General features: G+C 41.3%; 50 protein-coding genes, 8 tRNA genes, 2 rRNA genes, 1 riboswitch and 1 other annotated feature (2 of these 62 cut by a window edge). Of the genes, 20 read left to right on the top strand and 40 right to left on the bottom strand.

Annotated features, from left to right (window positions below):
* The 11 genes from ACO1D1_RS26880 to ACO1D1_RS26830 form a co-directional block, all read right to left on the bottom strand.
* Positions 1 to 960: ribosomal RNA gene (locus tag ACO1D1_RS26880) — 23S ribosomal RNA — on the bottom strand (it extends 1,978 nt beyond the left edge of the window).
* A 194-nt stretch (positions 961 to 1,154) separates the two neighbouring features.
* Positions 1,155 to 2,705: ribosomal RNA gene (locus ACO1D1_RS26875) — 16S ribosomal RNA — on the bottom strand.
* The 16S and 23S rRNA genes sit together here with 8 tRNA genes alongside, the layout of an rRNA operon.
* A 279-nt stretch (positions 2,706 to 2,984) precedes the next feature.
* Positions 2,985 to 3,061: transfer RNA gene (locus ACO1D1_RS26870), tRNA-Pro, on the bottom strand.
* A gap of 7 nt (positions 3,062 to 3,068) precedes the next feature.
* Positions 3,069 to 3,145: transfer RNA gene (locus tag ACO1D1_RS26865), tRNA-Arg, on the bottom strand.
* A 62-nt stretch (positions 3,146 to 3,207) separates the two neighbouring features.
* A tRNA-Leu gene (locus ACO1D1_RS26860) sits at positions 3,208 to 3,294 on the bottom strand.
* A 62-nt stretch (positions 3,295 to 3,356) separates the two neighbouring features.
* Positions 3,357 to 3,441 (bottom strand) — tRNA-Leu (locus ACO1D1_RS26855).
* A gap of 12 nt (positions 3,442 to 3,453) precedes the next feature.
* Positions 3,454 to 3,528 (bottom strand) — tRNA-Gln (locus tag ACO1D1_RS26850).
* A gap of 58 nt (positions 3,529 to 3,586) precedes the next feature.
* A tRNA-Glu gene (locus tag ACO1D1_RS26845) sits at positions 3,587 to 3,658 on the bottom strand.
* A gap of 11 nt (positions 3,659 to 3,669) precedes the next feature.
* Positions 3,670 to 3,760: transfer RNA gene (locus tag ACO1D1_RS26840), tRNA-Ser, on the bottom strand.
* Between the two features lie 3 nt (positions 3,761 to 3,763).
* Positions 3,764 to 3,838: transfer RNA gene (locus ACO1D1_RS26835), tRNA-Asn, on the bottom strand.
* Between the two features lie 119 nt (positions 3,839 to 3,957).
* Entirely contained in the window at positions 3,958 to 4,431 is a 474-nt protein-coding gene (locus tag ACO1D1_RS26830; RefSeq protein ID WP_149868238.1) for a SprT family protein, read from the bottom strand.
* Between the two features lie 97 nt (positions 4,432 to 4,528).
* Between ACO1D1_RS26830 and cmpA the strand changes: the two genes are divergently transcribed.
* Positions 4,529 to 4,642: a cortex morphogenetic protein CmpA gene (cmpA, locus tag ACO1D1_RS26825; RefSeq protein ID WP_007083554.1), complete on the top strand. Its 114-nt coding sequence runs from the start codon at positions 4,529 to 4,531 to the stop codon at positions 4,640 to 4,642.
* A 75-nt stretch (positions 4,643 to 4,717) separates the two neighbouring features.
* On the opposite strand, the gene ACO1D1_RS26820 is transcribed toward cmpA, so the two are convergent.
* The 6 genes from ACO1D1_RS26820 to acpS form a co-directional block, all read right to left on the bottom strand.
* Positions 4,718 to 6,904, bottom strand: coding sequence for a Tex family protein (locus tag ACO1D1_RS26820; RefSeq protein WP_423337673.1), 2,187 nt, complete (start codon positions 6,902 to 6,904; stop codon positions 4,718 to 4,720).
* 372 nt (positions 6,905 to 7,276) lie between these two features.
* The gene (gene ndoA / locus ACO1D1_RS26815) at positions 7,277 to 7,627 is read right to left on the bottom strand and encodes a type II toxin-antitoxin system endoribonuclease NdoA (RefSeq protein WP_007083556.1); all 351 of its coding nucleotides are present in this window, start codon (positions 7,625 to 7,627) and stop codon (positions 7,277 to 7,279) included.
* 4 nt (positions 7,628 to 7,631) lie between these two features.
* On the bottom strand, positions 7,632 to 7,913 hold the full coding sequence (locus tag ACO1D1_RS26810) for a CopG family ribbon-helix-helix protein (RefSeq protein ID WP_071354167.1): 282 nt from the start codon (positions 7,911 to 7,913) through the stop codon (positions 7,632 to 7,634).
* Between the two features lie 267 nt (positions 7,914 to 8,180).
* Positions 8,181 to 9,338 (bottom strand): alanine racemase, encoded by a 1,158-nt coding sequence (gene alr, locus ACO1D1_RS26805; protein ID WP_423337672.1) that lies wholly within the window; start codon positions 9,336 to 9,338, stop codon positions 8,181 to 8,183.
* A 106-nt stretch (positions 9,339 to 9,444) separates the two neighbouring features.
* A complete protein-coding gene (locus ACO1D1_RS26800; protein ID WP_423337671.1) occupies positions 9,445 to 10,458 on the bottom strand; it encodes a DUF4367 domain-containing protein in 1,014 nt (337 codons plus the stop codon).
* Between the two features lie 161 nt (positions 10,459 to 10,619).
* Entirely contained in the window at positions 10,620 to 10,973 is a 354-nt protein-coding gene (gene acpS, locus ACO1D1_RS26795; RefSeq protein WP_149868234.1) for a holo-ACP synthase, read from the bottom strand.
* 93 nt (positions 10,974 to 11,066) lie between these two features.
* On the opposite strand from acpS, the gene ACO1D1_RS26790 reads away from it, so the two are divergent.
* The 4 genes from ACO1D1_RS26790 (at position 11,067) to ACO1D1_RS26775 (ending at position 15,943) form a co-directional block, all read left to right on the top strand.
* The gene (locus ACO1D1_RS26790; RefSeq protein WP_149868233.1) at positions 11,067 to 11,795 is read left to right on the top strand and encodes a rhomboid family intramembrane serine protease; all 729 of its coding nucleotides are present in this window, start codon (positions 11,067 to 11,069) and stop codon (positions 11,793 to 11,795) included.
* 42 nt (positions 11,796 to 11,837) lie between these two features.
* The gene (locus ACO1D1_RS26785; protein WP_423337670.1) at positions 11,838 to 13,448 is read left to right on the top strand and encodes a spore germination protein; all 1,611 of its coding nucleotides are present in this window, start codon (positions 11,838 to 11,840) and stop codon (positions 13,446 to 13,448) included.
* The gene (locus ACO1D1_RS26780) at positions 13,448 to 14,602 is read left to right on the top strand and encodes a Ger(x)C family spore germination protein (RefSeq protein ID WP_149868231.1); all 1,155 of its coding nucleotides are present in this window, start codon (positions 13,448 to 13,450) and stop codon (positions 14,600 to 14,602) included. Before ACO1D1_RS26785 ends, ACO1D1_RS26780 begins: the two co-directional genes overlap by 1 nt.
* Before the next feature lie 225 nt (positions 14,603 to 14,827).
* Positions 14,828 to 15,943 carry a GerAB/ArcD/ProY family transporter gene (locus ACO1D1_RS26775; protein WP_190284784.1) on the top strand — a complete coding sequence of 372 codons (1,116 nt, stop codon included), beginning with the start codon at positions 14,828 to 14,830 and terminating at the stop codon, positions 15,941 to 15,943.
* A gap of 42 nt (positions 15,944 to 15,985) precedes the next feature.
* Here ACO1D1_RS26775 and ACO1D1_RS26770 read toward each other — a convergent pair whose 3' ends face one another.
* The 5 genes from ACO1D1_RS26770 to ACO1D1_RS26750 all read right to left on the bottom strand — a co-directional run bounded on the left by ACO1D1_RS26770 (position 15,986) and on the right by ACO1D1_RS26750 (position 22,064).
* The gene (locus ACO1D1_RS26770; protein WP_411675472.1) at positions 15,986 to 17,479 is read right to left on the bottom strand and encodes a DEAD/DEAH box helicase; all 1,494 of its coding nucleotides are present in this window, start codon (positions 17,477 to 17,479) and stop codon (positions 15,986 to 15,988) included.
* Positions 17,480 to 17,684: 205 nt separating this feature from the next.
* Entirely contained in the window at positions 17,685 to 18,374 is a 690-nt protein-coding gene (locus ACO1D1_RS26765; RefSeq protein WP_149872553.1) for an alpha/beta hydrolase, read from the bottom strand.
* Between the two features lie 32 nt (positions 18,375 to 18,406).
* Positions 18,407 to 19,783, bottom strand: coding sequence for a UDP-N-acetylmuramoyl-tripeptide--D-alanyl-D-alanine ligase (locus ACO1D1_RS26760; protein WP_149868228.1), 1,377 nt, complete (start codon positions 19,781 to 19,783; stop codon positions 18,407 to 18,409).
* 244 nt (positions 19,784 to 20,027) lie between these two features.
* Positions 20,028 to 21,107 carry a D-alanine--D-alanine ligase gene (locus ACO1D1_RS26755; RefSeq protein WP_423337669.1) on the bottom strand — a complete coding sequence of 360 codons (1,080 nt, stop codon included), beginning with the start codon at positions 21,105 to 21,107 and terminating at the stop codon, positions 20,028 to 20,030.
* A 180-nt stretch (positions 21,108 to 21,287) separates the two neighbouring features.
* Positions 21,288 to 22,064, bottom strand: a complete 777-nt coding sequence (locus tag ACO1D1_RS26750) for a hypothetical protein (RefSeq protein WP_149868226.1) — start codon at positions 22,062 to 22,064, stop codon at positions 21,288 to 21,290.
* A gap of 238 nt (positions 22,065 to 22,302) precedes the next feature.
* Here ACO1D1_RS26750 and mgtE point away from each other — a divergent pair, with 238 nt between their 5' ends.
* The 3 genes from mgtE to ACO1D1_RS26735 all read left to right on the top strand — a co-directional run bounded on the left by mgtE (position 22,303) and on the right by ACO1D1_RS26735 (position 25,734).
* Positions 22,303 to 23,661: a magnesium transporter gene (gene mgtE / locus ACO1D1_RS26745; RefSeq protein ID WP_149868225.1), complete on the top strand. Its 1,359-nt coding sequence runs from the start codon at positions 22,303 to 22,305 to the stop codon at positions 23,659 to 23,661.
* A 160-nt stretch (positions 23,662 to 23,821) separates the two neighbouring features.
* On the top strand, positions 23,822 to 25,006 hold the full coding sequence (locus ACO1D1_RS26740; protein ID WP_423337668.1) for an FtsW/RodA/SpoVE family cell cycle protein: 1,185 nt from the start codon (positions 23,822 to 23,824) through the stop codon (positions 25,004 to 25,006).
* Positions 25,007 to 25,140: 134 nt separating this feature from the next.
* Positions 25,141 to 25,734 carry a DedA family protein gene (locus ACO1D1_RS26735; protein ID WP_149868223.1) on the top strand — a complete coding sequence of 198 codons (594 nt, stop codon included), beginning with the start codon at positions 25,141 to 25,143 and terminating at the stop codon, positions 25,732 to 25,734.
* Between the two features lie 20 nt (positions 25,735 to 25,754).
* Here ACO1D1_RS26735 and ACO1D1_RS26730 read toward each other — a convergent pair whose 3' ends face one another.
* From ACO1D1_RS26730 to argS, 4 genes are all read right to left on the bottom strand, one after another.
* Positions 25,755 to 26,936 carry a NupC/NupG family nucleoside CNT transporter gene (locus ACO1D1_RS26730; protein ID WP_223820861.1) on the bottom strand — a complete coding sequence of 394 codons (1,182 nt, stop codon included), beginning with the start codon at positions 26,934 to 26,936 and terminating at the stop codon, positions 25,755 to 25,757.
* Between the two features lie 270 nt (positions 26,937 to 27,206).
* The gene (locus tag ACO1D1_RS26725) at positions 27,207 to 28,385 is read right to left on the bottom strand and encodes an MFS transporter (RefSeq protein WP_423337667.1); all 1,179 of its coding nucleotides are present in this window, start codon (positions 28,383 to 28,385) and stop codon (positions 27,207 to 27,209) included.
* A gap of 320 nt (positions 28,386 to 28,705) precedes the next feature.
* Positions 28,706 to 29,173, bottom strand: coding sequence for a DinB family protein (locus ACO1D1_RS26720; protein WP_149868220.1), 468 nt, complete (start codon positions 29,171 to 29,173; stop codon positions 28,706 to 28,708).
* 72 nt (positions 29,174 to 29,245) lie between these two features.
* Complete coding sequence (gene argS / locus ACO1D1_RS26715) at positions 29,246 to 30,940, bottom strand: arginine--tRNA ligase (protein WP_423337666.1); 1,695 nt, start codon at positions 30,938 to 30,940, stop codon at positions 29,246 to 29,248.
* A 49-nt stretch (positions 30,941 to 30,989) separates the two neighbouring features.
* Positions 30,990 to 31,203 (bottom strand) — a binding site (T-box leader).
* 100 nt (positions 31,204 to 31,303) lie between these two features.
* Here argS and ACO1D1_RS26710 point away from each other — a divergent pair.
* Positions 31,304 to 31,558, top strand: a complete 255-nt coding sequence (locus tag ACO1D1_RS26710) for an alpha/beta-type small acid-soluble spore protein (RefSeq protein ID WP_149868218.1) — start codon at positions 31,304 to 31,306, stop codon at positions 31,556 to 31,558.
* 465 nt (positions 31,559 to 32,023) lie between these two features.
* Here the strand turns inward: ACO1D1_RS26710 and ACO1D1_RS26705 are convergent, their stop codons facing one another.
* Positions 32,024 to 32,599 carry a TetR/AcrR family transcriptional regulator gene (locus ACO1D1_RS26705; RefSeq protein WP_149868217.1) on the bottom strand — a complete coding sequence of 192 codons (576 nt, stop codon included), beginning with the start codon at positions 32,597 to 32,599 and terminating at the stop codon, positions 32,024 to 32,026.
* Between the two features lie 197 nt (positions 32,600 to 32,796).
* On the opposite strand from ACO1D1_RS26705, the gene ACO1D1_RS26700 reads away from it, so the two are divergent.
* Genes ACO1D1_RS26700 through ACO1D1_RS26690 form a run of 3 tightly spaced genes read left to right on the top strand, consistent with a single transcriptional unit; the run spans position 32,797 to position 36,661 of the window.
* The gene (locus ACO1D1_RS26700; protein ID WP_411675471.1) at positions 32,797 to 34,374 is read left to right on the top strand and encodes a spore germination protein; all 1,578 of its coding nucleotides are present in this window, start codon (positions 32,797 to 32,799) and stop codon (positions 34,372 to 34,374) included.
* A complete protein-coding gene (locus tag ACO1D1_RS26695) occupies positions 34,371 to 35,573 on the top strand; it encodes a Ger(x)C family spore germination protein (protein WP_423337665.1) in 1,203 nt (400 codons plus the stop codon). Before ACO1D1_RS26700 ends, ACO1D1_RS26695 begins: the two co-directional genes overlap by 4 nt.
* Complete coding sequence (locus ACO1D1_RS26690) at positions 35,570 to 36,661, top strand: GerAB/ArcD/ProY family transporter (protein ID WP_149868214.1); 1,092 nt, start codon at positions 35,570 to 35,572, stop codon at positions 36,659 to 36,661. The genes ACO1D1_RS26695 and ACO1D1_RS26690 overlap by 4 nt, the downstream gene beginning before the upstream one ends.
* 88 nt (positions 36,662 to 36,749) lie before the next feature.
* Here ACO1D1_RS26690 and ACO1D1_RS26685 read toward each other — a convergent pair whose 3' ends face one another.
* The 3 genes from ACO1D1_RS26685 to ACO1D1_RS26675 are packed head-to-tail and all read right to left on the bottom strand — an operon-like array spanning position 36,750 to position 39,316.
* Entirely contained in the window at positions 36,750 to 37,532 is a 783-nt protein-coding gene (locus tag ACO1D1_RS26685; protein WP_190284783.1) for an ABC transporter permease, read from the bottom strand.
* Between the two features lie 6 nt (positions 37,533 to 37,538).
* Positions 37,539 to 38,342 (bottom strand): ABC transporter permease, encoded by an 804-nt coding sequence (locus ACO1D1_RS26680; protein ID WP_149868213.1) that lies wholly within the window; start codon positions 38,340 to 38,342, stop codon positions 37,539 to 37,541.
* Complete coding sequence (locus tag ACO1D1_RS26675) at positions 38,339 to 39,316, bottom strand: ABC transporter ATP-binding protein (RefSeq protein ID WP_149868212.1); 978 nt, start codon at positions 39,314 to 39,316, stop codon at positions 38,339 to 38,341. The genes ACO1D1_RS26680 and ACO1D1_RS26675 overlap by 4 nt, the downstream gene beginning before the upstream one ends.
* A gap of 191 nt (positions 39,317 to 39,507) precedes the next feature.
* Here ACO1D1_RS26675 and ACO1D1_RS26670 point away from each other — a divergent pair, with 191 nt between their 5' ends.
* Both ACO1D1_RS26670 and ACO1D1_RS26665 read left to right on the top strand, forming a co-directional pair.
* Positions 39,508 to 40,410: a nuclease-related domain-containing protein gene (locus ACO1D1_RS26670; RefSeq protein ID WP_423337664.1), complete on the top strand. Its 903-nt coding sequence runs from the start codon at positions 39,508 to 39,510 to the stop codon at positions 40,408 to 40,410.
* A 398-nt stretch (positions 40,411 to 40,808) separates the two neighbouring features.
* A complete protein-coding gene (locus ACO1D1_RS26665; RefSeq protein ID WP_149868193.1) occupies positions 40,809 to 41,975 on the top strand; it encodes an IS256 family transposase in 1,167 nt (388 codons plus the stop codon).
* Positions 41,976 to 42,482: 507 nt separating this feature from the next.
* Here the strand turns inward: ACO1D1_RS26665 and ACO1D1_RS26660 are convergent.
* Positions 42,483 to 42,629: a hypothetical protein gene (locus ACO1D1_RS26660; RefSeq protein ID WP_149868211.1), complete on the bottom strand. Its 147-nt coding sequence runs from the start codon at positions 42,627 to 42,629 to the stop codon at positions 42,483 to 42,485.
* A gap of 127 nt (positions 42,630 to 42,756) precedes the next feature.
* Positions 42,757 to 42,900, top strand: a riboswitch (cyclic di-AMP (ydaO/yuaA leader).
* 152 nt (positions 42,901 to 43,052) lie between these two features.
* Between ACO1D1_RS26660 and ACO1D1_RS26655 the strand changes: the two genes are divergently transcribed.
* Entirely contained in the window at positions 43,053 to 44,879 is a 1,827-nt protein-coding gene (locus ACO1D1_RS26655; RefSeq protein ID WP_423337663.1) for an APC family permease, read from the top strand.
* Positions 44,880 to 44,955: 76 nt separating this feature from the next.
* Here the strand turns inward: ACO1D1_RS26655 and ACO1D1_RS26650 are convergent, their stop codons facing one another.
* The 6 genes from ACO1D1_RS26650 to ACO1D1_RS26625 form a co-directional block, all read right to left on the bottom strand.
* Positions 44,956 to 45,651 (bottom strand): AIM24 family protein, encoded by a 696-nt coding sequence (locus ACO1D1_RS26650; protein WP_423337662.1) that lies wholly within the window; start codon positions 45,649 to 45,651, stop codon positions 44,956 to 44,958.
* A 574-nt stretch (positions 45,652 to 46,225) separates the two neighbouring features.
* On the bottom strand, positions 46,226 to 46,534 hold the full coding sequence (locus ACO1D1_RS26645) for a hypothetical protein (RefSeq protein WP_423337661.1): 309 nt from the start codon (positions 46,532 to 46,534) through the stop codon (positions 46,226 to 46,228).
* On the bottom strand, positions 46,519 to 47,541 hold the full coding sequence (locus ACO1D1_RS26640) for an anti sigma factor C-terminal domain-containing protein (RefSeq protein ID WP_423337660.1): 1,023 nt from the start codon (positions 47,539 to 47,541) through the stop codon (positions 46,519 to 46,521). Before ACO1D1_RS26640 ends, ACO1D1_RS26645 begins: the two co-directional genes overlap by 16 nt.
* Positions 47,534 to 48,028 carry a sigma-70 family RNA polymerase sigma factor gene (locus tag ACO1D1_RS26635; protein WP_423337659.1) on the bottom strand — a complete coding sequence of 165 codons (495 nt, stop codon included), beginning with the start codon at positions 48,026 to 48,028 and terminating at the stop codon, positions 47,534 to 47,536. The genes ACO1D1_RS26640 and ACO1D1_RS26635 overlap by 8 nt, the downstream gene beginning before the upstream one ends.
* Positions 48,029 to 48,379: 351 nt before the next feature.
* Complete coding sequence (locus ACO1D1_RS26630) at positions 48,380 to 49,126, bottom strand: hypothetical protein (protein ID WP_423337658.1); 747 nt, start codon at positions 49,124 to 49,126, stop codon at positions 48,380 to 48,382.
* 1 nt (position 49,127) lies between these two features.
* Entirely contained in the window at positions 49,128 to 49,850 is a 723-nt protein-coding gene (locus tag ACO1D1_RS26625) for a hypothetical protein (RefSeq protein WP_423337657.1), read from the bottom strand.
* A gap of 307 nt (positions 49,851 to 50,157) precedes the next feature.
* On the opposite strand from ACO1D1_RS26625, the gene ACO1D1_RS26620 reads away from it, so the two are divergent.
* The 4 genes from ACO1D1_RS26620 (at position 50,158) to ACO1D1_RS26605 (ending at position 55,281) form a co-directional block, all read left to right on the top strand.
* Positions 50,158 to 50,709, top strand: coding sequence for a TetR/AcrR family transcriptional regulator (locus ACO1D1_RS26620; RefSeq protein ID WP_149868202.1), 552 nt, complete (start codon positions 50,158 to 50,160; stop codon positions 50,707 to 50,709).
* A 122-nt stretch (positions 50,710 to 50,831) separates the two neighbouring features.
* A complete protein-coding gene (locus ACO1D1_RS26615; RefSeq protein WP_149872550.1) occupies positions 50,832 to 52,940 on the top strand; it encodes an MMPL family transporter in 2,109 nt (702 codons plus the stop codon).
* 477 nt (positions 52,941 to 53,417) lie between these two features.
* Complete coding sequence (locus ACO1D1_RS26610) at positions 53,418 to 54,374, top strand: ABC transporter permease subunit (RefSeq protein WP_423337656.1); 957 nt, start codon at positions 53,418 to 53,420, stop codon at positions 54,372 to 54,374.
* 16 nt (positions 54,375 to 54,390) lie between these two features.
* Positions 54,391 to 55,281, top strand: a complete 891-nt coding sequence (locus tag ACO1D1_RS26605) for an ABC transporter permease subunit (RefSeq protein ID WP_423337655.1) — start codon at positions 54,391 to 54,393, stop codon at positions 55,279 to 55,281.
* 53 nt (positions 55,282 to 55,334) lie between these two features.
* On the opposite strand, the gene ACO1D1_RS26600 is transcribed toward ACO1D1_RS26605, so the two are convergent.
* From ACO1D1_RS26600 to ACO1D1_RS26590, 3 genes are all read right to left on the bottom strand, one after another.
* Positions 55,335 to 55,820, bottom strand: a complete 486-nt coding sequence (locus ACO1D1_RS26600) for a hypothetical protein (protein ID WP_423337654.1) — start codon at positions 55,818 to 55,820, stop codon at positions 55,335 to 55,337.
* A gap of 191 nt (positions 55,821 to 56,011) precedes the next feature.
* A complete protein-coding gene (locus ACO1D1_RS26595) occupies positions 56,012 to 56,491 on the bottom strand; it encodes an SRPBCC family protein (protein WP_423337653.1) in 480 nt (159 codons plus the stop codon).
* 71 nt (positions 56,492 to 56,562) lie between these two features.
* The gene (locus ACO1D1_RS26590; protein ID WP_149868197.1) at positions 56,563 to 57,177 is read right to left on the bottom strand and encodes a DUF6518 family protein; all 615 of its coding nucleotides are present in this window, start codon (positions 57,175 to 57,177) and stop codon (positions 56,563 to 56,565) included.
* Between the two features lie 223 nt (positions 57,178 to 57,400).
* On the opposite strand from ACO1D1_RS26590, the gene ACO1D1_RS26585 reads away from it, so the two are divergent.
* A protein-coding gene (locus ACO1D1_RS26585; RefSeq protein WP_149868196.1) for an aminopeptidase crosses the window boundary here: on the top strand, positions 57,401 to 57,671 show its 5' end (the start). It continues 974 nt past the right edge of the window; the window shows 271 of its 1,245 coding nt (coding positions 1-271); it begins with the start codon at positions 57,401 to 57,403; the stop codon falls past the right edge of the window.

Below are 57,671 nucleotides of genomic sequence, written 5' to 3'. Positions count from 1 at the left end.
TTGTCTGAATTCGGTAACCCGATGAGGGCCCCTAGTCCAAACAGTGCTCTACCTCCAAGACTCTAACAACGTGAGGCTAGCCCTAAAGCTATTTCGGAGAGAACCAGCTATCTCCAAGTTCGATTGGAATTTCTCCGCTACCCACACCTCATCCCCGCACTTTTCAACGTGCGTGGGTTCGGGCCTCCATCCAGTGTTACCTGGACTTCACCCTGGACATGGGTAGATCACCTGGTTTCGGGTCTACGACCACATACTCAAACGCCCTATTCAGACTCGCTTTCGCTGCGGCTCCGTCTCTTCAACTTAACCTTGCATGGGATCGTAACTCGCCGGTTCATTCTACAAAAGGCACGCCATCACCCATAAACGGGCTCTGACTACTTGTAGGCACACGGTTTCAGGAACTATTTCACTCCCCTTCCGGGGTGCTTTTCACCTTTCCCTCACGGTACTGGTTCACTATCGGTCACTAGGGAGTATTTAGCCTTGGGAGATGGTCCTCCCTGCTTCCGACCGGATTTCACGTGTCCGGCCGTACTCAGGATCCACTCAGGAGGGAACGAAGTTTCAACTACAGGGCTTTTACCTTCTACGGCTGACCTTTCCAGGTCACTTCATTTACCCCGTTCCTTTGTAACTCCATGTTGAGTGTCCTACAACCCCAAGAGGCAAGCCTCTTGGTTTGGGCTATGTCCCGTTTCGCTCGCCGCTACTCAGGGAATCGCGTTTGCTTTCTCTTCCCTCCGGGTACTTAGATGTTTCAGTTCCCCGGGTATGCCTTCTATACCCTATGTATTCAGGTAAAGATACTGTTCCATTACGAACAGTGGGTTTCCCCATTCGGAAATCTCCGGATCAAAGCTTACTTACAGCTCCCCGAAGCATATCGGTGTTAGTCCCGTCCTTCATCGGCTCCTAGTGCCAAGGCATTCACCGTGCGCCCTTTCTAACTTAACCTAAAAAGGTTTATAACTCTTATTCAATAAGAGAGAAAAACTAAAATGGCGATTACTCGATGTTTACTTTGCTTCTTCTTACGATTATCTAGTTTTCAAGGAACAAAAAAGCTTTGAGAGAATTGCTCCCTCAAAACTAAACAAACAAGAAACGTCAACCTTATTATCAGTCCGAAAGGACTGCATTATCCTTAGAAAGGAGGTGATCCAGCCGCACCTTCCGATACGGCTACCTTGTTACGACTTCACCCCAATCATCTGTCCCACCTTAGGCGGCTGGCTCCATGAAGGTTACCCCACCGACTTCGGGTGTTACAAACTCTCGTGGTGTGACGGGCGGTGTGTACAAGGCCCGGGAACGTATTCACCGCGGCATGCTGATCCGCGATTACTAGCGATTCCGGCTTCATGCAGGCGAGTTGCAGCCTGCAATCCGAACTGAGAATGGTTTTATGGGATTGGCTAAACCTTGCGGTTTCGCAGCCCTTTGTACCATCCATTGTAGCACGTGTGTAGCCCAGGTCATAAGGGGCATGATGATTTGACGTCATCCCCACCTTCCTCCGGTTTGTCACCGGCAGTCACCTTAGAGTGCCCAACTGAATGCTGGCAACTAAGATCAAGGGTTGCGCTCGTTGCGGGACTTAACCCAACATCTCACGACACGAGCTGACGACAACCATGCACCACCTGTCACTCTGTCCCCCGAAGGGGAACGTCCTATCTCTAGGAGTGTCAGAGGATGTCAAGACCTGGTAAGGTTCTTCGCGTTGCTTCGAATTAAACCACATGCTCCACCGCTTGTGCGGGCCCCCGTCAATTCCTTTGAGTTTCAGCCTTGCGGCCGTACTCCCCAGGCGGAGTGCTTAATGCGTTAGCTGCAGCACTAAGGGGCGGAAACCCCCTAACACTTAGCACTCATCGTTTACGGCGTGGACTACCAGGGTATCTAATCCTGTTTGCTCCCCACGCTTTCGCGCCTCAGCGTCAGTTACAGACCAGAAAGCCGCCTTCGCCACTGGTGTTCCTCCACATCTCTACGCATTTCACCGCTACACGTGGAATTCCGCTTTCCTCTTCTGCACTCAAGTCCCCCAGTTTCCAATGACCCTCCACGGTTGAGCCGTGGGCTTTCACATCAGACTTAAAGGACCGCCTGCGCGCGCTTTACGCCCAATAATTCCGGACAACGCTTGCCACCTACGTATTACCGCGGCTGCTGGCACGTAGTTAGCCGTGGCTTTCTGGTTAGGTACCGTCAAGGTACCGGCAGTTACTCCGATACTTGTTCTTCCCTAACAACAGAGCTTTACGACCCGAAGGCCTTCATCGCTCACGCGGCGTTGCTCCATCAGACTTTCGTCCATTGTGGAAGATTCCCTACTGCTGCCTCCCGTAGGAGTCTGGGCCGTGTCTCAGTCCCAGTGTGGCCGATCACCCTCTCAGGTCGGCTACGCATCGTCGCCTTGGTGAGCCGTTACCTCACCAACTAGCTAATGCGCCGCGGGCCCATCTGTAAGTGTCAGCCGAAACCGACTTTCAGCTTTCCCTCATGAGAGGAAAAGAATTATCCGGTATTAGCTCCGGTTTCCCGAAGTTATCCCAGTCTTACAGGCAGGTTGCCCACGTGTTACTCACCCGTCCGCCGCTAACCAACGGGAGCAAGCTCCCATTGATTCGCTCGACTTGCATGTATTAGGCACGCCGCCAGCGTTCGTCCTGAGCCAGGATCAAACTCTCCAAAAAAGTTGAGTTGATTAGCTCATAATTTAAAACGTTGGCTTAGTTTCTATAGAAGAAACTAATAATTTATTGTTTGTTGACGTTTTTGTTTGTTTAGTTTTCAAAGAGCAATGTTACTATCGCTAAATTGGAGCGTTTGTATGATAACAAAGGAAAATCGATACTCACAACATACATTTATTTTACTTGGAAGAGCCTAGCAGGATCGAATTGCTGACCTCCTACGTGCAAAGCTAGGCACTCTCCCAGCTGAGCTATGGCCCCAAAAGAATATAAGAGAAATGGTCGGGAAGACAGGATTCGAACCTGCGACCCCTTGGTCCCAAACCAAGTGCTCTACCAAGCTGAGCTACTTCCCGTAATTAATGGCGCGCCCGAAAGGAGTCGAACCCATAACCTTCTGATCCGTAGTCAGACGCTCTATCCAATTGAGCTACGGGCGCATCTCTTATAGCAACTGTGTTAAAGTTTATCGATACCCAGTTTGGTTTGTCAATAACTTTTTTGGTGCGGCCGAGAGGACTTGAACCTCCACGGGGTTGCCCCCACTAGGCCCTCAACCTAGCGACGTCTGCCATTCCGCCACGACCGCATTATTATTAGCGACAAAAATAATCATACCATGTTGACTAATTGATTTCAAGAGGTAAATTATGGTGCGGGTGAAGGGAGTCGAACCCCCACGCCTTGCGGCGCCAGATCCTAAGTCTGGTGCGTCTGCCAATTCCGCCACACCCGCATATTAAAAAAATGGCTGGGCTAGCTGGATTTGAACCAACGCATGTCGCAGTCAAAGTGCGATGCCTTACCGCTTGGCTATAGCCCAATATTATTTATAAAGAATAAGAAACAGGAAATGAATCAAAGTCACTCCCCATCCCTGATGACCCCTACGGGATTCGAACCCGTGTTACCGCCGTGAAAGGGCGGTGTCTTAACCGCTTGACCAAGGGGCCGAATAAGTTTATGGCGGAGAAGGAGGGATTTGAACCCTCGCGCCGGTTACCCGACCTACACCCTTAGCAGGGGCGCCTCTTCAGCCTCTTGAGTACTTCCCCATATGGCTCCGCAGGTAGGACTCGAACCTACGACCGATCGGTTAACAGCCGATAGCTCTACCACTGAGCTACTGCGGAATAATGAAAATGCTTATGCGCCAATAAGACGTTTGCCCTATCGACTCTTACCATTATAATGACGAAATAATAGAATGTCAATATAGTTTTGGGAGAAAAATCTTTGGCAAATTCTTACGTTATTCCACGATTATTTCTTTCATTTTCTTCAATTTACCACTGCACCTGCCACAAACATATCTACTAGTATCAATGCTTTTTCTTCTCGTATAGGATAGCTGACATTTCGTGCACTGATAAAGCAGAACTTTTTTCGCAGAGCGTTTTACTTTTCGCTCTGGAAGCTGAGTGCAATACCTCGGTGCACCTACCTTCTTTAGTAATTGCTTAAATTCTTGATCTCGGTGCTGGTAGCCCTTTCCTTCTAGGTGAAGATGATAATGGCAGAGCTCATGCTTAATAATTCCCGCCAGTTCTTTTTCACCAAGTTGCTCCAGATACTTTTTATTGATTTCAATATTGTGTGTGCCTAAGAGATACCTCCCCCCCGTCGAACGCAATCTGGGATTAAACGAAGCTGTATGCCTAAACGGTTTTCCAAATAGGTCAATAGATATCTTTTCAACTAAACATTGAAGTTCTTTTTGTTCCATTTTGGCTTCCCCTCATCTTTAAACGAACGTGACAACCTATTATAGCATATATTGTATATACCTTTAGAATGATGAACTTTTCGGGAGGTTTTATGATATGCCGACTTGGTTGCAAAACCAAATGAAAAGGGCTTTTTATGAGAAGGACCGCTATCAGATCAAATTGTTAAACCAATGCTGGTTTTTTTACAGAAAAAAACACTGCTCCTAGAAGCAGTGTTTCCATTTATTATGGCGTCTTTCGTTCAGAGGATCCTTCCACGAACAATCGCGCTTACCGCCATTCCTATGAAGGCTGCAGCATCGTTAAGGCAACACGGCCTTTTTTCGTATCAACCGAATCCACCCAAACGGTGACCACATCTCCCACAGACACAATGTCGAGCGGATGTTTGACAAAGCGATTGCTTAGCTTGGAGATATGAACAAGCCCATCCTGCTTGACACCAATATCAACAAACGCACCGAAATCAACGACATTTCGAACCGTGCCTTGAAGTTCCATTCCCGCTTTTAAGTCCTCTAACTTTAAGACATCTTTTTTCAAAAGTGGACGCGGCAAATCATCACGCGGATCACGTTCCGGTCTGACTAAAGCGTCAATGATATCCTTTAAGGTTAATTCACCAATAGAAAGTTCTTCAGAAACCGTTTTTAGATTAAGACTGTTTAGCGCTGCCTTTAACTCTTCGGTACCCAAGTCATTGGCGGTGAAGCCTAAGCTAACTAATAGCTTCTTTACTTCATCGTAGTTCTCGGGGTGAATCCCTGTTCGGTCAAGCGGCTGCTTCCCATCTAACACACGCAAAAAACCAATTGCCTGCTCATAAGTTTTGGCTCCAAGGCGCGGCACCTTCTTTAATTGCACACGGCTCGTGAATTTCCCTTCCTCTTCCCGTTTTTTCACAATATTGTTTGCGGCCGTCTTGTTCAGCCCGGCTACATACTGTAATAGTGAAGAAGAAGCGGTATTTACATTGACACCAACCCGGTTTACGGCTGTTTCAACGACAAAATGCAAGGATTCTGACAGGCGTTTTTGGGAAACGTCATGCTGGTATTGGCCGACACCCACAGATTTAGGGTCGATTTTCACCAACTCAGCCAGTGGATCCTGCAAACGGCGGGCAATGGAGACGGCACTTCTTTCTTCGACCTGAAAATTCGGAAACTCTTCTCTGGCAAGATCAGATGCGGAATAAACACTGGCACCTGCTTCGTTAACGATTAAATAGAAAATTTCCTCATCCATTTCTTTTAATATATCAGCGACAAATTGCTCTGTTTCACGGGATGCTGTACCGTTCCCGATTGCGGCCATTTCTACTTTATATTCACGTAATATCTTTATAAACTTTTCGCGCGCTTCTTTCGCTTTTGAAACCGGCGGGTGCGGATAGATGACATCTATTTTCAAGACTTTCCCGGTTTCATCTACAACTGCCAATTTACAGCCTGTACGGTAGGCAGGGTCAACACCAATGACGACTTTTCCTTTTAACGGCGGCTGCAGAAGTAAATTGCGGAGATTCTCCGAGAATATATGTATTGCTTGTTCTTCGCCCTTTTCAGTTAATTCACTGCGAATTTCCCGTTCAATCGAAGGCTGAATCAATCGTTTATAGCTGTCTTCCATCGCCTCTAAAACAATGGGAGCCGCCGGTGAGTGCTGGTTACGAATCCATTTCCGCGACAAATAAGATAGTATGAAATCGGCATTCATTTTAATCGAAACCCGTAAAATATCTTCCTTTTCCCCACGATTTAAGGCTAATGTCCGGTGGGGAACAATTTTATTTACTGGTTCTTCATATTCATAATACATTTCATATACGTTTTTCTCGTCTTTTTCTGCATCTTTCACAACAGACGACACTGAACCCGACTTAAAGGTTTCTTTGCGGATCCATTTACGGCTTTCTGCATCATCAGAAACCCATTCCGCGATGATGTCTTTGGCGCCTGCAATCGCGTCATCTACCGTATGAACATCCTTTTCTTCAGCTATAAATTGCATTGCTTTTTCATTAATACTATCTTTAGGAAAAGTCATCAGCCACTCGGCCAATGGTTCCAGCCCTTTTTCCTTAGCAACAGTGGCTTTTGTTCGTCTTTTTTGTTTATAAGGACGATATAAATCTTCCACCTCTTGAAGTTTTTCTGCCTTTGTAATACTTTTACTGAGCTCGTCCGTTAATTTCCCCTGCTCTGCAATAATCCGTAAAACCTCTTCTTTTCTTTGTTCAAGGTTTTGAATATACTGCCTGCGCTCTGAGACGGAACGAATCTGCACTTCATCAAGGGCACCCGTCATTTCCTTCCGGTAGCGGGCAATGAACGGAACGGTATTGCCTTCGTCCAATAAGGAAATAACACTCTTTACTTGTTTATAAGAGATCGCTAGTTCAGCGGCTATTTTACCTAATAATTGATCATCCTTTACTGCTGTGTCACTCACTAATCCATCCTCCATTCCATTTTTCTATATTGTACCAAATTTAAAAATGAGTTTCATTATACGGCTCTGGTACTAACTTTTTTTACAAAAGGCTGTGTTTAACTTGGCTGTTGATTTGCGCTCCAGACACTTCGCTTTCCGCGGGCGGTCCGGGGAGCCTCCTCGGCGCTTAGGCGCCTGCGGGGTCTCCCCTGCCCCGTCCTCCCGCAGGAGTCTTCGTGCCTTCCGCTCCAATCAACAAGGATATAAAATTAACAATGTCCTTTAACACAGCCATACAAAAAAAAGAAAAGCAAGCCGGATTAGCTTGCTAAAAGAGCAGAATGAAAGAATGAGGTCAGATTATGTATGAAAAAACGCTCTTTTTTAAAAGAGCGTAGGTAAAGACTAAAATTCGATGAGACCCAAGCTTACCTGCAAGGCTTCATCCACTTTCTCCATCATTTCGTCATCGAGATGAGTGATTTTATCGGTTAACCGCTGCTTATCAATTGTACGAATCTGCTCTAACAGAATGACCGAATCTCGTTCAAATCCGTAGCGCTTGGCATCAATCTCTACATGCGTAGGAAGCTTCGCTTTTTGAATTTGAGCTGTAATCGCTGCAACAATAACTGTGGGACTAAACCGATTCCCGATGTCATTTTGGATGACAAGTACAGGTCGGACGCCGCCTTGTTCAGAACCAACAACTGGGGATAGGTCCGCGAAATATACGTCACCACGCTTGACAATCAAAGGTTTACCCTCCGCTTACAAGACGTTCTACAGTATGTTCTGCCTCATATTCTGCTTGAAATGCTTCTGATGCAATTCTAAGATTTATCTTTGCCATTTCCATGTATCCACGTCTCATCGACTCGCGAATTTGTCTCTTTTTTCGTTCGCGTAAATACATTTTTGTTGCTTGGTAAATAAACTCGCTGCGGTTTACATTTTCTTGCTTAACGAAACCATCTAACTCAGTTAAAAGATGTTGCGGTAACTTCACTAAGATTTCCGTAGTTGCGCCGGATTCTGACACAAACATACACCTCCACCATCACTACACACCATTTTTAGCTAACCAGAAATGCTTTCTGACGCATAAATACAACGCCTTATGAAGCAGCTCTAAAGCCTCTCATAGGCGAGTTTTATCTGTACCATATTTTATAATAACACTAAACGAGCCCAATTCATAGACTAAAAATAATCCTACTGTATTATAAGCCAATAAATAGTGCTTTTATGCACAAATTACCGCAATATCATATTTATGTTCTAATTTCCTTCATTACGCCTGAAAGTTTTATAGCAGACCATTTTTTATCTCGACAATTTTTCCACCTTTTTTATAAAGGCGGGGAACACGATGGCCAATGATACACGGTACTTCATAATTTATTGTTTCAAGTTTCTCGGCGATCTCATTTACCGATAGGAATTGCTCCCTCTCTCTGCCAATTAGTGTGACAGTTGTCCCAACCGGCAGATTAGATGAAAGGCGAACCATGCATTGATCCATGCAGATTCTGCCGACAATTGGTGCACGCTTTCCATCCACTAACACTTCCTGGCCCTGCAGCTTGCGAATCCATCCATCTGCATAGCCAATTGGAATCGTGCCAATCCACTCTTCTTTCTCACTTACATAAGTTGCCCCATAGCTTACCTTATCACCCTTTTGAAGCTGTTTCACATGGACAAGCTTGGATTTTAGTGAAAATGCCTCTTTTAACGGAAAGGGAATTTCCTTTTCCATTTCGATAGAAGGCGTCAATCCGTACATCGCAATTCCCAGCCGTACTGTATTAAAATACGCTTTAGGAAACCGTAAAGTCGCCGCACTGTTACTGGAATGAACATACTTTGGCTTCTTCGTCAGTGCACTGATTATATTCTCAAATAGCGCCAATTGCTGTTGGAAATAGGTATCGTCCAATGTATCTGCCGTGGCAAAATGCGTATAAATTCCTTCAAAGTGAAATCGCTCGTCTCCTAGAATAAGCTGCTCGATCACTTGTAATTCTTCGCTGGTCCGAATCCCTAATCTTCCCATCCCCGTATCTATTTTTATGTGTAAAGAAACGCACTCATCTACCTTTAAGTGTTCTTTGGCTTTTTTTATCCATTCCTTTTGAAAAACGGTTAGTGTAATCTTATTTTGCGCTGCAACTTGTACGTCCTCAGGTCTTGAGGCACCCAAGACGAGAATTGGAGCCTTAATTCCTTTTTTTCTTAAAGCAACGGCTTCATCCATAAAGGCAACAGCCAGATATTCAGCCCCTGAAGCAAGTGCTGTTTCAGCGACTTGAACATCACCATGGCCATATGCATTTGCTTTAACAACCGCAATAATCGCAACATCTTCTGGTAAATGCGTTTTAACGGAGGCAACATTTTCAGCGATACAATCTAAATCGATTTCTGCCCAAGTATCTCGATAAAAATCCCCTTGCACTCTCATGTCTCCACTTCCTATTTTGAAATAAACCCCTTTCATTTTATCACAAAAATTTTTTTCGAAAAATAAAAAAAACAGACCCCAATATGGAGCCTATCTCATTCTACATTTATTTTACCGCTTCACCTTGAACCGATTTTGCCACTTCTATCATTTCTTCCTTCGTGAGGTTTTTCGAGGCGATCATGTAATCAACCCCGTCATAAGACCATGAAATGGAATGATCTGAAATCGCTCCAATCGTTATACCTAAATCTACAATCTCACCTTCCATATTGGTCGAAGATGTGGACGCAGCCTTTGCCGTTACTTTTTCCTGGATAAGTGTAAATGACTTTTTACCGTCATACGTGAGAACTACCCGTTTACCGTCTTCAATCGTAACCGGTTTTTCCTCGATTAATTTGGTCCCCTTTAGCTCAAAAGTCGGATACTTCACAGCGAAGTTCTGATCGCCGCCCTTTGCCATCGCCGGTAAATTGAGTTGACCCCGGGTCATATTCTTCTTCATATCGAAATCGTCCTTGTCGAAATCCGCTTTAAAGGTAACCTTCGAAAATTCTACAGTCACAAGGGCATTCCGGTCAGGATCCATTACTTTTACAACTGCAGGCGATAGATCACTCTTATTTAGCTTGATTTCTTGGATCGGAAGCATACTATTATTTTGATAACGGGTTTTCGTTTCAAATATATAATGTTTTTTTGTCGAGGAGAACTTAGCCTCTTTATCAGCGACAATGTCTTTAATCAACGATTCATACAAATAGGCTTGGCTGCTGTTTTGCGGCCAATCACTTTGGAAGCGAAAGCTCTTATTTAATGCAGGAGTCAGAACAAAAACCCCTTGGTTATTTCGTAAAATCATTTGGCTTTGGTCCTTTTCTGCATTTTTCAAATTTACGCGATAGAATGTAGGATCCTTATGCCAGATTTCTACGTTATATACCTGTGAATCTGAGCCCATTTTCAATGTCATTTTTGCTTTTACCTTATAGCTGGATAAGTCACTTTGCTTACTCTTTAACTCTTTCACCACATCGTCCTGTGATTTTGAGCCACAGGCAGCCAGCACGAAAATGACCATCAGCCCCGTAATGAGCAGCATTAACTTTTTCCTCATTCCTTCAACCCCTTCTTGTCTCATTTCATATGATTTTAAGAAGAGAAAGGCAGGGATCAGGCTTTAAAATGACCATAGCTGACCTTGTCTCTCCTAGTTCCCTATGAATATATGAGACAACCTGGGGGAATATTCGAAAAAGCTTGTATACCTATTTATTTTTATTTTGACTCCTCAATCACAACCTGGGCTACTGCATACTCCCTGCTGTGGGAGATGGAAAGATGCGCCTGGACGTCCGGTTTTACAATAAAAGGCTTCCCGAAAGCATCCGTCCCAATTTCAATATCTAAAAAGGACAGCTCCTTGCCAATGCCTGTTCCAAGCGCTTTTGAAAAAGCCTCCTTCGCAGCAAACCTTCCTGCTAAAAACTCTACCCTTCTTACTTCTGAAAGGATTTTAAACTTATTGTTTTCATTCTCAGTTAAGATCCGGTCGGCAAATTTGCTCTGCCTTGTAATGAGTTCGCGAATCCTGGAAAGTTCAATAATATCGATTCCAATCCCTTTAATCATCGTTCATCTTCCTTCTATTTAAATTATCAGCAGCATAATAGTGTACAAGACAAAAATTCTGTTTATGATGGTAATTGAGAGGAGGTTTTATCTTTGTTTACAAGAACTGAAAGCTTTCGTGAATTTATCCGATATTTTCCGATCGTTTCTATTATTGTGGCCATTCACATCGTATTATATCTTTTAACCATTTTACCCATCTTCCCAAACTATTGGTTTTTTGAAAATTTTTCAGGTGTAAATCTTTATATTATGGAAGGGGAATATTGGCGGCTGATTACCCCAATCTTTATGCACAGCGGTTTCCCCCATATGCTGTTTAATAGTTTTTCCCTTGTCTTATTTGCTCCGGCACTGGAGCGGATGCTTGGCGGCGGCAGATTCTTATTCGTCTACTTGTTGTCTGGACTGATTGCTAATGCAGCCACCTTCCTGCTAGAGCCGTTAACCTATACCCATGTTGGCTCAAGCGGCGCCATTTTTGGGCTTTTCGGCTATTATATTGCAATTATTATCTTCCGGAAACATTTGCTGTCAAAGCAAAACTCGCAAATTATCCTTACACTTTGTGCAGTCAGCTTAATTATGACCTTTTTACAGCCAAATATAAATATTACTGCCCATTTATTTGGCTTACTTGGCGGCTTTTTACTTGGAGCGATTCCTTACTATAATAAAAAGAATCTTTCGGATTCTATTAAAGGTACGGCTGACTGGGCTGGCAGAAGAAAGAAAAGCGTTTCATTGCAATCCCCAGTTAAAGTTCTCATCTGGGCAGCGATTTTCATCATTGCCGTCCTCGGCTTCTTTTCCCAAAAATAACAGGTATAGCTGCCGGAACATTTTCGGTGCTATACCTTTTTTTTGAAAATATTTTATAAAAAATATGGGAAGTCTAAGAAAAACATCGTGGAGTGGAGCAGTATGCCGATTTTCTCAAGTTCAAAAAAGCAGGTACAGCCTCAAAAAAAAACCTCGAAACATCCAGTAGTTCTTGGGGAGGATTTTGACGTTCGGGCAAAATGGTTTAAGGATACCTTTCAGAAAAGTGATGACATCACGTTTCATGAAATACTAGCAAATCACACACGGGTCGGCATTATTTTTATCCAGTGCATGGTCGATCAACAGGTATTCGATGATCAGGTATTAAAGTATATTGTTTCACCTGATTTTGCTTCATCCCAGAAGGAATTACTTCATAAATTACTCGATCTTAAAGCGATCAGCACGATGTGTACCAGTATACTGACAGATATGAAGGAAGCAACTGACCGTATCTTGGACGGACATATCATTATCTTTTTTGAAGGCGACAGTCGAATGCTGGCCATTCCTCTGACGAGCGTTGAAACACGAGCTGTAAGTGAGACGGCAAATGAGAACGTCATTAGAGGGCCAAGAGAAGCCTTTGTCGAGGATATCCATACAAATATCACAATGGTCCGCCGGAAAATTAAGTCTCCTGATTTAAAAATGGAACAGCTGTTGATTGGAAAATACACCAAAACGAAGGTAATGATTAGTTATATCGAAGGGCTATGCAAAGAAGAGTTGCTCACGGATGTGAAACAAAGAATCAACCGAATTGAAATTGATGGTGTATTAGCTAGCAGCTATATCGAGGAGTGTATTGATGATTGGCCTTTATCACCGTTCCCCCAATCGCAAAAAACGGAGCGTCCTGATGTCGCAGCTGCTGCACTGTTAGAAGGAAGAGTGGTTATTTTTGTAGATGGAACACCGATTCCATTGATCGTACCTGTTACCTTTTATATGTTCCTACAATCAGCAGAGGATTATTATCAACGTTATATTTTAACCAGCGTGATCCGCCTGCTGCGCTATGCCTTTTTAGTCGTTTCACTGCTATTTCCATCTTTTTATATTGCGGTTACGACCTTTCATACAGAAATGATTCCGACAAGTTTATTGATCTCCGTGGCTGCATCTCGAGAATTCGTTCCATTCCCTGCTATTGTGGAAGCATTTATTATGGAATTGGCGTTTGAAGCCTTGCGTGAGGCTGGAGTCCGCACACCGAAAGCGGTCGGTCAGGCAATTGGGGTCCTAGGAGCTTTGGTAATCGGACAAGCTGCGGTACAGGCAGGAATTGTGTCGGCTCCGATGGTGATTATCGTCTCGCTGACAGGAATTGCCTCCTTTATCATTCCCGGCTATGATTTAGCGTTCTCCATTCGGCTGCTCCGCTTTCCAATCATGATTTTATCAGGTACATTCGGCATCTTCGGATTGATGATTGGTTCACTTCTGATCTTTATACATGTAGTACATCTAAGTTCATTCGGCCAACCATATCTTTCCCCTACAGCACCGCTCAAGACTAGCGATCTAAAGGATACGTTTGTACGCGCTCCATGGTGGTCAATGAAACGCCGGCCATCGTTTGCCGGGGCAGCAGACAAAAATCGGTTAACGATTAACAGATCATTTCCCGAGGATGATGAAGATTAATGAAAACGCTAAAATGGCTAATCGTTATGTGTACTCTGGTGTTATCAGGCTGCTGGTCAAGTGTAGAAGTCAATAAACGGGCTTTTATCCAAGCCATGTACGTTGATAAAAGTGCAAATGGCGAGATGGAAATAACCCTGTCCTTCCCACTTCCCCAACGGTTGATTCCAGGCAGCGCCGGGGCATCAGGAGGGAATCCATATGCCCAAATCTCGGCTACAGGAAAAACGGTGACAGATGCCTATCACAAAATGCAGGCAGATGAATCACGGGAACTAAGCTGGGGCCATACAAGGATTATTGTCGTCAGTGAAGAAATGGCTAAGGAAGGGATTGGACATGTTTTAGAATTCATTGTCCGTGAACCGAAATTAAATATCAATACTGCCGTATTAGTTACTCCGGGTAAAGCCAAAGAAATCGAAAATTTAGCACCGGTTTTCGAAACATTTCCAGGTGAGATCATCCGCAGATTCACCCAGGAACATATTACGTTATACACCACCCCGAAAGACTTCCTTGAAACGGAAAATGGCGATATGATCACAGGGCTGTTAACTAAGAAAAAGGAAAAAATGCTGAGTGAGAAAGGGAAGGAAAAATTGTGGGTCGGCACAGGCGGAATGGCATTATTTCACAATTATAAATTGGTCGGCACATTAAGTCCAAGTGAAGGCCGCGGGGCATTATGGCTGCGAAACTCGATAAATAAAGCAGCGGTAACAATTAAATCACCCACCGATGGGAAGCATATTAGTTTATTAGTCTTACAGGCGCATACGAAAATCCGCCCATCTAAAAAGGAACCATACACATTTAATGTGTATGTTACCGCAGAAGATGATATTTCAGAATCACAATCCAACATTGATTTATCGAAACCAAAAAATATCTATCACTTGGAGCGGATTGCCGAAAAGGAAATTAAGGATCGAATCAATGATGCGTTTCATGCTTCAAAAAGAGTCAAAGCAGATGTTTTTCAATTGGGCGAATACTTATTATGGCATAAACCAAAAATATGGAAAAAATCCAAAAAGGATTGGCCTGCTATTTATCAAGACAAAGTTAAGCTCAATATCCATGTTGATTTGAAGATTAAGCGTCCCGGCAGTGAAAATAATCCATTTTGGACAAAGGAATTACATTCATGATTATCATTATATTTTGTTTTCTACTGATCTTTTTTAACGAGTGGTTCTATTTAAAAAGTAAGAATCGTAAAAAAAGAACCTATTGGATTGTTTATTGTATTATGGGTGTCTCTTTTTCGTACTGTATTGCAACGGTCATATTTAAGCAAATGCCTAGCCCCAATGACTTGATCCTATTCCTATTTAAACCACTGCAGCAGAAAATACTAGGTTAGGTGGATTTCCTTGAAAACGGAGCAAATTACTCAAAATCAACTGATACTTTTTCTTATTATTTACTTCTATTCCACACTAGTTGGTTTCGCTGCTGCGCATTTAATCCACTTATCCCAATACGATATAGTGATTGTGCTATTGATTGGCGGCTTAGGAGGGGGCATTTATGCCTTTTTCACGATCAAGCTGGCTAAGCGGCGGCCGACTGAATTTATTAGTCATTATGGAAAGGAAATATTCCCTTCTTGGATCCATTATCTCTTCATGGGAATATATTGCTTTTCTTTTCTGCATATAAGTGCCTTTATTCTAAGAGAATACGAAGACTTTTTCGTCCAAACCTATTTGCCCGAAACACCGAACTGGGCTATAGGCATCATACTTGGCTTCGTTGTCGCAGTAACAGCCCGCTCAGGAGTGGTTACGTTATTTCGAACCGCGCAGGGATTATTTTTTCTCGTAATCATAGCCGATATCTTAATTACCGCTTTTATTGGAAAGGAATTAAAATGGGACAGGTGGATGGCCTTTGTCACGAACCATAGCTGGAATAACATTTATAAGGGTAGTTTTTACACCATTCCTTTTTTTGGAGAGGTAGTAATCTTGGTCTTTCTCTTTCCTTATTTATCTCAAAAGAGCAAGACTCATAAATCCGTTATTTGGGCTATTTCGCTGTCATTGTTATTCATCATCATAAATATGGTCTTTTTGTTATTACTCTTTGGTCCGAATCTGGCGAGTCATACTACCTATCCAATGTTGGAAATGGTACGTTATATCCGAATTGCTGACTTTATCGAAAACCTAGATCCATTTTTAATATCAATTTGGTCAACAACGATTTATTTAAAAATTTCTATCATGTTTTATTTATCCGTTCAAATCCTTGCCCATCTATTTCATCTTAAAGATCACCGGCCGCTTGTGTTTTCGCTCGCTGCTGTTATGGTCGCCTTATCGTTACAAATGTCGGGCGGTACATCCTCCCTTACCAGCTTTTTTACTGAATCATGGGCAGCCTATTCCTATTTTATTGAAGGTATTCCCATCTTGTATCTACTCATGGACACCTTAAAACGGTCTATAAAGAAAAGGTCTGCGAAAAAGGAAGAATCGAACTAAAAAGAGCATGGACAACGGGTCCATGCTCTTGCGCTTTTCTACTTATTGATGGTTATAGCTTCTTGGTTTTGATGATTTGCTGCTGGTTCTTTTTTCACCGCTTCTTGGCTTTACCGGTGCTTTTTTGCGACGATCGTTATAGCCGCCGCGGGAATCGTCTCTTCTTCTGCGGTCACCACGATCAAACTGTTTTCTATCTCTCTTTTGTGGCAGTGGTGATTCTTCCGTCAATTTAACAGGAGTCGTATCCGGTTCTTTTGTTAACATTTTTAAGACTGCAGCCACAACCGTTGCAGCATCGTTAGCTTCCAACAATTCATCTGCTGCCGCTTTGTAATAATGAAGGTTGTTAGACTCAATAGTTTGCGTAATTTTATCCACTACCGCACGCTGCTGGCCTTCTAATGCCTCATCAAGTGTCGGTGCCTTCATTTTTTCCATCTTCCGCTTTGTTGTTTTTTCAACAACAGCAAGATAGGATTTTTCACGTGGTGTAATGAAAGTCATCGCTACACCTGTTTTGCCGGCACGGCCTGTACGGCCAATCCGGTGGACATAGCTTTCAGGATCCTGTGGAATATCAAAGTTATACACATGGGTAACTCCGGAAATATCGAGACCCCTTGCGGCTACGTCTGTTGCAACAAGGACATCAATCGTTCCTTCTTTAAACTTACGTAAAACAGATAAACGCTTTGCCTGGCTTAAATCGCCATGAATTCCTTCTGCCGTATATCCTCTTTGTGTTAATGCCTCGGATAACTCATCCACACGACGCTTCGTCCGGCCAAATACAATCGCAAGCTCAGGTGATTGAATATCCAAAAGTCTTGTTAACACATCAAATTTATTTCGCTCTTGCACTTCAAGATAATACTGCTCAATCAAAGGAACAGTCATTTCTTTTGTTTTCACACGAACAATTTGGGGATCCTTCATGAACTTTTCAGCCATTCTCTGAATTGGTCCCGGCATGGTGGCTGAGAAAAGTAATGTTTGGCGTTCTTCCGGTGTTGAAGCAAGGATTGATTCAATGTCTTCAATAAAGCCCATGTTTAACATTTCATCTGCTTCATCAAGGATTACCGTATGAACAGTGTCAAGACGCATGGTCTTTCTATTGATATGGTCTAATACACGTCCTGGAGTACCTACGATAATATGTGGGGCTTTCTTAAGTGAACGGATTTGACGGCTGATATCCTGCCCTCCGTAAATTGGGAGTACACGCACTCTTTTGCCGGCACCTATTTTGTATAATTCTTCAGATACTTGAATCGCCAATTCACGCGTTGGCGCAATAATAATCCCTTGGATAGCATCTAATTTCATATCCACTTTTTCCACCAATGGAATACCGAATGCAGCTGTTTTACCAGTTCCTGTTTGCGCCTGGCCGATCAAATCTTTATTTTCTAGGCTCAATGGAATTGTTTCTGCCTGGATTGGTGTTGCTTCCTCAAAGCCCATTTTGAGAACAGCTTTTAACGTAGCTTGGCTAATGCCTAAGTCTTGAAACTTTGTCAATGTTTTCATTCTCCTTCATCTATTTGAAAATATGTTTCTTAAGTGCTGAATATATTCTCACACGCATCAAATGCGGTAATAAGTGCTTCTTTATTTTACCAAAAAAAAGAACATTCTCCAAAGGAGTATGCCCTTTTCGATCGTTCTTTAGACACGTTGATGATTATCATACCACTTTTACTAGTATTTTGCAATAAAGACGTCTAACCCCGCCTTACCGCTCCATCAAAAAGTCCAAAACTTGAGAAAATAGGGCAGAACGTTCTTCACAATGGCAAATATGGTGTTTCGAATCCTTTATATAGGTAAGCTTCTTTTGTTTCGCACCTATGGTTTGGTATAAGTATTCAGCACTTTTAGGCGGCACAATCCCGTCACAATCTCCTTGTGCAATCAATGTCGGCACTTTCACCTGACCTAGGAGAGGCTTGACCGATGAAACAAGCTTACGGAATTGTAATGTTGCCGCTAAAGGGGTTTCCGTTATTTTTCGTTTATAACGGTGAAATAATTCATTCTCTTGTAAGTTTCCTTGAAAGGAATCAAGGATGATTTTTTTAATATCGGCTCCGAGCTGCCTTGGATTCACATAATAGGCAGCAGCGCTAAGTAGAATCAGCTTGTCCACAGGATGTTTGGCGGCAAGAAAACTGGCAATCAAGCCGCCCATTGAAAAACCAATTACGTACACGACCTTACAGGCTTCATTGAGTTTTTTCAATTCAGCTTCGGCACAATCAATCCACTCTTGGTAGCGGACACCTTTTAAGGCGCCCGGTTCGCCGTGACCAGGCAGTGTAGGGACACTAAATAGCCAATCCGTGTTCTCCTCTAAAAAGGAGGCAAGGGGCTCTACTTCATACGGGGCACCTGTAAATCCATGAATAAGTAAGCAGCCAATCATCCGTTTCACACCTGCCAATTATCATAAATGGATTATTTTTGTAAAGCTGAAACGACTTCCTCTAACTTCATACCTCTGGAGGCCTTCACAAGAACTAATGTATCTTCATCCACGAACGGTTTTAATTCCTGAATAAGTTCTGCTTTATCTGTAAAAGCAAACACTCTTTTTTCTCCCAAGATCTTCTTAGCACCTATGGCGATATTCCCACCTAGTGAACCATACGTGAATAGATAATCAATTTTATCCCCGTTTAAGCCTTCTCCAATTTGCAAGTGGTACTGTTCTTCTTGCGGGCCAAGCTCTAGCATGTCTCCAAGAACAAGAATTTTCCGCTTATAGCCTTGCAGATTGGATACTAATTCGATGGCTGCCATCATGGAAGTTGGGCTGGCGTTGTAGGCATCATTGATGATTTTTTCCCCTAAGTGCCCTTCCACTAGCTCCATCCGCATATTTGTCAGCTTTATGCTCGTTAAGCCCGCATTCATTTTTTCAAAGGGAATGGAAAAATAATGAGCAATCAGCATCGATGCCAGCGCATTTAATATGTTGTGGGTGCCAAGAACCGGAAGCTCAAAAACAGTGTCAGCCCCATTCATTTTGAATGCGTTTCCTTGCTCGATTTGGGTAATTTCTGTTGGATAGAGATCATTGGTTTCGTTTCTGCCAAAGGTCTGAATCGTAATATTTCCTGTATTTTGTTGGATACGCTCCATTAGAAGCGGTTCATCGCCATGCAGGACAGCAAGACCGCCATCACGAAGACCTTGGAGAATTTCCAATTTCGCTTCAGCTATTCCTTCCCTTGAGCCAAGATCAAGAAGATGTGATTCCCCAATATTGGTAATCACAACTGCATCGGGACAGGCAAGTTTTGTCAGGAATTCGATTTCGCCTCTGCCGCTCATTCCCATTTCGAGAATGGCCATTTCCGTGTCTTCATGTAACCCTAGAACGGTTAATGGCAGGCCGATATGGTTATTATAATTCCCTTCCGTTTTTTGCACCTTATATTGAATCGATAATAACGCAGCCGTCATATCCTTCGTTGTTGTTTTTCCATTACTTCCCGTAATCCCTACCACTTTAACAGGTAATTCCTGCCGATATTTTCGCGCTAATTCCTGTAAGGCGGCCAGACAGTCATCGACAATGATAATTGGTAAGTCTAATGGCGGATTCGGGACATCCTTCTGCCAAAGGGCAGCTGCCGCACCTTTTCGGATGGATTCCTCTACATACTTATGTCCGTCCACATGTTCTCCCTTAAAAGGAATAAACAGATTTCCCGGATTAATCTTTCGGGAATCAATCGTCACTCCCTCAATCATCACATCAGCAAACTGGGGAATCTCATTTGAGGCGGAAACCATTTCTGCAATTTGTTTTAATGTGCGCTTTATCAAGTTGATACCCTCCCTTTATTGAGATTAAACAGAAACGGACACGGCACTTCAGCCGTGTCTCAAAGAATAGCGTAAGCGCCCTGGTCAGCGGCGTATGGCCTGGAGCGATCCAACTGAGATAAAGGAAACACGAAGAGCGCTAGCGATTCGATGTTGACTTATCGTAGGGCGGAGAGCGAAGGACACTAGCCGCTAGGGCGCTGGAGCTGGACAATTCTCAAATTTGAAATTTCTTTCTTATCTTTTAAAAAGTATATTTAATATTTTGTTTCTCGGCATGTCGTTCTTTCGCCAAATTCACGAGACGCTCGATTAATTGTGGATATTCTACCCCTGTGTGCTTCCATAAAAGTGGGAACATACTGAACGGAGTAAAGCCCGGCATCGTATTCACCTCGTTAATTAGTGCCCTGCCATCTTTCGTTAAGAAGAAATCAGCACGAACAAGTCCTGAGCAATCCAATGCCTTAAAAGCCTGAATGGCCATTTCCTTTAAGATCCCGTACTCTTCTTCCGTGATGTCAGCCGGAATAATTAAGGCAGTGTCGCCATCTTCATATTTCGCTTTGTAATCATAAAACTCCGTTCTCGGAACAATCTCACCCGCTACAGAACATTCCGGTTCATCGTTGCCGAGGACAGCAATCTCAATTTCACGCGCCGTTACACCTTCTTCAATAATGACTTTGCGGTCAAATTGGAACGCTTCAGCAAACGCCAGATCTAATTCAGCACGATTAGTACATTTGCTGATTCCAACGCTTGAACCCAGATTTGCCGGCTTAACAAAGCACGGATAACCGAGTTCCGCTTCTACTTTAGCATAGGCCTCTTCCTTCGCCTTTGCCCACTCGCTTTTTATAAAAGCTACATAATTTACTTGTGTGAGTCCTGCCTGTGCAAAGATATTCTTCATTATCACTTTATCCATTCCGGCAGCTGAAGCCAGAACGCCGTTTCCTACGTACGGTAAATTTAGCAGTTCTAATAACCCCTGTACGGTTCCATCTTCACCGTTTGGTCCGTGTAATAGCGGGAAGATTACATCAAGCGGCCCTTCTTCCTGCTGGTCCTTTTGCTGAAATGACGGCGCAAGTGACAGCGGCGATAAAGAATGGCCTTGAGAAAATTCAAGTGCCTTAACATTTTCTACCGGTTCATTTAACTGTGGTCCTTTAATCCATTCGCCTTCAACATTTATGTAAATCGGATGAATTTCAAATTTTTCAAGGTTTAATGCATTGATGACAGAGCGTGCTGTCTGTAAGGATACACTATGCTCCGCGGATTTTCCTCCATATAACAAACCTAGTTTTGTTTTCATACCAAAACCTCCAATTCTGTTTCACGGTTTTATTTTAACACTTTATCAAATAAGAAAGGAAATGTAAGCAGACCTGTTTTTTAAATGTTTTTTTCTCTTCATTAGTTTATGATATATATGGCTTGCTTCAAAACAAACATTTGGTCCCACTATATAGAAAATCTCCCCAATCGGAGAGATTTAAATAACATTTAGTTTCCATTCTTTTGTTTTTTTATCAAAGATGATCTTCGCATGGTATGGTTTAGCGGAGATTTGTTCGTATTCTTCCACCATATCATCCATATTTGCAAAATCTCCAACCACCCAGATCGGTATTTCAATTCGGCCGCGCTGGTGGTCAGCATCCCGTAAGGATATACAAATTCCTTCCTTAATAAAAGGTGTTAACGAGAGGAGGATTTCTTTATTCACCTGCGGATAGGAGCGTTTCTTCCGCAGACCAAGGATTGATTTTTCCAGCTTCATTTCCCCAAGCTTGCCGGCCAGTGCTTCACTTAATAGATGGAAAAAATCCTTAAAGCTGCGATAATAGATTTTGTTATACCAGCCATCATCGTGGGCCAAATAAACAAAACGGTTGCCTAGTTTATTATAAAAAGGCAATCTTAAATGCTGCTTTTGATGGCCTAAATATAATAATTCAGCTAATTCCTGACCTGAAAGTTCATTCAGCACTTCTTCTTCAATAAAATCAATCCAGCAGAAGTTGCCGTAACTGTATACATCTTCTCCTGCTAACTTATTAATTCTCTCTTCCGGACAATATTCGAGCAGCGTATGCATATTAAAATCAGCATCATCAAAGCGGTGCTTTAGCAAAAGCAGATGATTTAATGAACCTGAAAAAGCAGCAGCAAATTCAGCGAATTCGATACCGTAGGACAGTACATACTGGTCTGATTGATTTAAATGAATATAGATAAGATCCCGTATGTCTTGATGATGCTTTTTCAAAGCCAAACTCCTCCGTTCAACTACATGAATGATATTAAAACGTGATTTCCATGAAACTTCCAATCGTCTTTATAAATACTTCCTTATTTTATCAAATAATAGGACAAATAGCATATTTCAATTCTTTTACAAAAAATGTTTATATGTTACACATACTATTTAAAATCCACCTGAATAGTATTTGTTCTTTTGCTCATTATAGACCAATGCACCTTTATGAAAGGAGTGTATATAGAACATGATTAAAGATATGACTCCCGATGAAATAAATCTTTATATTATTAAAACATTAAAAGAAAACAAAAAAGACGACTTTGAGACGATATTGGAAGAGCTCCAGCCATATGACATGGCAAAAATTTATGAGGAATTGCCGGAAAAACATAAAGGCAGGTTTCTATTATTTTTAAAGTTTGACGTGTTGGCTGACCTGATGGAGGAGCTTGATAAGTCTGAGCAGCTTGAATTATTGAACATTCTGGGCATTGAAAAAACCAGTAAGGTTCTAGATTTAATGGATAATGACGACCTGGCCTTATTATTAAATGAGCTTTCGCCAGAGAAGAAAGACTCGCTGCTTTCAGGAATGAAAGCAGAAGAGTCCAATGCCGTTAAAGGAATCATGAATTATCCTCCGGAAACAGCCGGAAGAATTATGACCAATCGATTTGTTTGGATTCGTGATTATTATACCGTCAGAGAAGCAGTTGATAAGTTTAAAATCTTTGCAGAGTTTGCGGAGTCGATTAACTACCTGTATGTCACTGACGAGGCACGAAGGCTTGTTGGGGTCGTCTCTTACCGGGATTTACTATTGGCAGAACCAGAGGAGAAAATCCGGACGATTATGTACGAACGGGTCATTTCCGTTTCAGTAACCACGGACCAGGAGGTAGTGGCACGAACGGCAGAACGTTATGATTTCTTAGCCATTCCGGTTGTCGATGACAACAATGTTCTTGTCGGAATTGTAACGGTCGATGATATTATCGATGTCGTGATTAAAGAAGCAAATGAAGATATTGAAAAGTTGTCGGCATCAGGGAAATCCATTGACTTTGAAACGAAAACATTCGTCGCTGCGGCAAGACGGCTTCCTTGGCTGATTTTACTCTTATTCATTGGTGTAATTTCCGGGAGGATCATCAGTAGTTTTGAAGATACGCTTCAGCAGGTGGTAGCCCTTGCCTTTTTCATGCCAATGATTGCCGGGATGACGGGAAATACCGGAACCCAATCACTTGCCGTAGTTGTTAGAGGGCTAATTTCGTATGACATTGATAGAAAAGTGGTTACCCGCTTAATCACTAGGGAGCTCGGTGTGGGGATTACGATTGGCCTCACCTGTGCCATTCTCATTGCCATTATCGCTTATATCTGGCAGGGAAATTTGATATTGGGCGCGGTTGTCGGCTGTTCCCTGTTTCTCACTCTTATTATCGGGACCCTTGCCGGGACGATTATCCCCCTGATCTTATATCGGTTGAAAATTGACCCTGCTGTCGCATCAGGACCGCTGATTACCACCTTAAATGATATATTTTCGTTACTCACCTACTTCGGAATCGCAACCATGTTTTTAAAGCATTTGATGTAGAGATCTTTTGATAAAATATAAATGAAACCTTTTACATGCGGAATCGTTATATAAAGGAGTGTACTATTTTCCCTTAATAGGTAATAAGTATTGTGAGCAAGCCTTTTCTTTGCTAGCATAAAATTAGTAAATATTAGGAAAAATCAGGTGTAGCCAATGGATGCGAAACAAGAAAAAAGCCGATCGCTTCGATTGGACATTAACATTACTATTATTTCTTTTTTTCTTAGTCAGCTGTGCGGCGATTTATAGTGCACAAGCCTCGGGGCAATATGGCGCGACGAATTTCTTAATGATGCAAGTTTTTTGGTATGTAATCGGGGCCGCCATCATCACCGTGTCCATCTTTATCGACAGCTATCAATATAAGCGGCTTTCCTGGTATTTATATGGCTTTGGATTGATTTTACTTATTGGGGTTTACCTGGCACCCGAATCGATTGCCCCTGTTAGAAACGGCGCAAAAAGCTGGTTTGTCATTAAAGGGGTCGGGCAGATACAACCGTCCGAATTTGTGAAGACCTTTTTAATTTTGGCCTTAAGCCGGCTGATTACCACTCACCAGGAAAAGCATGTGGAGAAAACGCTAAAAACTGACTTTCTATTACTATTAAAATTAGGAATCACAACTGCTGTGCCGCTTGGGCTAATCATGCTCCAGCCTGACCTGGGGACTGGGCTCGTGATTTTATCGATTTTAAATGGACTTATTTTGATTTCGGGGATATCTTGGAAAATCATTATTCCAATCTATAGTTTAGGTGCGTCCCTTGGAGGACTTATATTCTACCTTGTCCTAATCAAGCCAGACTTTCTCGAAAAATATCTTCATGTGCAAACCTATCAATTTAACCGCATTTATGCATGGCTCGATCCCCATAGTCATACAACAAGTTCAAGCTACCACTTGTTAAAATCGTTAAGCGCGATTGGCTCAGGACTTATCACAGGAAAAGGGTTTGGCAATCGGGAAGTGTATATCCCGGAAGCCCATACAGATTTCATTTTTAGCGTGATTGGTGAAGAATATGGTTTTGTTGGCGGCAGTATCGTCGTCGGTCTCTTTTTTCTCCTTATTTATCATTTAATTAAGACTTCGTTAGACACCAATGACCCGTTTAGCACGTATGTCTGTACTGGAATTATCAGCGTCATCACCTTCCATGTCTTTCAGAACATTGGGATGACGATTCAAGTACTGCCAATTACGGGTATTCCGCTGCCATTTATCAGCTATGGCGGCAGCTCACTCATGGGGAATATGTTTGCAATGGGTCTGATCTACAGCATCCGTTACCACCATAAGACGTATATGTTCACATCAAAAAATTCGTTGCAGGCATAGATGAATTGGCGGCAGATTTTTGCATTTTCCCTTACATGGGCATAAATGAAGGAAAATGACCATATTCATTTCATTATTAGACAAACTGAGATAAACTATATTTGGTTATAACAATACATAAGCGAAGGTGAACTATGGCTAACTTTATTAACTCCATATTAGAATTTTTATCCCAGTTAGGATACCTCGGCATTGCCCTAGGTTTAATGATAGAGATTATCCCTAGTGAAATAGTTTTAGGTTATGGCGGATACATGGTTTCACAGGGACATCTCAATTTTGTCGGAGCGGTTATTGCCGGGACAATCGGCGGGACAATTGCTCAGCTATTTCTATATTGGGCTGGTTACTATGGCGGCCGGCCATTTTTAGAGAAATACGGAAAGTACGTCCTTATTAAGAAGAGCCATATTGATGTAGCAGAGCTTTGGTTTAGAAAATATGGTGCTGGAGTCATATTCTCGGCCCGGTTTATCCCTGTTGTAAGACATGCTATTTCCATTCCTGCCGGGATTGCCAAAATGTCAGCGACCAAATTCACTCTTTATACCGTGGCAGCTGTTTTGCCTTGGTCGATTCTTTTTATTTATTTAGGAAAGGTATTGGGCAAAAATTGGTCACATGTAAAGGAAGTTGCCCAGCCATATATATTGCCAATTATCATTGCCGCAATTGTTTTGGGAGCAATCTATTTTTTAATCAAAAAAACGAAGAAAACCACCGAATAACAAAATTCGGTGGTTTTTATTTATAACATGACTCCAGTAATTGCGGCTGTTAATAAGCTTACAAGTGTTGCCCCAAATAACAATTTAAGTCCAAACCTCGCCACCACATTTCCTTTCTTTTCATCCAAGCCTTTTACGGCACCGCTGATAATTCCAATCGATGAAAAGTTAGCAAAGGAAACAAGGAAGACTGAAATGATGCCAACGGTTCTGCTTGATAGCGAATCTGTGATTTTTCCTAAATCCATCATCGCAACAAACTCATTTGATACTAATTTTGTCGCCATGATGGTTCCTGCATCAACAATTTCGGAAGCAGGTACCCCAACGATAAAGGCAAATGGTGCAAATACATATCCAAGCGCCATTTGGAAGCTAATCCCGAAGATGACGGCAAAAACGTGATTTATCATACTAATTAAGGCAACAAAGCCGATCAGCATGGCCCCAACAATGATTGCCACCTTAAAGCCATCCATGATATATTCCCCAAGCATTTCAAAAAAGGTTTGTTTTTCTGCCCCTTCAATTTCAATAATATCCTCTTTTTCTGTTACTTCATAAGGATTAATGATATTTGCAATAATAAATCCGCCAAATAAGTTTAATACAAGGGCAGTAATAACATATTTTGGCTCAATCATTGTCATGTATGCCCCTAAAATCGATGCCGATACTGTTGACATGGCCGAGGTACATAATGTATACAAGCGATGTTCAGGAAGGTATGGAAGCTGTTTTTTTACCGAAATAAACACTTCCGATTGGCCAAAAATAGCAGATGCCACCGCATTATACGACTCTAATTTCCCAAGACCATTAATCTTACTTAACACGAGGCCAAGGAAACGGACGATAATCGGAAGGACTTTTATATACTGAGCGATTCCAATTAATACGGAAATAAAGACAATCGGCAAGAGAACATTCAAGAAGAAAGGCCCTGCCCCTTTATTCGCAATTCCGCCGAATACAAAATTAACACCATCAGCAGCATAGGCTAGAAGATGTTCAAATAACCCTGCTATTCCTCTGATTATCACAAGCCCTACTTCGGTATTAAGCAGGATGAAAGAAAATATCAGCTGTAAAACGAGCATAATAGCAATCGGTTTCAATTTAATCCCTTTTTTATTATTACTTACGATAAAGGCAAGCAAAAAAATAACGACTAATGCTGCCAAAAACAATATAAATTTCAAAAACATTCTCTCCTATTCTGATGATGTTATCTCCAAGATGTAAATTATTCGACAAAAATCGACAGCGTTTTCAAACATAAATTTGATTATAGAATTGCATCTTATTCATGTCAACCATATGTAAGGAAGTAGTAAAATTCAGGATATTCGCTATCATCTAACTTTTATTTTTCCCTTATTGAGATTAAATCATCCACCTTTTTTCCTCACAGCAAATAGGCATGGAGACCCTTCTCCACGCCAGTCAAGTATTCAATTCAATCTGAACATCTACCTTTGCTGCACCACACTTACCCGATCTTTATATAAATAGTAGAAATAAAGCAGCATCGCAATGAAAATGGACACAGCGGACGTTTTATAAATGCTGCTATATCCGAACAGATGGCTGATCTGACCAAACATCATCGCCCCTAAACCAATCCCCAAATCGAAAAAAGAAAAAAAGGTCGCATTCGCCATTCCTCTCCGATTTATTGGGACTCTCTCGATCGACCATGCCTGCAGGGCAGGCTGTACCGTACCAAAACCTAGACCGTATAAAACTGCAGCTACAAAAAGAACACTGCTGTTTGGAAGCCAAGATAGCAGCATCATCGCGATCAAAATCAACAATGTCCCTGGAATAAAGACGGCCCGGTGTCCTTTTCGGTCATATAGCTGTCCAGCAAAAGCCCTTGTGGCCATCAGTGCAAGTGCATATAAGAGAAAGTACAATTGGATGCCGGCAATATGCCTTTCAGCAGTATATAACGGGAGAAAGGCAGCGATCCCTCCAAATGTAAAGGTGATAAAGAACATCAGCATCGATGGCTTCAAGGCATTTTTCTCATACAGATCCAGCTTTTCCTTTTTCTTCTTCTGCCGTGGTTCGACCTTTTTGTAGGTAATTCTTGATGACAATAAAAGTGCTACCATTCCTAATCCGGCACAAATTAAGAAAAATTGTTTAAACGAAATGATGCCGGTTAAAATCAGCCCCAGGGAAGGACCGAATGCCAGTGCTAAATTGCCTGACAGTCCATAATACCCCATTCCCTCTCCTCTCCTAGACGCCGGAATTAAATCCGTCGCAATCGTTCCGGAGGCAGTCGTGGAAAATCCCCAGCCGGCACCTTGAACAACGCGCATCGCAAAAAGGAAGACAATGCTTGTTAAAAAACCAAAGGATCCGACTGATAGGACAAAAACGGCTAGTCCAATGAGATAAACAAATCCCCTGCCCTTTGTTTCAAGTGAACTTCCTGCATATGGGCGCAGCAATAAGGCTGAGAAGGTAAAAATCCCTACAACAAATCCGATTAATTGATCATTCCCGCCCAAATCTTCGACAAATAGTGGAATGGTTGGAAGCGTCATTTGAAATCCAAGAAAGATAAAGAAATTTGCCAAACAGATCAGGACAAAATCTTTTGTCCAAATTCTTTCCTTCGTCAGCTGTTTTTCCATAAAAGGTAAAAACCCCTTTCAAAAGTAAAAGCGCAAGCGCCCTGGTCAGCGGCGTATGACCTCCTCGGAAAAGCTAACGCTTTTCCTTCGTGCGATGCCTATGCTGCCGAAGCGTTCCTTGTGGAGCGCTCCAACTGAGATAAAGGAAACACGGTGAGTGGGCGAACCGATGTTGACTTATCGTAGGGCGGAGAGCGAAGGGCATTAGCCGCTAGGGCGCTGGAGCTAGATAATTCTCAAAGTCGAAATTCATAAATATTTATTGAATGAAAAAACGTTTCTACGATTGGTAGAAACGAAATTTCACGTACAAACATTGGTTACTTTACATTTGCTGCTTCAATGGCACGTTTCATTGCCTGCATTTGACCTAAATGAAGTGACTCGTGGAAAACCGCAAAGTTCGCAAGCTCACCAAAGGTTTCTTGACCAAGGAACGGAGTCTGTAGCTTTTCGTTAAAGCTTTCTCCTGGAATTTCCTTGATTCTTTTGATTTGCTCCTTTAACTGTGCAGTCAATTCCTGCACTGATGGAACGTCGCCCTGCCAGTCAGCTGGTTTAGTACCTGTGGCAAATAAATCCATATAATTCGCTGGCAGGTTCGTTGATTTTTTTGGGAAGCCAAACATAAATTGCTCCGCAACTGTTAACACATGACCAATATGCCAGTGGATTGTATTGTTAAACCCATGCGGCTGTGTATCTACAATCGCCTCATCTAACGCCTCTACATTTTTAATAAAATAGCTCCTTGTTAGCTCAAAGCTCTTAAATAGTAATGCACTCATTTTCATTAGCCTCCCTACTGGTTACATAGCTTCATTCTATACCATTATTCACCAATTATGAAACGAAATGCCCTACATTTCTTCAGGTGCTTCTATTCCTAATAATCGCAAGCCTTCTTTTAGAACGACGGTGACACTGTAAACAAGGGACAAGCGTGCATGTTTTTCGGCGCTTTCTTCTAGAATCTTTACTTCGGCATAATACTTATTGAAGGCTTGGGCAAGGTCGACAATATACTTGGCCACCTGAGATGGATCGTAATTCTCGCAAGCTCTTTTAATAGCTGGTGCAAATTCCATTAATAGGCTTGCCACCTTCCATTCTTTATTCCAAGAATTCGTGCATGCTTCAGGCTGTGACTTGGCCTGCCAATTTGCTTTTCGTAAAATAGAACATGCCCGTGCAAACGTATATTGGACATATGGCCCTGTCTCGCCTTCAAAGCGCAGCATTTCCTCTAAGGAAAATTCAATGTCATTCATCCGGTTGTTCTTTAAGTCGTGGAAAATAACCGCCCCCACGCCCACCTGTTCCGCTACGGCATCTTTGTTTACTAAATTGGGGTTTTTCTCCTCGATGTTATGACGCGCCATTGCAATGGACTCGCTTAATACCTCTTCTAAAAGAACAACTTTTCCTTTACGGGTCGACATCTTTTTGCCGTCTTTTAACATCATGCCGAATGGAACGTGTTCCATTTTCTCTGCCCATTCGTAACCTATTTTTCCCAAAACGGCAATTAACTGTTTAAAATGGAGGCTTTGTTCGTGGCCAACTACATATACAGATTGGCCAAAGTCATAGTTTTCCTTTCTATAGAGAGCGGCAGCTAAATCACGTGTGGCGTAAAGCGTTGCACCATCTGATTTCTTAATCAGGCATGGGGGCAGGCCTTCTTCGGCTAGCTCGACTACCATGGCCTGATCGGATTCTACTAGCAGCTGTTTCTCCTCCAGCAGCTTGACGATTCGATCCATTTTATCATTATAGAAGGCTTCGCCTGCATAGGAGTCAAATTCGACATTCATTAGCTCATAAATTCTTGAAAATTCTTTGAGCGATTCATCGCGAAACCATTGCCACAAGCTTAAAGCCTCCGTGTCACCATCCTCGAGACGTTTAAACCAGCCGCGTCCTTGATCTTCGAGCGATGGATCTGTTTCGGCCACTTCATGAAACTTAATATAGAGTGCCAGTAATTCCTTAATGGGATTGTGTTTTACCTTTTCTTCACTGCCCCATAGTTTATAAGCGGTAATAAGCTTCCCAAATTGGGTGCCCCAGTCGCCTAAATGGTTAATTTTTATGGGCTTATAACCGCATTTTTCTGTAATTAGGGCAATAGAGTTTCCGATTACAGTAGAGCGCAAATGCCCCATCGAAAATGGCTTAGCGATATTCGGTGACGACATGTCAATCGTGACATGACCGCCATTGCCAAATTTGTGGTCCCCGAAATGTCCCTTTTGCTTAATGATGTTGTCGATCAGCTGTTCCGAAACAAGCTTTTTATTTAAAAAGATATTTAAGTACGCGCCTACCACTTCAACTTTCTCAAATGTTGGCGATTGAATCTTTTCACTGAGTTCCTGGGCGATCAAATGAGGTGATTTTCTTTTCAGCTTCGCTAATGTGAAACACGGAAAGGCTAAATCACCATGTTCAGTGTTTTTTGGCTTTTCGATCATCATTTCCAAATCCGCTGCTGTGATTTCCTGGTCAAGCAGCTCAAATAGAATGGCTGCCAGCTCCTTCTTAAAATTCATATTCAAAAGACCCCCTTTTATTAAAAAACAAAAAACCCCCGCCTCTTATAAAAGAGACGAGAGTTTGAATATCCCGCGGTACCACTCTAGTTGTTCAAATCTGAACCGGCTTTGTTTTGTAACGGAGACTTCTCCGTCGCACCCTACTTGATTCGGGTGAGCATCTCAAAAGTGCGCTTCATTATCTGTTCCGTACCAGGCTCACACCGCCCCTGACTCGCTTTCACTTCCTAGATAACTACTCTCTTTTTCATTGATTTTTTAGGGTTTGATTATCCGTTATTATACTGGAAACATTAGGATTTATCCAGTCATGTTGATTTTTTTTATTAAGGAAATCCTACTGTTAAAGGAGGGATTTTTATGGCTAGAAGAAATAAAATACTTGTCCCGGAAGCACGTCAAGGATTGGATGCGTTGAAAGCAAAGGTAGTTCACTCTGCCCGCCCAGAGGATGCGAAATTTGAAGCGGCCGAAGAGGTCGGTGTTCCTTTGAAAAAGGGCTATAATGGCCAGCTCACATCCGAACAGGCTGGCAAAGTTGGCGGCCGGCTTGGCGGCAGCATGGTCCGCGAACTCGTGAAAATGGCACAGGAAAACTTGAGCAAACGACAGTAACGAGTGGGATCTATTTTGTAGATCCCTTCGTGGTTTCAGCTTTTACAGCTAATACCCCTTATTGGATTCATTTCTCTCTTTTTGATTCGAGGTTATGCATCCAATACCCCTTATTGGATTCATTTCTCTCTTTTTGATTCGAGGTTATGCATCCAATACCCCTTATTGGATTCATTTCTCCCTTTTTGAATCGGGGTTATGCATCCAATACCCCCTATTGGATTCATTTCTCCCTTTTTGAATCGGGGTTATGCATCCAATACCCCTTATTGGATTCATTTCTCCCTTTTTGAATCGGGGTTATGCATCCAATACCCCTTATTGGATTCATTTCTCCCTTTTTGAATCGGAGTTATGCATCCTATACTCCTTATTGGATTCATTTCTCGCTTTTTCAACGTCGGTTTTGCATTCAATTCTCCACAAAGTTAAAACGACCTGTGCCTTTATAAAGCACAAGTCGTTTTATTCTTCTTGAAGCCCTTTTAAAAGAAAGCCCTTCATGATCTCAGCAATTTGCCCTGAACTTAACGGTTCGTGATTTCTTTCCCAGTCAGAAACAAGGGCAATATACATTTTTAACAAAAGAAAGCTGGTGATTTCAGTATTAACGGGGGGAATGGCCCCTTTCACTATGGCTGTCTCGATTTTTTTCTTTAAAAAAGCAATAATCTCATTTTCGACATGCTGCAGCATTTCGGTAACCGCTAATGTCCCCATTTCAGTTTCTTCCTGGACAAGCTTAATCATGAGCTGGTGCTGGGAACGAAATTCTAATAAACGGTATAATGCTCGATGGACATTTTCCGTAAATGGCAATTCCGGCTGGATGACAGCATCTGCCTCAGCAATCATTTCCTTTACCAGTGTAGAAATAATCTCTTCAAATAACTCTTCTTTATTTTTAAAAAAAGTATAAATCGTTCCTTTTCCTACATTGGCAAGCTTCGCAACCTGATCCATTGTTGTCGCCTTAAAGCCAAATAAGGAAAAGGATTTTGTCGCTGCTTCCACAATCATCTTTCTTCTGTCGGGTGCCATATGCATCACCATCCTATTTGACCGATTTAGTTTTATAGTCACTTATAAGTTAATTTTACTATATCATAGCATTTTTGCAGTTTCAATTTTATTTGGAATCTTGTTGGAATAAATAGTTTTTCCCGCAGACAAAAACTAATGCATACAACCCCTTCTAAATGGAAAAATATACACAGGTTATGTAAGGGGGCTTTATGATGTTTCGGTTCCGTAAGCGAAAAAAAGCTATTAATAATAAAATCACCCCATATACTTCTAATTTAAAAAATCACCCTTTACATTCAGAACTCTCAGCAAACGAACAAATGGTAAAGGATATTTTTCATAACTGCGCTGACCTTGTCATTCACCCTATCTTTTTAAAAGGGAAACCGCAAATACTTTTAATTTTCTTAGACGGGTTAACGGACTCAAAGACGTTAGAGCAAGTATTATTGCAGCCCCTGTTGTTTGATGGATTTCCCGATGGCTTAAGCGAAGTTCATTCACTTAAGCAATTGATTGAGCAGCAATTATTTGCTGTTACCCCCAATAGGACGGTCGCAAACTTTGATGAATTTATTGATGGGATTTTAATGGGCAATGTTGGGATTATAATCGAGGGGGAAACAAAGGGAGTAATTGCCGATTTTAAAGGAATGGCCCAGCGCAGTGTCGAAGAACCGGCATCTGAGATTACGATTCGCGGGCCAAGGGACGGATTCACAGAATCCATCCGGACAAATACTTCGCTGCTAAGGAGAAGAATTCGTAGTTCCCGACTCAAACTCGAATCATTAACGATTGGGGAATTGTCAAAAACAAGCGTAGAGATTGCCTACATTGAGGGACTTGCTCCTGATAACCTTTTGGAAGAAGTCCGGAGCAGGCTCGGACGGATTGAAATCGATGGGATTCTTGAATCGGAGTATATCGAGGAGTTTATAGAAGATAATCCTTTTACACCATTTCCCCAGATTCAAAATACCGAAAGACCTGATATTGTGATTGCTAATCTTCTAGAAGGAAGAGTGGCCATTTTGGTAGATAATACATCGTTCGCCCTGATTGTACCTATGACCTTTTGGAACGGTCTGCAGGCTGTAGAGGATTACTATGAACGGTTTCTCTATACTTCCTTTATTCGCTTTATTCGTTATATCTTATTTAATACGACGATGTATTTACCATCTATATACGTTGCCTTGACGACCTATCACCCCAAGTTGATTCCAACTACACTTCTAATAAGTGTTGCAGCAGCACGTGAAGGAGTTCCATTCCCAGCCATCATTGAGGCATTGATTATGGAATTTGTGTTTGAAGGGCTGCGGGAGGCTGGGATTCGCCTTCCAAAGGCGGTAGGCTCAGCTGTCAGTATTGTCGGGGCGCTTGTCATCGGCCAGGCAGCTGTACAAGCCGGAATTGTCTCAGCACCGATGGTCATTGTGGTGGCGACAACCGGGATTGCGTCCTTTTCCATTCCCCGTTATAACCTTGGCACGGCACTGAGGCTTGTCAGATTTCCGATGCTGCTTTTAGCAGGAATGTTTGGCTTATATGGTATTGTCATCGGCTTTATCGCCTTGACCATCCATCTAGTCAACCTCCGCTCCTTCGGGGTTCCGTATTTTACACCTTTGGCACCGCAAATTCCGGGAGATTTAAAGGATGTTTTATTTCGGGCGCCAAGATGGGCAAACATATATGGCCCCATCTTTACGTTTGGAAGAAATAAACAGCGGATTCCTTCAGAGCAAAAACCAGGTCCCCAAAAAGGAGGACGGCAGCAATGAAGAAAAATACCGTTCTCTGTTTTGGATTATGCCTCCCATTACTTTTTTTATCCGGCTGCTGGGATCGCATGGAATTAAACGACCGGGCCATTTGGCTGGCAACCGGCTGGGATACGGCTGAAAACGGCGGGGTTGAAGTCAGCGGACAAATTGTCATTCCCGCGAACGTCCAAACCCAAGGCGGCGGAGGCGGAGCAGCGCAACAGGGATTTTTCACCATTTCTGCAAAAGGAAAAAATCTTGGCGATGCCATGCAAAACATGCAGACAAAACTCCCAAGAGAGGCATTTTTTGGCCAGCGCCGCGTGGTCTTTTTTAGCGAGGAGTTTGCCAAACGCGGACTTAAAAATGAGCTTGATATGAATAGCCGAGCCTCTGATGTCAGTCTTCGGGCGGATGTATTTGTGGTAAAGGGGTCTACAGCAAAAGAATTCCTTACGGTGGCTAATCCATTAGAGAAATCGCCCGCTGCTTCGGCATTAAAGGAGCACCGGCAAAGTGGCGGAAGAGGGGATACTTCTTATTTAAAAATGCTGATTGCGGCAAACCGCGAGGGAATTCGTACAACGATTCCTGCCATCGAAATAAGCAGCTCACTTGAGGGGGTGAAGACCGGGAAAGAGGATTCGCCAAACCCCAAGTTATTTCGTATCACAGGTGTAAGCGTATTTGATCATAATATTAAAATGCTCGGGTTTCTAAATGCTGCTGAAAACAAAGATATGCTCTGGGTAATGGGGATTCTTCAAAAAATGAATATTAGCATTCCGAAACAAGAGGGGAATGCCAGCATCACTTTAACGAAAATAAAGAGCAAAATCGAACCGAAATTTGGTAAAAATAATCAGCTAAAGTTTACTGTCAGTTTGACAGGTGAAGGAGCTTTGACAGAAAGTAACTCAGAATTAGATGTTGAGTATACCGATAATTTAAAGCTCCTGGAAAAGAAATTCGAAAAAGAGGCACAAAAGCAGGTTCAGCAAACGATAACAAAGGTACAAGAAAAGTATGGTTTAGATATTTTTGGTTTCGGCGAGGTCATTCATCGAAAGCATCCCATTCGCTGGAAAAAGTTACGAACAAATTGGGATCAGACATTTTCACAAGCGGATATTTCCGTAAGGGCAACAATTAAGATTAAACAAATAGGAATGGATGGTCCATCATTATTATTTAAGGAAAGTGAGATTAAAAAATGAAACTGTCTGGACTGCAAATTTTTTGGCTGATGTTTACGTTTGAGACAGGAAACATTATCCTTCTCACAATTGGTCCGGTCATGGAAGATGCCAAGCAAGATATATGGATTTCATATGTAATCGCCAGCTTGCTTGGTGTACTAATAGCCTATGCAGCCACAAAAGCAGCTCAGCTTCACCCCAACCATTCGTTAATTCAATTTAGTAAGCTTATTTTGGGAAAATGGCTTGGAACATTGATTGTGCTTGTCTATCTCTTTCAATGGTTTTCTGTTATAGGCAATATATTAAGAGAATTTGCTGATTTTACGATTACCATCCTGCTCCCTACCACCCCTCCCTGGGCCTTGTATGTTACGATGCTGTTGTTACTCATCTATGTAACTTACATAGGTGGAATCGAAGGAATTGGACGGTGCAGCGAGGTTTTCGGGCCAATTATCATCCTATCTGTAATCTTGTTGATCATTCTATCCATTAAAGATTTTGACACCCTTAATTTGATGCCAGTCTTTATCGATTCCGGAATTGTTTCGATTTGGAAAGGAGCCTTGACCCCGCTGGCATTCCTTGGAGAGTCTGTCATGATGCTTATGCTCGTCTCTTTTATGAACGAGCCGCAAAAGGCCCTAAAAAGTGCCGTAGGCGGGATTGCCTTGGCTGCCTTCGCAGTGACTATTGTTGCTTTATGCGTGCTGCTGATTTTTGGACCAGAGATATCCGCTAAACTGCGCCACCCCACGTTTGATGTCGTCAGCTATATCTCTGTCATGGATTTTATCCAAAATTTGGAAATTATTGCCGTGTTAGTCTGGATATTAAGTGTTTTTATCAAGCTATCCCTGTATTTCTTTTTGGCCTGTTATGGCACCGCTCAATTATTCAAGATCAAAGACTGGCGGAAGATGATTTGGATTACGGCACCACTTTTTTTCGCCTTGGCACAGTTTTTTCCTAATCCATCTTACACCTATGGCTATATGAAAACGTATTGGACCCACTACGCTTTACCGATCAACATGGTGGGAATCCCACTATTGCTTTGGGGTATTGGCAGCATTCGTAAAAAGCGGGCAGGCAGTCATTAATGCTAGATGATAATCAAACGTTTGATTGAAAATTTGTTTTACTAATCAATCGTTTGATTAATTGTAAATCGCGATGATCGTATACTGCCTATGACCCTGTTGAACGATAGTGCCTGACACCAAATTGCCAAACAAGAAAACACGGCAGAATAAACAAACTCCCCAGAACAGGAGTCAGCATATGGATGAGGTCGTCTCCGTTTATTTTTCCGAGAATATACTTTAGCGGCAAGTAATTTACTGTTCCAAAAGGAATCACATAGGTAAAGAAGCGGGTTACCCATTTTTGATAAATATTTAACGGATATTGCGCCATCTCCCTGCCTCCGTCTGTAAAAATATTCGCCACTTCAAGGCCCTGAACTGTCCAAAAACAGATGCTGGCTGCAAGCATATAGATTCCGGTAAAAATAAGGACCCCGCTTGTGATCATCAGCACAAGGGTAATGACTTTGAATACACTCCAGTCAATAGGCAGATTACTAAGGGCCCATATTAAAACAATGAAACTTTGCAGCAGCCGGCCAAATTTCGTAAACTCGAATTTTGAGCCGAGCACCTGTAGAAACGTGCTTCTTGGACGTACCAGTAAGCGATCGAATTCCCCCTTGATGATTAAACTTGAAAACATATCAAACCCGCGGGCAAAACACTCACTTAAGCTAAAGGCCATGTGGATAACCGCGAAGCAAAGCGCCACCTCGAAAAAATCCCAGCCTTTTATTTGCCCAAACCGTTCAAATAAAAAAAACAGACCGGCAAAAACGGTTAAAGGGATAAAAAACTGACCTACTGTCAACAGCCAAAAAGATGTACGATATTGCATCTGTGATTTAAACAAAATCAGCAAATACTTATAATAAAGACGCAATGTGAATCAACCTCCCTGGACAACCACTTTTCTTACTACCCGGTTAAGGGCAACTCGGCCTAATAAAACGAGGACAAGCAAATATCCTAATTGAATGAGTATCCCTATAATGGCTTCATCCTGCGGAATATGTTCAGAATAGACCCGAAAAGGAAAGTCAGCCGTCCAGCGAAACGGAAGAACATTCGCTATATTTTGCAGCCACGATGGCATTAAGGGAACCGGAATAATTAAACCGGCAAAAAACTCGCCTAGGATTGAAAAAACTAGTATTGACCCCATCGGTGACATCGTTATAAAAACGGAAATATATAAAAACATTGAAATAGCAACCAACAATAATAAGCCCAGAAGTAAGGCAGTTAGGAATAATAGAAAAGCAGATAAACTAGGTGAAAAAGTCATGTCGTAGGGTTTAGGCAACAGAAAGGATACCATCAAAATCGGAAAACAGCGCAGGATGGCGCTCGATAATCGCTGTGCGAGCAGTTTTGCATACCAAAAACCATAAAGCTCACATGGACGACACAGCTCATAGGCAATATTTCCGCTTGTAATTAACTCAAACAGCTCAGAGTCACGAAACCACATCGTAATGAAAACAAGAAATGCCTGCTGCAGCCATATGTAAGTGATGATTTCTCTTAATGAAATAGGTGGGGTTTGTACCGTGTATTCGTAAAATGCTTCAAACACCATAATTGTGATAAATCCCCAGAAAAATTGCGTTGCCACTCCAGCTAGTGCCGCTGCCCGGTATTGCATGCCCATTGAAAGCCGCAGCTTCAAAACCGACCCATACACCCTCATATTTGGTACTCCCGATAAAGTCGAACAATGATGTCTTCAATCGGCTGCGTTTCAACCGTTACATCTAAAAGGTCTACCTTGTTGGATAGTTGTTTGATGACCTCCGAGGTTTTTACCTGCTCGGTATCGATACTCAGCACGACCCTTTCCGGTGTCCACGAAAGTGTGGCAGCCCCGGGGATGCGGATGGAGTTAATATTTTTTACATAATCCGCTGTGATCGTTTTATGTGTACCAAACCGCTTTCGAAGTTCCGCTAAGTTGCCGTCGTATAATAAACTGCCCTTGCCAACTAAAATCACCCTATCAGCTAATGCCTCAATATCATTCATATCGTGTGTGGTGAGGATGATAGTTGCCCCTTTTTCTTTATTGATCGTTTTGATAAACTGACGGACGGCGATTTTCGAGACGGCATCCAGCCCGATGGTCGGTTCGTCTAAAAATAAAATTTTCGGATTGTGGATGAGAGAAGCCCCGATCTCACAGCGCATTCGCTGGCCAAGACTTAATTGACGGACGGGTAAATGGACAATCTCTTGTAGTTCAAGCGTTTCGATGAGCAGGTCGATCGTAGATTTATAGTCTTGTTGGGGAACCTTATAGATGTCTCTGAGAAGTTCGAACGAATCCATCACTGGCACATCCCACCAGAGCTGGGAACGCTGGCCGAAGACGACACCAATATTTTTCACATACTGAATTCGGTCTTTCCAAGGTGTAAACCCCATGATCGTGCACTTCCCGGTGTCGGGCACCAGGATGCCGCTCATGACTTTAATCGTTGTCGATTTACCAGCACCGTTCGGACCGATATAGCCGACAATTTCTCCTTGATTAATAGAAAAAGAGAGGTCTTTTAGTGCGTCAACTATTGTATGTTCCCGGTAAAAGAGTGCTTTTGCAGCCTGCCGCAGCCCGGTTGACCGTTTGGCAATCTTGTATGATTTGCTTATTCCCTCTAATTGAATCAATTCGGTTTCACTCCCTCACATTTTGAGTCGCAGAGGAAAATAATAACATCTCAGACAGAAGAGCGTCAAGAATATTTGGAATATTATTACTCCAAAGGTGTAACAAAATGTTCACCCCTCATTTCCAAATATTTCTGTTTCTTATAATAAAATGAAATAGAAATAGCCGGCGTTAGGAAAGGTAGTGGATTATGTTTTTTAAATTACGCACTGAATCAGACAGACTAAAGATTTTAAGGTCATTAAACACAAGAATGAATCTACCTGAAAATGACAAGCAATACTATTCTAACCTTAAAAAGGGCTTTGAAGGGGAAGTAAAGTTTGATAAGTTAACCGAAAAACTTCAAAGCGAATCGCTGATTGTAAACGATTTGCTGCTGAAGAGTAACAATACAACATTTCAAATTGACTCTTTAATTATTCAAGATGTCCTTTATCTCTTCGAAATTAAAAATTATGAAGGGGATTATTATTTCGAGGCAGATAATTTTTACTCAATGCACGAAACTAAGATTCAAAATCCACTCCATCAGTTAAACAGATGTGAATCTCTGCTTAGTCAGTTATTACTGAAGCACGGTTACAGAATCCGCATAGAAGCATGGGTTGTATTTATCAATCCCGCTTTTACCCTTTATCAAGCACCTAAGAACAAACCTATCATTTATCCTACACAACTTGATTTTTTAATGAATAAGCTAAATGCCTCTACAATGAAATTAAATGACAGGCATCATAAGATTGCGGATCTATTAGTTTCACTTCTTCAGACGGAATCCCCTTATACGGATTTACCAAATTATGATTTTGATAAAATACAAAAGGGACTAACGTGCAAAGCTTGCCACTCATTTTCAATTTCTGTGCATGGAAGGAAGACCCTTTGTGATGAATGTGGGAATGAAGAAGGTTTTGAAGCTGCAGTAATGCGGAGTGTGAGAGAACTTAAACTCCTTTTTCCTGATAGAAAAATAACAACTAATGATGTTCTTAACTGGTGTGAAATGAACGTGGCCCAAGCAAGGATAAGCAGAATTTTAAAGAAAAATCTTAAGGTTATTGGGTACGGACAGTGGTCCACTTATGAGTAATAGTAAATTAATCTCCATTTTGATCAAATGGGGATTAGTTTATTTTGCAAACAAATTTATTGGGTGCTTTTCATTTATTTCGTGTTTTAGCCTGATATACCAGCTGCTGGATTCATTTTTTATCGCGTTTTGCATCCAATACCCCTCATTGGATTCATTTCTTCATCTTTTTCATCCCGGTTTGCATCCAATGACCCCTATTGGATTCATTTCTACATTTTTTCTATCCCGTTTTGCATCCAATACCCCTTATTGGATTCATTTCTACATTTTTTCTATCCCGTTTTGCATCCAATACGATTAAGTCCGTATAATTGTGTAAAAAGAAAAGGGTCATTTTTATCCTACTTGGCTACAATGTTTAACAACCACGATAAACATAGAAAAGAGGAATAAAAATGACCCAATTACAGTTTAGCCTAGATTTGGAACTTTTAAAAGACTCAGTAATGAATTCAAATATAGATAACGTTGTTAAATCAGCTGTTGTTCTGGTTTTGAATGAGTACATGGAGAAAGAAAGAAATGATTACTTACACGCCGCTGCATATGAACGCTCTGTTGAGCGTCGTGATTACCGAAATGGCTACTACGAACGTGAGTTAACGATGAGTATCGGTAAGATAAAACTTAAGGTTCCTAGGACTCGAAATGGTGAGTTTTCACCTACGGTTTTTGAGAAATATGCACGTTGTGACCAGGCGTTAGTACTCTCTATGCTAGAGATGGTTATCAATGGCGTTTCTACACGTAAAGTTACACATATTGTGGAACAACTTTGTGGTGAAAGTAAGTCAAAATCGTTTGTTTCTTCACTTACTCAAAAGCTTGATCCTATTATTAATGACTGGGCCAAACGGCCCTTAAATTTAAGGTATTATCCTTTTGTTTTTGTAGATGCCATGTATATAAAAGTTCGTGAACATCATCGTGTCGTCTCTAAGGCTGTTTATATAGCCACTGCAATCACTGAAAGCAAAACACGTGAAATTCTTGGGTTAAGTGTGGATCACGCTGAGAGTTATGAAAGTTGGAGTCGCTTTCTCCAACAACTAAAATCACGTGGTCTTCAATCCCCAAAGCTAGTCATTTCAGATGCTCACCAGGGGCTTCAAAAAGCGATTCAACGTGAATTTATTGGGACTAGCTGGCAAAGGTGTAACGTCCATTTTAAACGTAATATCATAGAAAGGCTTCCAAAAAAGGACTCAGCGGAAATACGTATGATGATTAAGCGTATTTTTGATGCAGTCACAATTGAGGATATGCGGAATTTTAAAGGTGAACTGATGAGTCAGTTTGGGGACAATCTTAAATACGAACAAGCTCTGAAAATATTAGATGATGGTTTCGAAGATACCATACAATATATGGAATTTCAAGAAGATATCCGTTGTCATATCCGTAGTACAAATTCTCTTGAGCGATTAAATCAGGAAGTCCGAAGAAGAGAAAAGGTAATTCGAATTTACCCTAATACACAATCTGCTTTTCGTTTAGTAGGAGCTGTTTTAATGCACTATCAAGAAACCAATTATTCGAAGCAGAAATCTATTAAAAGGTAGATGTTTAATTTTCAACGTACTTCCAATTATGGATTATTCCATATCCAGTCAAGGGTATCAAAGGAAAAACCGCCTTTGACACCCTTGACTGGATATGGAGATTGAAACCCATGGAAGTAACGCTCGAAAAATGTTAAGGGGATAAGTGGCTGATCATATATATTTGACATAACAAAATTTGGTTAAAAACATTGTTTAGCAAATTTACACAAAATCAAGGACTTGACTTCCAATACCCCTCATTGGATTCATTTCTTCATCTTTTTCATCTCGGTTTGCATCCAATGACCCCTATTGGATTCATTTCTACATTTTTTCTATCCCGTTTTGCATCCAATACCCCTTATTGGATTCATTTCTACATTTTTTCTATCCCGTTTTGCATCCAATACCCCTTATTGGATTCATTTCTACATTTTTTCCATCCCGGTTTGCATCCAATACCCCTTATTGGATTCATTTCTACATTTTTTCCATCGCGGGTTGCATCCAATTCTCCCAACGGACTCATTCTTCACTATTTTGCTTCCCTCCCTCACTCTTTTCCTTCAAATGGTCTGTTTTATAATCAGGTCCTCCATATAATAGGGAAATCTCTTTTGCTAATTCTTCTAAAAACTCATCCGTGAATAACGGTTTTTTATGGGTTGACATGGGATCTCTCCTTTCAGGAATAAAATAACACTATTATTTACTTATCTAGGAATTACATTCATCGGTAAAATACAAATTTTTTATTTACTTTTTCGTTACGCGGGAGTATGATAATCCACAGTTTCAAATTTCTAAATCGCTGAAACCTTATGGTACGGGGGAACCTTTTTTCCGAGTTAACTTTTAACTCTAGGGGTGAATCCTTTTAGGCGGGGCTACTCATTGGCCCTAATCCGACAGCTAACCTCGTAAGCGTTATATGAGAAGGAAGGTGGAGCTTGTGACATATGAACATTAATGTCTACAGGTCTATTCATTGATGACTTGTAGACTTTTTTTATTTGTTTTAAAAATCCCTTGCATTGGGGTTTTTTTAGATTAAAAGAGAACACTATATTTATACTTATTCGGCGGTGAAAAGCAATGATGTCTTCAATCAAGCGTTTATTAATTGGGCGTCCTTTAAAATCAACAGCCTTAGGGGAACAAAGGCTGTCAAAGACGAAAGCCTTAGCAATCCTTTCATCGGATGCATTATCTTCCGTTGCCTATGGCCCTGAACAAATTTTGATTGTCCTGTTTACATTGGGCACCCTTGCCTTTTGGTACTCCATTCCAATTGCAATCGGTGTATTAATACTATTAGCAGCGTTAATTCTCTCTTACCGCCAGATTATCTTTGCCTATCCACATGGCGGCGGAGCATATGTGGTTTCGAAAGAAAATTTAGGTATTAATCCGGGGCTGATTGCGGGTGGCTCCTTATTAGTTGATTATATTTTAACAGTGGCTGTAAGTGTATCTGCTGGTACAGATGCGATCACATCTGCCTTTCCGGCCTTACACGCACACACTGTAGCCATTGCCATTATCTTTGTCATTTTCATAACCATCTTGAACTTACGAGGAGTAACGGAGTCGGCATCTATATTAGCCTATCCTGTTTATTTGTTTGTGCTGGCTTTATTCATACTAATTGGGGTCGGATTATTCAACATTGTAACAGGCCGGGTTTCGCCAGATTTATCTGCACCGATTGGCACTCCCGTAGCAGGAATCAGTCTCTTTATTCTCTTACGGGCCTTTGCCTCTGGAAGTTCCGCCTTAACAGGTGTAGAAGCGATTTCAAATGCGATTCCAAACTTTAAAGACCCCGCTCCTAAAAATGCGGCCAAAACGTTAATGGCGATGGGGATATTATTAGCGATACTTTTTTCTGGGATTGTACTGTTGGCCTATTTTTATGGGATTTCTCCCCGCCATGAAGTGACGGTCGTCTCACAAATTGCCGAAGAAGTTTTTGGGCGGAATGGGATGTATTATTTTATTCAGGGGACTACTGCTTTGATCTTAATTCTTGCTGCCAATACGGGATATTCGGCCTTCCCGCTGCTTGCAGTGAATTTAGCCAAAGATAAATTTATCCCTAGAATGTTTACCATTAGGGGTGATCGATTAGGTTACTCCAATGGAATCATCATCCTTGGTATAGCCTCCATCTTGTTAATTATGTTTTTTGAAGGTCAGACAGAACATCTCATTCCGCTTTATGCCGTGGGTGTTTTCATTCCTTTTACGTTATCGCAAACAGGAATGATGCTGAAATGGATTCGTGAAAAACCAACCGGATGGGTACCAAAGCTCATTATTAACACAACAGGTGCATTCATTAGCTTTACGGTGACCATCGTGTTCTTTTTAACTAAATTCGCTCAGGTTTGGCCAGTTTTAATTTTCATCCCGCTTATCATTTTTGTTTTCCATAGAATAAGAAAGCATTATGATGCAGTCGGGGATCAACTCAGAATTAGCAGTTGCGAGCCTGTAGTTCCAATTGAAGGGAATGTCATTGTTGTACCGGTCGCAGGTATAACGCACGTGGTAGAAAACTCCATCAATTATGCTAAATCTCTTTCACCCGACCAGATTATTGCGGTTTACGTTGCTTTTGAAAGAGAAGATGAAAAGAAGTTTGAAGAGAAATGGAAGAAATGGCAGCCCGATGTCCGGCTTGTGACGCTGCATTCTCATTATCGCAGTATTATTCAGCCATTGACCAAATTTGTCGATACAGTGGAACATAAAGCTAGCGAATCAAATTATCAAGTTACCGTTATCATCCCGCAGTTTATTCCTAAAAAAGGCTGGCATAATATTCTTCACAACCAGTCAAGCTTACTGATTCGTTCATTCTTACTATACCGGAGAAACGTGATTATTACGACTGTACCTTATCACTTGAAAAAGTAAAACATTCAAACGAAAACATCTGACCTTAGGATCAGATGTTTTTTGTTATCCTCTCCCTACACAAATATTTTTGCCTTTAATTACTCCTCTCCACCCGCTTAACCTCTTCATAAGGCTGGACCACAACAAAACCGTCGCCTTCAAATCGCATTTGAATGGACTCTCCGCTCCCTCTTCCGAAGAATGTCTTTAAACTGATATCGGTTTGGAACTCGGGTTGGAGGTTTCCGGACCAGGCGACAGTAGCATTTGGGTCGGTTATAATCGGCTGACCCGGCAAAACCCGTAATGTCAATGGCTCATAGTGGGTGGTGATCGCAATCATGCCCGTTCCTTCACAGCGGACATTGAATAAGCCGCCTGCCATCATCCCGGCAATCCGCTTCATTAATTTAATCTCCCATTTAATCCCTGGTTCAAATGCAAGCAGATCATTACCGTTCACATAAATCGAGTCGCTTTGTAAATTAAGGATAATGATCTTTTTCCCTTCGTCGGCAAGGTACAATTTCCCCCGGCCGTTTGCTTTCATTAACGAAGCCCCTTCACCGGTAAACGCCTTTTTGAATGCTGTTCCCAAGCCATGCTCCAAAATGCCTTCACGCTCAAATTTTATGTTTCCATGATAAGCAACCATTGACCCTGCTTTCGCCCATACAAGGCCGTCCAAATTTACTTCAAGCAACCTCGGTGTTTCTAATTCGAAAAAGCCTTCCCCTTTATCCTCTTGCTCCGTTTGCTTAATAAATTCTTCAATTGAGTATCTGCTCAACTTGCCCACCATCCTTCCATAATTGTATGTACGTGGAAAAAACAATATAGTTTCAAAATTGTTCATTTTTTCCTTTTTCTGGTGTATGGGCATTAACATAGGAATGATAATTAAGTTGGGTAAAGCTGGCCATGAAATTGGCAATCAGTTTCTGAGCTGCTATCTAATAAAGAATAAGAACCGTTAATGAGTTTTTATATAATAATGTCTTAAAATAATAGTTTTTAGAACTGAGACCGTAATACCAAACATTACTAGTAATACGGCACCACAGATATAATAGACAATATCAGGACTAAAGCCGTTTTGATAAAAAATAAAACAAGACACCCCAAATAGTACAATTAAAAACAATTCAACCATAAGGGAGGTAAAAATAAAAAGTATATATGGTTTAACAATTTTGGGGTGGGAGACATGTTTGAGAGTCATTCCTTCCCAACATAAATTTGCAGCTTTCTCCAAGTTTATCACCTCATTTGGACAGGCTTTTATACACAGTATGTCCATTAAGGCAAATTCTTTACATTTTGTAATAAAAAAGACAGCTTTCAGCCGCCTTTTTCACTTCTTATTATGGCTTATAATTGATCCCTAATGACGAAACCACCATTAGAAGAGTAAACAGTAACAGAAAGATACTTAAGGATAGTCCCCAAATGGCGTACAACCTCGATCTTCTCCTCGTAAATAGACCCAATAGCCCGAGGAAAAAGCCTACGATCGGCAGTTGAATAATAAACACTCCAGGAAACACTTTTTCTTTGATCAAAAGGGCCACATTTAAACCGGCTAACGAAATCAGCGCAATCAGAAAAGATAGAAATCCTGATATTGTCGGAAGGCGTCTGTTGCCTCCTTTTTTCTTTATTCCCAATTCCATAGTTTAACCTCCCCCACCTTTAACGCACGAATTTCTTTTGTGTCCTGTAATTTTCTCAACTCTTCCGTCGGGCCGGTGATGACGGCGCCATAAACCTTAATGCCATGTTTCTTGATATAGGCAAGGCGGCTTTCCAAGGACAATGATTTCGCACGGGCAACCTTTTCGGCAACGGCCTCATTTTTTTCAAGCAAGGATAAAATATCTAGAAACGCTTCTTCATTTGTTCCATCGTATATCCTAAATGGAGACCAAATCGTTGGGTCATACTGGGCAGGATAACCTAACGGCGTAATCGGCACCCCTTCTTCATCCACCTGAGCAGGATCCATTCCCGTATCCACTGCCAGCCAGCGAAGCTCCATATCTTTAGGCAGACTGTTTTTTAAATCTTCCGGTTTCATTACCTTGTTGAGCGAGACATATACCTCGGCAACGGTCCCATCCGGGATCTTCTTTAAGATGTCCCATTGATCAGTTTCATTAAACGGAATGTTTGCTTTGGGATGAATCATGGCTTCTGTTTCCTTACTAGGAAATTCAGGCAGCGGCCGGTCTAACAGCATATTCTTCTTTGGAAAACTCGGCTGATCGAGGAAAAAGTCAATATCATAGGTTCCAGCCTTATAATCTTCTTTGCCAATTCGTTTAAAAACATCAAACTTGATATTCATAGAAAAAAAGCCAATTTCATCTTCTAAACGCAGCTTTTCTAATCCCATATTCGGCTCGGTCACATAAATGGTTTTTGTTACCACATCAATCAAATGATCTGCCTTACCGCCGATGGCATAGTACATGTATGTGGACAAAGTCATGATTGGAACAATTAATAACAGAATGGCCAGACTGATCATGATATTTGTCCTGCGGGCCATATTTTTTCCAATAGAGACGATTTCTGTTTGACCTTCTTTTGAATAAGGGCTAATCCCGCCCGCTTCATTTAGCGAATCCTTTAGGTATTTTTGATATTCATCATCCAAATTGTTTTTTTCATCACTCATCTGCTGTCTTCCTTTCCTTCACTTTATCCATGACTTTCCTTCGGCCCCTATGTAAATGGCTTTTCAACGTATTTATGTTCATTTCCAAAATTTCCGCCGCTTCATTATACTTTAGCTGATGTAAATCACATAACAGCAGCACATGTCTTTCCTGTTCTTTTAAGGAATGAATGTCTTCCAATAATAATTGAAAGCCTTCCTTTTCCAGCAGTCTCTTTTCAGGCGTTTCCTTAGAAAAACTTCCCTCTTCCAGCTGCGCCTGAATGACCAAACGCTTATTTTTTCGTTGAAAATCAATAAAGGCATGGTAAGCGACTTTAAATAGCCATGCGCGAATATTGGAAATTTCATAATCGTCCAGATGCAAATAGGCCCGGTAAAAGGCCTCCTGAACCAAATCCTCAGCAATAAAATGATCCTTTGAAAGGGAGTAAAGATATCGGTATAAATCATTAACATGTTCTCGATAAGCCTGATCTAGCTCCACTTTTGCTCCCCCTTTCACCCTAACCACGTTTAACAATAGCAAAAGGTTGCAGATTTATGGAAAAAACTTTTTAAAATGGTTGTTTTCGTAAAAAAAAGCAACAATTGAAGCAAGGGACTGACTCCTTGATCAAGTGTTGCATCTTTTTACTCACCATATTAAGTACCGGAAATCAACCATTTAGTACAGCTGTTATGACAACGGATAAAACCACGCTTAGCAAAATGGATATAATCCAATCTTTCTTTTTAGTTAATTTAAAAATAATATTAGAAATCGAACTAATCACAAGCAATAAGAAAAAAACAAATATAATCATATAAAATTCCATGCTACATAACGCTCCTCTATTTACTCCTTCGGATCTTCAATTTCCGCGGTGCCTAAATGTCTAACAAATTCAATTTCAGCACCACTTGTCCAGCCGCCTCCAATAAATGAGGCTGGATTTGCGACTTTATCCTCGTTATCATAGGGAATCCAGCCAAAATAGAACTGATTGTTAACAGGTTGAAAGGTGAAAAATGTCCCCGGCGCCTTGGAGGCATCAATCTTTATCGCAGAATGCATTATTTCAACCCAATCATTCGGCAGTTTCATCACGCCGTAAGATTTCACCTGCAAGGGGATTTTTTTCTCCATTTGAATTTTGGGATCATACGTTTCAACCCCGTCATGTCCAAAAAATCCTCGATCCCTTATGAAAAAGAACTTTATATAACTTAATTGATCATCAGGATGAACATTCCAAACCAAGCGGTACGTTGAAGGATCGTCACTTTTAACCTTCCAAATGTGCGGTGAACCTCCCGTGTTAACCGAGACAATCCTCCATTTATTCTTTTTCCACTCCCAATAACTAAGCCCATAGTCCCCATTTTCCGAAATAAAAGGAACGACTTTATGCTTCTGATCTACATCGACCGTATCTTGAATAACACTCGCTGATGCATTTAGAAGGGTGTGATTGATCTGCGCTGCCGCTTGTTTATTTGATGGAAACGGTTTTGGGTTGGAAAAATAGTACCTATACATTATCGCTGAAGTCAGAGTCAAGATTCCTAATAGGGTGAAAACCCAAATCCTTTTTTTCTGCATCTTATTTATCTCCCTTCAGCAACGATACTTTGGAGCGAAAATAAAGCTGCCTTTTTGCTGTGGTGACTAACATCCCTTTTCCGTCAGTTTCAAGATAAATCATTGTTTCCAGCCCGCTTCCCCATTTAGCGGATGTCCCGGCAACCATGTACGGGAAACGTTCATTCCTATTGGTTGAATCTTCCCTTGCCTCGTCGTCATCATAATACCACTGCTGGCCCTGGACTATTTTTGCCGCGAAACTATGCACTTGTTCCCGCAGAACTTCCCGATCCACCGAGCGGTCCAACGCTGAAGGATGAGTATTGATAATCCTAGCATTCTCAAAGTCTCCAATATAGGTAGACAGTTTATTTTCAGGATAAATAATATGCTGGAATGGTAGCGCTAGTAGGATCCCTGCCAAGAAAATATAATTCGCCAAAAATCCAAGCCGAGCAAACTTTCGATACCTCTCCCAGCGTCCTTCCTTACCCTTTAATAAGAAGAACATAATCCAAACACCGAGTGGTAGAATGGCAAATTTGACGGGCGTATCAAATACCCTCCAATTAAACGAAAAGGAAAATAGACCGACCAGCATACAAATGATGACTTTCCATATTTTTGGCTTCTCCGGCTGCTTCTTATAAAAACGATAGGCAAGCATCCCAATGGCACACCACGCTATAAATCCAGTGATATAACCTATTAGCTGAAAAGTAAAATCAAACTGAACCACCATTCAACCGCCCCCTGATTTTACATAATTCACTAAAATTACCCAAAAGTCCTGCATAGAAAATAAAAAAAACGCAAGCTCTTTAATGGTCCTGATAAACAAATAATGTAAATGACCCCCACTCCAAAACCAACGAAAGAAAGATACCTGCCCCATACAATAATGAGCGAATCTGAACCCGCTTTCATCACAAACAAAAAAATAAAAATAAGCTCGGGTTGCAGGTGAACAGTTCTTATTCTTTTCTAATGGAAATACAAGAACTGTTCATTGTTTCCTTATTTGTTTATAATATCTCTGAGGTGAAACTATGGCACGCGAACGTAAATTTTCTAAAGAAGATTTATTTCATGAAACGAAACGGCTTCTTCTTGAACAAGGATATGAGGGATTTACCTTTGGTTTGCTGGCTGATTCTTTACACGTATCAAGAGGGGCTCTTTATAAATACTACGAGAATAAAGACGAACTTCTTACAAACTTTGTCTTTTATGAAATGGACCAATTTCTTCTTAAGTTAAAGCAATTAGACGATCAGCAAGGATTTGAAGCACAGTTTGATTTTCTTTTACAGCTTATATTCAGCCAGACCGATATTCAAAAATTAATCAAGATCGGCCAGCAAATCCCCGGTAATGAAGAAAAGTTTGGTAAACTCCATTTTGATATGTATCAGTACTTGCAAGGCTTCATAGAATTGGGTAAAGAAGAAGGGAAGCTAAAATCCACCATTCCAAATGCTTTAATTTTAGGTTATATTTTCCAATCGGTTGTCATTCCGAATCATTTTGGAATCCCCGCTTCCGAATGGGTCAGCTCAATAAAGGAAATTATCCGTCACGGAATGTTCACAAATACGTAAATTGACACTCGTGTTACTTTGAAAGATAATAGTAGTGACAATAGTGTCAATTTATTTTTCCTTAAAGTAACACAAGTGTCACTTTCAAACATTACATGATGAAGGGAGAATCAGCAAAAGAGATGAAATCATTCTTACAAGCTATTACGGACAGGGTTTCAACTAAAAAAGGAATGTGGATAACCCTTGCTTCCTGGTTAATCATTACGATTGTATTAGCCCTGTTTGCACCAAATGCCAAGGATTATGAGGTGTCTAGAATTGAATCACTGCCGAGCGATGCAAAATCTGTTATTGCTCAAAAGAAGATGGATCAATTTTTTCCTAATAACGAAGGCACACCTGCAATTTTAGTTTTCCAATCTAAAGACGGTGAAGTAGAGATTAAGGAGATTGGCGCTTTATTAGACAAAATCAAGAGTAAAAAAATTGCTGGGATTGATCAAATTATCCCAATTGCAGCCTTACCGCCCCAGGCGGCTGCCGGCTTCTTCTCAGCTGACAACACAACAGCCATTATTCCATTGACCTTTCATGCTTCTTTAGAAAATAAGGAAATAAAAGAATCGTTACAGCATATTAAAAAAGTGGTGGCCGATTCCTCTGATTTAACTTTATTTGTGACAGGTCCGGCCGGAATCGCAACAGATTCACTCGATCTTTTCTCCCGGGCGGATGTTGTTCTTATTTTATCAACGGTTGGCTTAATCCTTGTTCTCTTGATTGTGATTTACCGGTCACCATTATTAGCTTTCATTCCATTGTTAGCAGCCGTCTTTGTTTATGAAGTCGTCAATCAAATCCTGGGTATCATGGGGAAGGCTGGTCTTGTTCTCAGCAATCAGACCCTTTCGATTATGTCGATTCTCTTATTCGCTGCCATGATTGATTACTCCTTATTTGTCTTTTCTCGTTATCGTGAAGAACTGACAAATCATGAAAGTAAATTTGATGCGATGAAAGAAGCGATGCGCGAAACAGGAATGCCTGTTTTCTTTTCCGGCGGTACAGTTTTAGCAGCGATGCTGGTATTATTCTTTGCTGAATTTGGCGATTACCAGAATTTCGCTCCCACCTTCGCAACCACAATGGCCGTGATTATGCTGGCATCGATTACACTTGTTCCTGCATTATTCACTCTTTTTGGAAGGAAATCTTTTTGGCCTAAGATACCAAAGGTTGGTATTCAAAAAGCTAATCAGCATGTTGTCTGGGGGAAAATTGGCCGTTTCGTTACGAAAAAGCCAGGCCTTTCCGTTGCTTTGATTAGCATTTTCTTATTACTCTCCGCCAGTAATCTATTTAATCTAAAGTATGAGTTCGATACGATGAAATCCTTCCCTAAGGATATGCCTTCCCGAGAAGGGTATGAGATATTGGAGGAAAAGTTTGAGGTGGGAGACCTGGCGCCTACTTCCGTTGTGTTTGAATCGCCAGATCCTGTTACTGCCGAACAGCAAGAAACCTTACGTAAAGCACTTGCCGGGCAGCCGCTTGTCAGCCATGTTCGTTTAAGCGAAACAACGAAAGACAATCAAGTCATTTCATACAGCCTAACGTTTAAAGAAAATCCTTATGACGTGAAGACCATTGATGCAATGGAAAAAATAATTAATAAGAGCAAAAAGATAACGGATGACAGTCAACTTGATGGAAAACTCTATTTCGCAGGAGAAACAGCTCAAAAAGTGGATGACCGCTCCGTTAATGACAGAGATGTGATTGTGATTGTTTTGTTGGAAACCGTCTTAATCTTTGCCTTGTTAATTGTCTTAACCAAATCCATTAAAATGCCTATTTATATGATGGGGACGATTTTAATTTCATTCCTTGCGGCCTTGGGACTGGGAACCTTCTTAAGCAGCCTGATCTTTGATATCGATACGATTAGCAACCGGGTGCCGCTTTATGCCTTTGTCTTTTTAGTGGCCCTTGGAATTGACTATAATATTATACTCATCTCAAGATTCCAGGAAGAACGCGCAAAACACTCTGTTAAGGAAGCAGTAGAAATAGCTGTTACGAACACAGGCGGGGTCATTTCGTCCGCAGGAATTATACTCGCTGCTACCTTTGCCGTATTAATGACACAACCAATCCAATTATTATTTATCTTTGGCTTCATTGTCGCAGTCGGAATCCTGTTAGATACATTCCTAATAAGAGGAGTACTGCTGCCGGGATTAATTGTTTTATTGGAAAAGGACAAAAAGGTTAGTGAAAATAGATAGATTTCAAAGAGAACGGCAGCCAATCATTTCATTGGCTGCCGTTCTTTTTTACCTCTAATGCCGGATTCTATTAATCAAACGTTTGGTTAGTTTCTTCGAGTCAGTTGTATCAATGGTTTCAGCCATTCAATTAAACGTTTGATTAGTGTTGTGTCCGCACAAAGAGTTTTTATTAAGGACATTTCCTCCTCTTGCTTGGGTCGTTTTGTCTTTAAGAACGCTTATTAAAGACATTTCTACCTCTTCCCCGGGCCGGTTTGTCTTTAAGACTGCTTATTAAAGACATTTCCTTCTCTTTCCTAGGCCGTTCTGTCTTTAAGAACCACTGTCACTAGTTTAAATGACTTGGTGCAGGCAATAAGCTGATCGAGAAGGCACTTTTATCACTAATCAGAACATCTCGAAATATTCAGGAAAGTCCGCTATACTATTACTACACCAGTTAACTTAATTTACCATTAAAGGGAGGAAGATGTATTGCCGCTTATTTTCCAATTAGGTAAAAGCATTTTAGCTTGGATGGTTGCCATCTTTATCATCATTTTTATTATCTTAATGCCAAGGGATGTGACATATGAAACCTCAACTGGAAATGTATTTGAAGATGCCGGGTATCACTATTCCTGGACAACACATAAAGATTCCTTTATGAACTTTTTCTCCTATATAAAAGAAAACAAATCTCTAGGGGATTACAGGCCAGGCTATCCAAATAGTGAACTACTTTCAAGAACATTGAAGAAAAGTCTATATATTGTACTGCCCGCCTTATTCCTATCATATTTATTCGGCGTACTAAAGGGGATGCTGGATTACCGTCTATCAAAATATAAAATATGGAGCTTCCCTACTAGAGCATCAACATGGCTTTTTCTATCTATTCCTGACTTTTTTATCGTGGTGGGTATCCAATTATCGCTAATGTATTTGAATGGGATTGGCCTCCTACCTCATATCACCCTATTCGGAAGCGAAAACTTTGAAAACATCATACTATGTATTATCTATTTATCAATCTATCCATTTTTTTATACGGCCAAAATGACTTACAGCAGTTTGGAAGATGAAGAAGGTAAGGATTATATCCGCACAGCCTATTCGAAGGGCGTATCATTTAAAAAAGTCGTCTATATACATATTTTCCGTAACGCCATCATCAAGATTCTGCAGCACTTAAACACCATTTCTTTGTTTGTGTTATCCAATTTATTTATCATTGAAAAATTTACCGCCTACCGCGGTGCAGGGTTTTATTTCATGGAAGCAGTCTACCCGGGAGCCTCTTTTGCCGTTGGACAAAGCATGGATTTAGGCAATGCTTCATTAACCATTTCCTATACCATCATTTTTACGTTCATTATATTAATCATTCATTTGATCAGCCAAACCTGCAATTATCTTATTACACCATATGACCAAGAAGAAGAAGTGTAAAATAGGAGGCATAGTCTTGAAGAACCTGCAACTTGTTATAGGAACCATCTTTTTAACAGTTTTCCTAGTATTGGCGGCCTTTGGCCCTTACCTCCCATTCGTGGATCAGGGGTTAAAAGAAGAAACGATGCAAATGCATGACAGCAAAATTATCATCCCGCCCTATCCTCCTTCAAAGGACCATCTGTTTGGCAGTGATCATAAGGGCCGGGATTTATTAAGTCTTTTAGTGATGGGAACCCGAGAAACGCTCCTGATTGTTATTGTTGTCGTTGTGATTCGCTTTTCTCTAGCAGTACCATTGGGCATGGCGGCCATGGTTTCAAGACCGCTTAATGCGTTTTTGGGCGGTTGGAATTATATTTTATCTTTTATCCCGCCCATTTTTTTAGTTGCGCTGCTACTTGGCATTCCCTTTATCTTTTTCTCAACACACCGGCCATTTTGGTATGTCGTCATCCTATCCAGTATCGAGGTCGGGCGGCTGGCCACAATGGTAAAGAATGATGCCAAGTATGTATCAAATCAATTATTTGTTAAGGCGGCCATTTCCACTGGCTGCACCAGAGTGAAGTTATTTACCCGGCACATTTTTCCGCATCTTAAATCACAGCTCATCACAAGTTTTGTAAATGATCTGGCTCGAGTGTTATTCTTATTATCACAATTGGCCGTCGTTCAACTATTCTTGAATCAAAAATTCACCTCCGAATTAGATGGCAGCTACTCAGCGGAAAACATCTCACTTGCCTATCCCATGTACCTACAGACCATATCAAGAGATATTTGGAGCAGCTACTGGGTACCGTTATACTCGGTTTTATTTATTTCATTGATGATTATCACGTTTCTCTTGCTGGCAGACGGCTTAAAAAAACACTTTAAGGTAAAATATCGAATATTTTAAAAAAGAGGCCAGACCCCCATTGCGTTGATACGCCGGGGGACTGGCCTCACAATTTATTCAGGGATTGTGTGAACACTTAGCGCTTCGGTAGTAAAGCCCTCTACTGTTACGGTGATTTTCCTTGAGTTGTATTTCTTAAAAGCTTTCTCATCATATGGTAAAACCACTATGTTTGAAATGGAAGCGTCTCTTGGTAGACGTATTTGCTCAGCTTGAATGCAAGTCCCATCGGAGTTTTTCACTTTCTTTCCTCCATAATACTGGGCAAATTCCAATACCGGCTTACACTTTTTTGGACTTAAAACCAGGTCTTTGTTAGACTTATTTGTAACCGTGGCTTGCACCTGGATAACCTTTCCTTTGAATGTTTGGATTGGAGTTGAAACAAACAGTATGACATTCAGCCTATCATTTTCATTCGAAACAGATCCGCCGCTAGGTCCCGAAATAGGATGGAATTTTTCATATTCCTTATTTGCTAATATCCCTGCTCCCACGCCTATTAAAAAAGTGAAAAAAATAATGATTGCTTTTTTCATAGTTTCCCCCGGTTTAATTTTATTCTCTTTCAAAAATCACGCCTTCCCTTTATTAATTATTCTAGATTTTTCCTTATATTCCCTTCTCCATACCAATACTTTAGAAAGTAAGACATTTCTACGCTATCAGTAGATAAAAAAGGGCTAGTCCCTCCTCCGCTTTAACGAAGTGAGAGACTGGCCCAAAAAATTCATGAAGTTACGTTCTTAACAGCCTGTTTATAGTTCTCATACCACTTTTTCCATTCTTCCATTCTCTCAATCGTTCTGCCATCCATTAACGCCTCAATGACGTCAAGACAAACATGCCAGCCGGCAAGGTCTTTTGGCGTATGATCAGTCATTTTTTCAATCGTTTCAATCAAGACCAACTTGCAGCCATCCGAGTCTGGAAACAGTTCAAACCGAACGGTGTCAGCCCACCAAGAGAATTGAAATACAGAATACAGCTTAAGTTCAGTAATAGCAAGCTCTTCAAACGTGCCATCCTGCATGTCAAACCTCATGAACCCGCCTTCACTTAGATCGCCAACCCGGAGTTCGTTAAACCATTTCGCTAGCTTTTCATTCTCTGTTAACCAGGCCCATACTTCTTCAACGTTATGCTGAAGACGGCGTTCAAAATGAGCACGATAATGATTTTCTATTTTTTCAATGACCGCAATTCCCATCTTCGATCATCTCCCTTATTTGTATACCACTATCCTACTATTTCCTTTACTTATATCTCAAGTATTCCCCATTACCACGGCATGTAATAAAGGATATCAAACCGCTCATTCAAGAAAAATAGTACCATTAAAAAAGGCAGCATTCGCAACCGCTGGAAATGATTTGCTGGCAAATTGATAAATAACAGTACAGCAGCGAAGAGATCGAATCCACTGGGGATTGAAAAAGTATAGAAGAAACTATACCCTTCCGCTATGAGCACACTTATGGGTAAAGCCCCATAAAATGCGGCCCTCCAGCCATTTCCTTTCGCATACCACACCACATAACCGCCGATTGGCGAAAGTAAGGCAATACTGCCCCACGCGATAAAATAATTCTTGGGGAAAAATCCAAACAACGCCATGGAATAACTATAATAAACAATAAGCATGGCGATTAAAAAAACAAACGCGTGTAATCCCGCGGCTTTAGGCGAGCGGCTTCGAACGGCAATGATGGTGGTTATGACTACCCAAAATCCTAAGTGTGTCCCTATTAATCCAATTTTTGAACCATCAGTGAATTTCGCCAAGAATCCTGCTATTGCTCCTAGCATAAATACACCCAATACTCTTACTAACCTTGTTTGTAACGGAGGTACTTGATCCGATTTAGCCCTTATGTATACTAATTTTTCCTTCATTGTTTTTTTGGTAAAAAAGATTTTTCATTTATTAAAGCTAAGTGTTTCTCAACCAAAACCATCACCTCTATTTACATATTTTACTATGATTCAAAGAAATATTTCACTAAAATTCAGAGGAGTGAACATCATTTTGCTTTTTTGGAAATTTACTTTCAGAAATTTTGGTCTTATTGTGCTACTATGATATGGTAATTAGAAAAAAACAATTGGAGGTTAAAAAATGGCACTGCCAAACTTTGAAGAAAATCTACATAAATACGCAAAACTTTTAGTGGCAAAAGGAATCAATGTTCAATCTGGTGATTGGGTAAAAATGACGATTACGGTTGATCAAGCTCCTTTAGCTCGATTAATTACGGAAGAAGCTTATGCATTAGGGGCTGAAAAGGTCATTGTCAAATGGTCTGATGATGAAATCAGCAAGCTTCATTATTTACATCAACCAGAAGAAGTTTTAACCGATATTCCTGAGTATGAAATTCAAGAATCCG

The sequence above is a fragment of the Neobacillus sp. 19 genome, assembly GCF_049463095.1.
GTDB lineage: Bacteria > Bacillota > Bacilli > Bacillales > Cytobacillaceae > Neobacillus.
This window is presented reverse-complemented; position numbering and strand designations above follow the sequence as displayed.

What these genes read in the sequence shown, in the direction of transcription:
- ACO1D1_RS26830 (WP_149868238.1), bottom strand. Translation starts at nt 4,431, where the DNA reads ATGGAACAAAAAGAACTTCAATGTTTAGTTGAAAAGATATCTATTGAC.
- cmpA (WP_007083554.1), top strand. Translation starts at nt 4,529, where the DNA reads ATGCCGACTTGGTTGCAAAACCAAATGAAAAGGGCTTTTTATGAGAAG.
- ACO1D1_RS26820 (WP_423337673.1), bottom strand. Translation starts at nt 6,904, where the DNA reads ATGGAGGATGGATTAGTGAGTGACACAGCAGTAAAGGATGATCAATTA.
- alr (WP_423337672.1), bottom strand. Translation starts at nt 9,338, where the DNA reads ATGAGAGTGCAAGGGGATTTTTATCGAGATACTTGGGCAGAAATCGAT.
- ACO1D1_RS26800 (WP_423337671.1), bottom strand. Translation starts at nt 10,458, where the DNA reads ATGAGGAAAAAGTTAATGCTGCTCATTACGGGGCTGATGGTCATTTTC.
- acpS (WP_149868234.1), bottom strand. Translation starts at nt 10,973, where the DNA reads ATGATTAAAGGGATTGGAATCGATATTATTGAACTTTCCAGGATTCGC.
- ACO1D1_RS26780 (WP_149868231.1), top strand. Translation starts at nt 13,448, where the DNA reads ATGAAAACGCTAAAATGGCTAATCGTTATGTGTACTCTGGTGTTATCA.
- ACO1D1_RS26770 (WP_411675472.1), bottom strand. Translation starts at nt 17,479, where the DNA reads ATGAAAACATTGACAAAGTTTCAAGACTTAGGCATTAGCCAAGCTACG.
- ACO1D1_RS26765 (WP_149872553.1), bottom strand. Translation starts at nt 18,374, where the DNA reads ATGATTGGCTGCTTACTTATTCATGGATTTACAGGTGCCCCGTATGAA.
- ACO1D1_RS26755 (WP_423337669.1), bottom strand. Translation starts at nt 21,107, where the DNA reads ATGAAAACAAAACTAGGTTTGTTATATGGAGGAAAATCCGCGGAGCAT.
- mgtE (WP_149868225.1), top strand. Translation starts at nt 22,303, where the DNA reads ATGATTAAAGATATGACTCCCGATGAAATAAATCTTTATATTATTAAA.
- ACO1D1_RS26740 (WP_423337668.1), top strand. Translation starts at nt 23,822, where the DNA reads ATGCGAAACAAGAAAAAAGCCGATCGCTTCGATTGGACATTAACATTA.
- ACO1D1_RS26735 (WP_149868223.1), top strand. Translation starts at nt 25,141, where the DNA reads ATGGCTAACTTTATTAACTCCATATTAGAATTTTTATCCCAGTTAGGA.
- ACO1D1_RS26725 (WP_423337667.1), bottom strand. Translation starts at nt 28,385, where the DNA reads ATGGAAAAACAGCTGACGAAGGAAAGAATTTGGACAAAAGATTTTGTC.
- ACO1D1_RS26720 (WP_149868220.1), bottom strand. Translation starts at nt 29,173, where the DNA reads ATGAGTGCATTACTATTTAAGAGCTTTGAGCTAACAAGGAGCTATTTT.
- argS (WP_423337666.1), bottom strand. Translation starts at nt 30,940, where the DNA reads ATGAATTTTAAGAAGGAGCTGGCAGCCATTCTATTTGAGCTGCTTGAC.
- ACO1D1_RS26710 (WP_149868218.1), top strand. Translation starts at nt 31,304, where the DNA reads ATGGCTAGAAGAAATAAAATACTTGTCCCGGAAGCACGTCAAGGATTG.
- ACO1D1_RS26705 (WP_149868217.1), bottom strand. Translation starts at nt 32,599, where the DNA reads ATGGCACCCGACAGAAGAAAGATGATTGTGGAAGCAGCGACAAAATCC.
- ACO1D1_RS26700 (WP_411675471.1), top strand. Translation starts at nt 32,797, where the DNA reads ATGTTTCGGTTCCGTAAGCGAAAAAAAGCTATTAATAATAAAATCACC.
- ACO1D1_RS26695 (WP_423337665.1), top strand. Translation starts at nt 34,371, where the DNA reads ATGAAGAAAAATACCGTTCTCTGTTTTGGATTATGCCTCCCATTACTT.
- ACO1D1_RS26690 (WP_149868214.1), top strand. Translation starts at nt 35,570, where the DNA reads ATGAAACTGTCTGGACTGCAAATTTTTTGGCTGATGTTTACGTTTGAG.
- ACO1D1_RS26680 (WP_149868213.1), bottom strand. Translation starts at nt 38,342, where the DNA reads ATGAGGGTGTATGGGTCGGTTTTGAAGCTGCGGCTTTCAATGGGCATG.
- ACO1D1_RS26670 (WP_423337664.1), top strand. Translation starts at nt 39,508, where the DNA reads ATGTTTTTTAAATTACGCACTGAATCAGACAGACTAAAGATTTTAAGG.
- ACO1D1_RS26665 (WP_149868193.1), top strand. Translation starts at nt 40,809, where the DNA reads ATGACCCAATTACAGTTTAGCCTAGATTTGGAACTTTTAAAAGACTCA.
- ACO1D1_RS26660 (WP_149868211.1), bottom strand. Translation starts at nt 42,629, where the DNA reads ATGTCAACCCATAAAAAACCGTTATTCACGGATGAGTTTTTAGAAGAA.
- ACO1D1_RS26655 (WP_423337663.1), top strand. Translation starts at nt 43,053, where the DNA reads ATGATGTCTTCAATCAAGCGTTTATTAATTGGGCGTCCTTTAAAATCA.
- ACO1D1_RS26645 (WP_423337661.1), bottom strand. Translation starts at nt 46,534, where the DNA reads ATGGAATTGGGAATAAAGAAAAAAGGAGGCAACAGACGCCTTCCGACA.
- ACO1D1_RS26640 (WP_423337660.1), bottom strand. Translation starts at nt 47,541, where the DNA reads ATGAGTGATGAAAAAAACAATTTGGATGATGAATATCAAAAATACCTA.
- ACO1D1_RS26630 (WP_423337658.1), bottom strand. Translation starts at nt 49,126, where the DNA reads ATGCAGAAAAAAAGGATTTGGGTTTTCACCCTATTAGGAATCTTGACT.
- ACO1D1_RS26625 (WP_423337657.1), bottom strand. Translation starts at nt 49,850, where the DNA reads ATGGTGGTTCAGTTTGATTTTACTTTTCAGCTAATAGGTTATATCACT.
- ACO1D1_RS26620 (WP_149868202.1), top strand. Translation starts at nt 50,158, where the DNA reads ATGGCACGCGAACGTAAATTTTCTAAAGAAGATTTATTTCATGAAACG.
- ACO1D1_RS26615 (WP_149872550.1), top strand. Translation starts at nt 50,832, where the DNA reads ATGAAATCATTCTTACAAGCTATTACGGACAGGGTTTCAACTAAAAAA.
- ACO1D1_RS26600 (WP_423337654.1), bottom strand. Translation starts at nt 55,820, where the DNA reads ATGAAAAAAGCAATCATTATTTTTTTCACTTTTTTAATAGGCGTGGGA.
- ACO1D1_RS26595 (WP_423337653.1), bottom strand. Translation starts at nt 56,491, where the DNA reads ATGGGAATTGCGGTCATTGAAAAAATAGAAAATCATTATCGTGCTCAT.
- ACO1D1_RS26590 (WP_149868197.1), bottom strand. Translation starts at nt 57,177, where the DNA reads ATGAAGGAAAAATTAGTATACATAAGGGCTAAATCGGATCAAGTACCT.